Source organism: Comamonas testosteroni (assembly GCF_030505195.1).
GTDB lineage: Bacteria > Pseudomonadota > Gammaproteobacteria > Burkholderiales > Burkholderiaceae_C > Comamonas > Comamonas testosteroni_G.
The window spans coordinates 229,533-286,557 of sequence record NZ_CP129672.1 but is presented as its reverse complement, the minus strand read 5'-3'; the positions used below and the strand labels follow the sequence as shown (position 1 = coordinate 286,557).

At 62.1% G+C, this 57,025-nt stretch carries 50 protein-coding genes and 2 pseudogenes (1 of these 52 running past the window's edge); 33 read left to right on the top strand and 19 right to left on the bottom strand.

What is annotated here, in order from left to right; translation table 11 throughout:
* Window positions 1-71: 71 nt before the first annotated feature.
* From QYQ99_RS01220 to QYQ99_RS01190, 7 genes are all read right to left on the bottom strand, one after another.
* Window positions 72-281 carry a Flp family type IVb pilin gene (locus QYQ99_RS01220; RefSeq protein WP_114862404.1) on the bottom strand — a complete coding sequence of 70 codons (210 nt, stop codon included), beginning with the start codon at window positions 279-281 and terminating at the stop codon, window positions 72-74.
* Window positions 282-467: 186 nt separating this feature from the next.
* Window positions 468-677, bottom strand: coding sequence for a Flp family type IVb pilin (locus QYQ99_RS01215; protein WP_302091063.1), 210 nt, complete (start codon window positions 675-677; stop codon window positions 468-470).
* A gap of 163 nt (window positions 678-840) precedes the next feature.
* Window positions 841-1,170, bottom strand: a complete 330-nt coding sequence (locus QYQ99_RS01210; protein WP_302091062.1) for a hypothetical protein — start codon at window positions 1,168-1,170, stop codon at window positions 841-843.
* Between the two features lie 14 nt (window positions 1,171-1,184).
* A complete protein-coding gene (locus QYQ99_RS01205) occupies window positions 1,185-2,741 on the bottom strand; it encodes a type II and III secretion system protein family protein (RefSeq protein ID WP_302091061.1) in 1,557 nt (518 codons plus the stop codon).
* A 65-nt stretch (window positions 2,742-2,806) separates the two neighbouring features.
* Complete coding sequence (gene cpaB / locus QYQ99_RS01200; protein WP_302091060.1) at window positions 2,807-3,652, bottom strand: Flp pilus assembly protein CpaB; 846 nt, start codon at window positions 3,650-3,652, stop codon at window positions 2,807-2,809.
* Window positions 3,653-3,684: 32 nt separating this feature from the next.
* Window positions 3,685-4,275, bottom strand: coding sequence for an A24 family peptidase (locus tag QYQ99_RS01195; protein WP_302091059.1), 591 nt, complete (start codon window positions 4,273-4,275; stop codon window positions 3,685-3,687).
* Window positions 4,276-5,178: 903 nt separating this feature from the next.
* On the bottom strand, window positions 5,179-6,372 hold the full coding sequence (locus QYQ99_RS01190) for an MFS transporter (protein ID WP_302091058.1): 1,194 nt from the start codon (window positions 6,370-6,372) through the stop codon (window positions 5,179-5,181).
* A gap of 135 nt (window positions 6,373-6,507) precedes the next feature.
* Here QYQ99_RS01190 and QYQ99_RS01185 point away from each other — a divergent pair, with 135 nt between their 5' ends.
* From QYQ99_RS01185 to QYQ99_RS01175, 3 genes are all read left to right on the top strand, one after another.
* Window positions 6,508-7,788 (top strand): XAC2610-related protein, encoded by a 1,281-nt coding sequence (locus tag QYQ99_RS01185; protein ID WP_302091057.1) that lies wholly within the window; start codon window positions 6,508-6,510, stop codon window positions 7,786-7,788.
* 154 nt (window positions 7,789-7,942) lie between these two features.
* Window positions 7,943-10,180, top strand: a complete 2,238-nt coding sequence (locus tag QYQ99_RS01180) for a TonB-dependent receptor (protein ID WP_302091056.1) — start codon at window positions 7,943-7,945, stop codon at window positions 10,178-10,180.
* 16 nt (window positions 10,181-10,196) lie between these two features.
* Window positions 10,197-12,077: an enterochelin esterase domain-containing protein gene (locus QYQ99_RS01175; protein WP_302091055.1), complete on the top strand. Its 1,881-nt coding sequence runs from the start codon at window positions 10,197-10,199 to the stop codon at window positions 12,075-12,077.
* Between the two features lie 102 nt (window positions 12,078-12,179).
* Here the strand turns inward: QYQ99_RS01175 and QYQ99_RS01170 are convergent, their stop codons facing one another.
* From QYQ99_RS01170 to QYQ99_RS01150, 5 genes and pseudogenes are all read right to left on the bottom strand, one after another.
* Window positions 12,180-13,718, bottom strand: coding sequence for a zinc ribbon domain-containing protein (locus tag QYQ99_RS01170; RefSeq protein ID WP_302091054.1), 1,539 nt, complete (start codon window positions 13,716-13,718; stop codon window positions 12,180-12,182).
* Between the two features lie 65 nt (window positions 13,719-13,783).
* Window positions 13,784-14,446, bottom strand: a complete 663-nt coding sequence (locus QYQ99_RS01165) for a hypothetical protein (protein ID WP_302091053.1) — start codon at window positions 14,444-14,446, stop codon at window positions 13,784-13,786.
* Between the two features lie 4 nt (window positions 14,447-14,450).
* Window positions 14,451-15,002: a zinc ribbon domain-containing protein gene (locus tag QYQ99_RS01160; protein WP_302093081.1), complete on the bottom strand. Its 552-nt coding sequence runs from the start codon at window positions 15,000-15,002 to the stop codon at window positions 14,451-14,453.
* A gap of 177 nt (window positions 15,003-15,179) precedes the next feature.
* Window positions 15,180-15,284: pseudogene (locus QYQ99_RS01155) on the bottom strand (zinc-ribbon domain-containing protein); the annotation flags it as partial.
* 470 nt (window positions 15,285-15,754) lie between these two features.
* Window positions 15,755-16,933 (bottom strand): metallophosphoesterase, encoded by a 1,179-nt coding sequence (locus QYQ99_RS01150; RefSeq protein WP_302091052.1) that lies wholly within the window; start codon window positions 16,931-16,933, stop codon window positions 15,755-15,757.
* 275 nt (window positions 16,934-17,208) lie between these two features.
* Between QYQ99_RS01150 and hrpA the strand changes: the two genes are divergently transcribed.
* Window positions 17,209-21,264, top strand: coding sequence for an ATP-dependent RNA helicase HrpA (gene hrpA, locus QYQ99_RS01145; RefSeq protein WP_302091051.1), 4,056 nt, complete (start codon window positions 17,209-17,211; stop codon window positions 21,262-21,264).
* Between the two features lie 38 nt (window positions 21,265-21,302).
* Here hrpA and QYQ99_RS01140 read toward each other — a convergent pair whose 3' ends face one another.
* Window positions 21,303-22,229 (bottom strand): LysR family transcriptional regulator, encoded by a 927-nt coding sequence (locus tag QYQ99_RS01140; RefSeq protein WP_275054729.1) that lies wholly within the window; start codon window positions 22,227-22,229, stop codon window positions 21,303-21,305.
* Between the two features lie 176 nt (window positions 22,230-22,405).
* On the opposite strand from QYQ99_RS01140, the gene QYQ99_RS01135 reads away from it, so the two are divergent.
* From QYQ99_RS01135 to QYQ99_RS01110, 6 genes are all read left to right on the top strand, one after another.
* Window positions 22,406-23,230 carry an alpha/beta hydrolase gene (locus tag QYQ99_RS01135; RefSeq protein WP_302091050.1) on the top strand — a complete coding sequence of 275 codons (825 nt, stop codon included), beginning with the start codon at window positions 22,406-22,408 and terminating at the stop codon, window positions 23,228-23,230.
* A 180-nt stretch (window positions 23,231-23,410) separates the two neighbouring features.
* Window positions 23,411-24,652, top strand: coding sequence for an efflux RND transporter periplasmic adaptor subunit (locus QYQ99_RS01130; protein WP_302091049.1), 1,242 nt, complete (start codon window positions 23,411-23,413; stop codon window positions 24,650-24,652).
* Between the two features lie 22 nt (window positions 24,653-24,674).
* On the top strand, window positions 24,675-27,905 hold the full coding sequence (locus tag QYQ99_RS01125; protein WP_302091048.1) for an efflux RND transporter permease subunit: 3,231 nt from the start codon (window positions 24,675-24,677) through the stop codon (window positions 27,903-27,905).
* A 13-nt stretch (window positions 27,906-27,918) separates the two neighbouring features.
* Window positions 27,919-29,382, top strand: coding sequence for an efflux transporter outer membrane subunit (locus QYQ99_RS01120; RefSeq protein WP_302093080.1), 1,464 nt, complete (start codon window positions 27,919-27,921; stop codon window positions 29,380-29,382).
* A gap of 195 nt (window positions 29,383-29,577) precedes the next feature.
* Window positions 29,578-30,978, top strand: coding sequence for an MBL fold metallo-hydrolase RNA specificity domain-containing protein (locus QYQ99_RS01115; protein ID WP_302091047.1), 1,401 nt, complete (start codon window positions 29,578-29,580; stop codon window positions 30,976-30,978).
* 78 nt (window positions 30,979-31,056) lie between these two features.
* Window positions 31,057-31,590: a hypothetical protein gene (locus QYQ99_RS01110; RefSeq protein WP_302091046.1), complete on the top strand. Its 534-nt coding sequence runs from the start codon at window positions 31,057-31,059 to the stop codon at window positions 31,588-31,590.
* Here the strand turns inward: QYQ99_RS01110 and QYQ99_RS01105 are convergent.
* Window positions 31,587-32,099 (bottom strand): pyridoxamine 5'-phosphate oxidase, encoded by a 513-nt coding sequence (locus QYQ99_RS01105; RefSeq protein WP_302091045.1) that lies wholly within the window; start codon window positions 32,097-32,099, stop codon window positions 31,587-31,589. The two genes, QYQ99_RS01110 and QYQ99_RS01105, sit on opposite strands and share 4 nt — an antisense overlap.
* Before the next feature lie 183 nt (window positions 32,100-32,282).
* Here QYQ99_RS01105 and QYQ99_RS01100 point away from each other — a divergent pair, with 183 nt between their 5' ends.
* Window positions 32,283-33,971 (top strand): long-chain fatty acid--CoA ligase, encoded by a 1,689-nt coding sequence (locus QYQ99_RS01100; RefSeq protein ID WP_302091044.1) that lies wholly within the window; start codon window positions 32,283-32,285, stop codon window positions 33,969-33,971.
* Window positions 33,972-34,497: 526 nt separating this feature from the next.
* On the opposite strand, the gene tsaA is transcribed toward QYQ99_RS01100, so the two are convergent.
* The gene (gene tsaA, locus QYQ99_RS01095) at window positions 34,498-34,980 is read right to left on the bottom strand and encodes a tRNA (N6-threonylcarbamoyladenosine(37)-N6)-methyltransferase TrmO (RefSeq protein ID WP_302091043.1); all 483 of its coding nucleotides are present in this window, start codon (window positions 34,978-34,980) and stop codon (window positions 34,498-34,500) included.
* An 88-nt stretch (window positions 34,981-35,068) separates the two neighbouring features.
* Between tsaA and modA the strand changes: the two genes are divergently transcribed.
* Together modA and modB are read left to right on the top strand one after the other, a co-directional pair.
* The gene (modA, locus tag QYQ99_RS01090; RefSeq protein ID WP_302091042.1) at window positions 35,069-35,872 is read left to right on the top strand and encodes a molybdate ABC transporter substrate-binding protein; all 804 of its coding nucleotides are present in this window, start codon (window positions 35,069-35,071) and stop codon (window positions 35,870-35,872) included.
* Window positions 35,873-35,940: 68 nt separating this feature from the next.
* The gene (modB, locus tag QYQ99_RS01085) at window positions 35,941-36,570 is read left to right on the top strand and encodes a molybdate ABC transporter permease subunit (RefSeq protein WP_302091041.1); all 630 of its coding nucleotides are present in this window, start codon (window positions 35,941-35,943) and stop codon (window positions 36,568-36,570) included.
* A 100-nt stretch (window positions 36,571-36,670) separates the two neighbouring features.
* Here modB and QYQ99_RS01080 read toward each other — a convergent pair whose 3' ends face one another.
* The 3 genes from QYQ99_RS01080 to QYQ99_RS01070 form a co-directional block, all read right to left on the bottom strand.
* Window positions 36,671-37,552, bottom strand: coding sequence for a nitroreductase family protein (locus QYQ99_RS01080; protein WP_302091040.1), 882 nt, complete (start codon window positions 37,550-37,552; stop codon window positions 36,671-36,673).
* Window positions 37,553-37,720: 168 nt separating this feature from the next.
* Window positions 37,721-38,005 (bottom strand): hypothetical protein, encoded by a 285-nt coding sequence (locus QYQ99_RS01075; RefSeq protein WP_302091039.1) that lies wholly within the window; start codon window positions 38,003-38,005, stop codon window positions 37,721-37,723.
* Window positions 38,006-38,324: 319 nt separating this feature from the next.
* A complete protein-coding gene (locus tag QYQ99_RS01070) occupies window positions 38,325-38,651 on the bottom strand; it encodes a winged helix-turn-helix domain-containing protein (RefSeq protein WP_302091038.1) in 327 nt (108 codons plus the stop codon).
* Window positions 38,652-39,549: 898 nt separating this feature from the next.
* Between QYQ99_RS01070 and QYQ99_RS01065 the strand changes: the two genes are divergently transcribed.
* The 18 genes and pseudogenes from QYQ99_RS01065 to QYQ99_RS00980 all read left to right on the top strand — a co-directional run bounded on the left by QYQ99_RS01065 (window position 39,550) and on the right by QYQ99_RS00980 (window position 54,039).
* Window positions 39,550-40,416 carry a hypothetical protein gene (locus tag QYQ99_RS01065; RefSeq protein WP_302091037.1) on the top strand — a complete coding sequence of 289 codons (867 nt, stop codon included), beginning with the start codon at window positions 39,550-39,552 and terminating at the stop codon, window positions 40,414-40,416.
* A gap of 504 nt (window positions 40,417-40,920) precedes the next feature.
* Window positions 40,921-41,130: a DDE-type integrase/transposase/recombinase gene (locus QYQ99_RS01060; RefSeq protein WP_302091036.1), complete on the top strand. Its 210-nt coding sequence runs from the start codon at window positions 40,921-40,923 to the stop codon at window positions 41,128-41,130.
* Window positions 41,131-41,311: 181 nt separating this feature from the next.
* Window positions 41,312-41,791 (top strand): hypothetical protein, encoded by a 480-nt coding sequence (locus QYQ99_RS01055; RefSeq protein ID WP_302091035.1) that lies wholly within the window; start codon window positions 41,312-41,314, stop codon window positions 41,789-41,791.
* A gap of 152 nt (window positions 41,792-41,943) precedes the next feature.
* Window positions 41,944-42,915, top strand: coding sequence for an IS481 family transposase (locus tag QYQ99_RS01050; RefSeq protein ID WP_302091034.1), 972 nt, complete (start codon window positions 41,944-41,946; stop codon window positions 42,913-42,915).
* Window positions 42,858-43,277: pseudogene (locus QYQ99_RS01045) on the top strand (transposase); the annotation flags it as partial. The gene QYQ99_RS01050 and the pseudogene QYQ99_RS01045, both read left to right, overlap by 58 nt.
* 269 nt (window positions 43,278-43,546) lie before the next feature.
* On the top strand, window positions 43,547-43,948 hold the full coding sequence (locus tag QYQ99_RS01040) for a RidA family protein (RefSeq protein WP_302091033.1): 402 nt from the start codon (window positions 43,547-43,549) through the stop codon (window positions 43,946-43,948).
* Window positions 43,949-43,959: 11 nt separating this feature from the next.
* Complete coding sequence (locus tag QYQ99_RS01035; protein WP_302091032.1) at window positions 43,960-44,883, top strand: tRNA U-34 5-methylaminomethyl-2-thiouridine biosynthesis protein; 924 nt, start codon at window positions 43,960-43,962, stop codon at window positions 44,881-44,883.
* A gap of 30 nt (window positions 44,884-44,913) precedes the next feature.
* Entirely contained in the window at window positions 44,914-45,726 is an 813-nt protein-coding gene (locus QYQ99_RS01030) for a tRNA U-34 5-methylaminomethyl-2-thiouridine biosynthesis protein (RefSeq protein ID WP_302091031.1), read from the top strand.
* A 44-nt stretch (window positions 45,727-45,770) separates the two neighbouring features.
* Entirely contained in the window at window positions 45,771-47,231 is a 1,461-nt protein-coding gene (locus QYQ99_RS01025; RefSeq protein WP_302091030.1) for a 2-hydroxymuconic semialdehyde dehydrogenase, read from the top strand.
* Between the two features lie 19 nt (window positions 47,232-47,250).
* Window positions 47,251-47,685 carry a RidA family protein gene (locus QYQ99_RS01020; RefSeq protein ID WP_302091029.1) on the top strand — a complete coding sequence of 145 codons (435 nt, stop codon included), beginning with the start codon at window positions 47,251-47,253 and terminating at the stop codon, window positions 47,683-47,685.
* Window positions 47,686-47,696: 11 nt separating this feature from the next.
* On the top strand, window positions 47,697-48,509 hold the full coding sequence (mhpD, locus tag QYQ99_RS01015; RefSeq protein WP_302091028.1) for a 2-keto-4-pentenoate hydratase: 813 nt from the start codon (window positions 47,697-47,699) through the stop codon (window positions 48,507-48,509).
* On the top strand, window positions 48,506-49,270 hold the full coding sequence (locus QYQ99_RS01010) for a 2-keto-4-pentenoate hydratase (protein ID WP_302091027.1): 765 nt from the start codon (window positions 48,506-48,508) through the stop codon (window positions 49,268-49,270). Before mhpD ends, QYQ99_RS01010 begins: the two co-directional genes overlap by 4 nt.
* Window positions 49,271-49,381: 111 nt before the next feature.
* Window positions 49,382-50,323, top strand: coding sequence for an acetaldehyde dehydrogenase (acetylating) (locus QYQ99_RS01005; RefSeq protein WP_302091026.1), 942 nt, complete (start codon window positions 49,382-49,384; stop codon window positions 50,321-50,323).
* A gap of 15 nt (window positions 50,324-50,338) precedes the next feature.
* Complete coding sequence (dmpG, locus tag QYQ99_RS01000; RefSeq protein ID WP_302091025.1) at window positions 50,339-51,385, top strand: 4-hydroxy-2-oxovalerate aldolase; 1,047 nt, start codon at window positions 50,339-50,341, stop codon at window positions 51,383-51,385.
* 466 nt (window positions 51,386-51,851) lie between these two features.
* Window positions 51,852-52,715: an alpha/beta hydrolase gene (locus QYQ99_RS00995; protein ID WP_302091024.1), complete on the top strand. Its 864-nt coding sequence runs from the start codon at window positions 51,852-51,854 to the stop codon at window positions 52,713-52,715.
* Window positions 52,716-52,747: 32 nt separating this feature from the next.
* A complete protein-coding gene (locus QYQ99_RS00990; protein WP_302091023.1) occupies window positions 52,748-53,020 on the top strand; it encodes a hypothetical protein in 273 nt (90 codons plus the stop codon).
* Between the two features lie 27 nt (window positions 53,021-53,047).
* The gene (locus QYQ99_RS00985; protein WP_302091022.1) at window positions 53,048-53,287 is read left to right on the top strand and encodes a hypothetical protein; all 240 of its coding nucleotides are present in this window, start codon (window positions 53,048-53,050) and stop codon (window positions 53,285-53,287) included.
* A gap of 275 nt (window positions 53,288-53,562) precedes the next feature.
* Window positions 53,563-54,039, top strand: a complete 477-nt coding sequence (locus QYQ99_RS00980) for a MarR family winged helix-turn-helix transcriptional regulator (RefSeq protein ID WP_302091021.1) — start codon at window positions 53,563-53,565, stop codon at window positions 54,037-54,039.
* A gap of 478 nt (window positions 54,040-54,517) precedes the next feature.
* Here QYQ99_RS00980 and QYQ99_RS00975 read toward each other — a convergent pair whose 3' ends face one another.
* Window positions 54,518-55,441: a helix-turn-helix domain-containing protein gene (locus QYQ99_RS00975; RefSeq protein ID WP_302091020.1), complete on the bottom strand. Its 924-nt coding sequence runs from the start codon at window positions 55,439-55,441 to the stop codon at window positions 54,518-54,520.
* Between the two features lie 157 nt (window positions 55,442-55,598).
* Here QYQ99_RS00975 and QYQ99_RS00970 point away from each other — a divergent pair, with 157 nt between their 5' ends.
* Both QYQ99_RS00970 and QYQ99_RS00965 read left to right on the top strand, forming a co-directional pair.
* Window positions 55,599-56,429 (top strand): SDR family NAD(P)-dependent oxidoreductase, encoded by an 831-nt coding sequence (locus tag QYQ99_RS00970; protein ID WP_302091019.1) that lies wholly within the window; start codon window positions 55,599-55,601, stop codon window positions 56,427-56,429.
* A 16-nt stretch (window positions 56,430-56,445) separates the two neighbouring features.
* Window positions 56,446-57,025: the beginning of an FAD-dependent oxidoreductase gene (locus QYQ99_RS00965; RefSeq protein ID WP_302091018.1), read on the top strand. Its footprint extends 1,136 nt past the window's final position; only the first 580 of its 1,716 coding nucleotides appear in the window; the start codon lies at window positions 56,446-56,448; its stop codon lies beyond the right edge, outside the window.

Here is a 57,025-nt window from a genome sequence, read left to right as displayed (position 1 = left end):
TTTTGAAAGGAGTGGTTGGCTGGAGAGCCATGACGGACGAGACGACCGCCATGGCATATCTGTGGATAGAGTTAGGTGCAGCTGGCCGAGTTGGTCAGGCAAGCCTTGACTTTGGTGAGCCAATCATTGAAGAGGGCGTCGCTGATCGAAGATTTCATTAGCAGGATCAAGCCAATGGAGACCACGGCCACAACGAGTGCGTATTCGATGATTTGCGCGCCTTCTTCATCCTGGATAAAGGCTTGCAGGGAATGGCCAAAATGCTGAGTGATGCTGTTCATGGTGATACCTCAAAGTTGGGTCGACGACTCCATGCTGGCGCTATAGCGCGGCGCCAGAACCACGCATGTGCCGGGTTGTGGTCCAGTAGTGCGGGCTGTTTTCATGGTGCAATGCGCCTCGATCGGTTCTTTGCTAATGGCCATGACAGTTAGCGCGGCTGCGTCATGGCTCACCTCTCAATACAGTTAGGTGCAGCTAGCCGAGTTGGTCAGACAAGCCTTGACTTTGGTGAGCCAATCAGTGAAGAGGGCGTTGCCTATGGAAGACTTCATCAGAAGAATCAGTCCGATGGACACTACGGCTACGACGAGCGCGTATTCGATGATCTGCGCACCTTCTTCATCCTGGACAAAGGATTGCAGGGAATGGCCAAATTGCTGAGCGATGCTGTTCATGGTGATACCTCTAAAGTGAGTAACGGATCGAAAACATCTACACGGGTTGGGTGCCGGTTTACTGGGCCGGCGGTAAGTGGCGTGCAAGGCCGCGATGCGATCTGTTCTCCTTTCAAATTCAATGGTGTGGAACTGATGAACTGATATCTGGAGATTCCAAGGACTAGGGCGTACCGCCGCTGCCTCCTCCTGCACCGCCGCTTTGGTTGCCGGTCAGCGAGCCGCCAATATTGATGACATTGACTGCCTGCGGTGGCGTTTTAAAGCTGCGCTCATAGCGCTCCATGGTGTGCGCTGCGGCTCGACCGTCCATGCCAGTGGTTCCATCAACACCGACGCCAGGAGTCTTGCCCGCTTGCGGGTCTATGGTCATCTGCAGGCGGGCGCTGCGTACGGCTTCGCCAAAGCGGGCGTCGTAGTTGGGGGTTGTGCTGCCGCAGCCCGCCAGCAGGGCGGCGAGGGCCACGGGAAATAGGATGCTGCGTTCGGTCATGGCTTGACTCCGGTTCAGGTGGGCGGATTCAGAGGGGCGGGACGGTCGACAGAGGGCTCGACCGGTGCCGGTGCTTGCAGCTCCTGGGGCGCTGCGGCTGGTGCCGGCATCGGTGTGGCTGCGCCGGCAGGCATGGCAGATGCAGGTGCCGTCTTCTCTGCGGGCGCGGGCTTGGAGCTCTCCAGTGCGCCGTTCAGATAGACCTCGGCGCGTGAGGGCACCACATGGTTGTCGGTGGGCACCCTGGGGGCTTCGGCCAGAGCCTGTACCAGGCGCGGCGTGATGATGAACATCAGCTCGGTCTGATCGGTCTGGAACTCGGTGCTGCGGGCCAGCGCGCCGAGAACCGGTATTTCCCCCAGCCCCGGAAAGCGTTTGACGGCCTCGGTGATATTGTTTTTGATGAGGCCGGCAATGACCAGACTTTGCCCGTCATTGAGCTGCACCGTGGTGTCTGCGCGTCGCACCGAAAGCGAGGGAATGACGGAGGTGACGCCATTGATGGCGGTGAAGGGTGAGCCTGTCTGAGACAGGTCGGACACTTCTGAGACCAGCTTGAGATTGACGCGTGAGCCACCCAGTACGGTGGGCGTGAACTTGACGCCGATGCCGAACTCTTTTTCCTCCAGCGTCATCACTGGCACGCCAGTGGTATTGCTCTGTGCCACGGGAATAAAGATCTTGCCGCCCGAGAGAAAGCTGGCCTGTTGGCCGCTGATGGCCATGATGTTGGGCTCGGCCAGAATACGCACCAGACCGTCGTCTTTTTGGCCGTCAATGCTGATTGAGCCTTTGCCTATGCGCATGGCGCTCAGCAGTCCGCCGCCGCCACTCAGGAAGTTGGAGGCGATGGAGAATGTATTCATGCCATTGCTGGTGATGCGCTGGCCCGCAAGACTGGCACCGAGCTTGTCGAGCAATGTCTTGCTGACCTCGGCAATCTTGACTTCCAGCATCACCTGGTGAGGTGAAGTGGTGCGCAGCAGGTTGACGATCTTCTTGCTGTCGCTGTAGGCGCCGGCGAGCGTCACCACATCGTCCAGGCGCAGCGGATTGCTGATCTCTCCGCTCAGGACCAGGGCATTGTCGGCGCCCTGGACGCGGATGCTGCGCTCCTCCGGCATGAGCTCGCTGAGCTTGGCCTGCAGCGGACCCGGGTCCATGGTGACGATCACGTCCTTGATGAAGCAGGCACCCTGGGCGTTTTGCAGGATGACGTTCATGGAGCCGGACTTGCGGCCGCGAAAGAACAGATCCCTGGGGCTGAGCAACTGCACTTCGATATCGCCCATGCCGTTCTGTACTTGCATCTGGGGCTGTGCGTTGGCGGCTGCCTGGCCGGCTCCCGGTGTCTGGCCGCTGACCAGGATGCGCGCCATGGGCGAGTTCAGCGGGATGACCACGGATTTACCCAGCGTGACCGTGGTCGGGTCCTCTGTGTGAATGGCCGTGCAGTTCCTGGCGGGCAGGGTGGTGCGTGGAGCTGCGGGAGCGGCCGCAGCCACAGGGCCGGGCTGGGCAGGTGTGCCCGCAGACTGGGCCAGCACAGGTGCTGAGCTGGCGAGCAGCATGCTAGCTGCCAGATATAGGTGATGGTGTTGCACGGCCGACCTCTCTGAGTGGTTACGGTAGAAGATCAGAAGCAGTTGAGAGTTCGAGCGCCGCCCTGGATCACTTCGACACAGGTGGCTGTCGAAGCCTGGGGTGCGGGCCTGGCTCGCTGCATCACGGGTTTGGCGGGTGCTGCGACCTTGACGGGGGCAGGCACAGGCTCAGGTGTTCCAAACAGCTGGTGCTTGGTGATGCCGACGGTGCTGGTCGGATCCTTGTCGATCTGGTTGCGCAGCACCAGTGAAAGATTGCCGACGCTGCGTGCGAGATCGAGCTTTTCGGCATCACCGGGGCTCAGCTCGAGGGTGACGGCGCTCACCACCTTGGGCTTGGTTTCGTCGCGGTCGGCTTCCTGGGCCACGGCCAGGACCAGCACGTTTTCAAGTACGGTCTTGCTGATCTGGCGCGAATCCTCCATCTTGCCGGCCTGCTCCTGCTGGGCATTGACCACCACATCCACGTAGTTGCCGGGCAGGGCGAAGCCCGCTACACCGACCACATCGTTGACGCGCACCGTCATGGCCCGCTTGCCCGGAGCGATGACGGCTGCCAGTCCGCCCTTGGTGCCGACCGGTGCCAGCTTGCCTTCGAGCACGGCCTCGCCGCGCAGCACGCCGACCTTGACCACTCGGTCCTGCAGCTGCTGCATGTCATGGAAAGAGCCGTCTGGTATGGAGCCCCGCGGCCAGTCGACGGTGTTGAGCATGTTCGGCAAAATCTTGCCGCCCAGCGGAATGTCGGTGGCAGCAACGACCACCTTGTCGGCGTCCAGGCTGCCGCGCTGGGCGACCCAGTTGGCGGCGTAGACTGCGGCCGCCAGACTGGCCAGTACGGCGAGGACAAACAGACCCAAAGCTTTGAGGTTTTTCATGGGAGGCTCCCGCTATGCCGTGATGTAAGTGACTAGACCCAGGTGAACTGCCGAGCGACCAGGAACGCCAGGGTTCCCAGGGCGATGCTGACGCCGTAAGGCAGCTTGCCTACCGAATGCGCCGAGCTGGAGCGGGCATCGGGAGCGATCCCTGCCGCGACATTGATGTAGAGCAACTGGACGGCCTCGGCAGAGTTGCGCAGCAGCTTGCCGGCCATGCGGTGCCAGAGTGCGTAGCTGATGGCAGCCACACCGCCGGTGATGAAGATAAAGATCACGGCCTGCCAGGTGGCTTCGGGTCCGATAAAGCTGCCGACCATGGCCATCAGCTTGACGTCGCCGCCGCCCATGGCATGCACCAGATACAGCGGCAGCATCATGGCCAGACCCAGCGCCATGCCGCCCAGCGCCCAGAAAAAGCCGCCGCTATGGGGGTGGTGGGCCAGCAGGCCATAGAGCAGGGCCAGGGTGATGCCACCAAAAGTCAGGCGATTGGGGATGCGCCGTGTGCGCAGATCGCTGATGCTGGCAGCCAGCAGGAGCAGCAGCAGCATCAGCGAGCGCGGCTCGGTGAACAGGCCGGCCATCAACTCGGATGCTGCGCTGAGTTCGGAAGAGGTCATGGTCAAACTCCAGTCCTGTGTTCAGCGAATCCTGTTTGGGCCTCAGAGTTGACGCTGGCTGTTCGCTGCGTTCAGCTCATCTGACTGATGTCTGCAGGATTCGGGCGATGTGTGACTAAATACAATTTTTCTATCAACTTCATTATTTTGTTTAATTTTGTAGAAATACTATTCCTATAGAAATCGCTTATCAATATCTGATCTCGTAAGATTTTTTCTAATCTGCATGAGGTGCAAATGTGACGCCGTTGTAGGTTGCGTAAGCAGTGGTCTCATACGCTTGCTGACGCAGATCGGCCCACAGTCGGAGCCGGCTACGGAGGGCGCTCGCAAGGCCTTGCCTGGCGCCCGCGCGCACGGCAGCCGGGGAGGCGGCAGAGACGCTGACACGGCTTGAAGAAAGGCCGGGCCCGTTGGAGCCCGTTGGAGCCTGGTAGGTGCTGAAATGTGCTGTGGGCGTTACCCATGTTCCGCCACCTGAAGTGCCCGCTGCTGCATGGCGGGGCAGGCCCGGGCGTCGGCATCACGGCTCGGGGGCAAGGCCGTCGTGGGACTGAGTAGCCGCTTTTAGGGATGAGGCCGGGGTAGTCCTGGGCAAGCTGCTGCCCGGCAGGAGGCCGGCATTTTTCCTCCTGGCCTGCTGGCAGCGGTACTGACGACGGTTTGCTGCGAGCGTTGATCCGGTCTTCAGTCCACACCCGCTCGGTGCATTCACAGGGTGGTGATGCTATATAAAATATAGCTTTTAGCGCTTTTTCTGAATGGATTTCAAGGTGAAAGTAACTCTATTCCATTGCCTGTAATGCGATACATGCTACTGTTTTGAAAGCTGTTTTGATGACTGTCTTGATAGCTGTCTGGAGGCGGAAAACACCGTTGCAGCTTCAGGCCGCCAGCGCAGCTTCAGGCGTTTGCCCTGCGCTGGCTGTGCAGGCCCAGCAGCACCAGCACGACGGCCACCAGCGGCAGCATGCCGATATTGATGCCGTTCCAGCCAGCGCTGTGCAGCAGCTGGCCCGATCCGAACGAGGCCACGGCCACCGTGCCGAAGACCAGGAAGTCATTGAGTGCCTGCACCTTGGCGCGCTCCGAAGGGCGGTAACACTCGGTCAGCAGCGCCGTGGCACCGATGAAGCCGAAGTTCCAGCCCACGCCCAGCAAAATCAGCGAGCCCCAGAAGTGGAAGATATCCAGGCCCATCAAGGCCAGCACGCCGGCCGCGCCTATCATCAGCAGGCCCAGAGCGGTCACGGGCCGCTTGCCATAACGCGCAATCAGCTTGCCGGTAAAAAAGCTGGGCACGAACATGGCCAGCACATGCCATTGGATGCCCATGGCGGCTTCGCCCACGCTGTGGCCGCAGCCCACCATGGCCATGGGTGCAGCGGTCATCAAAAACGCCATCAGTCCGTAGCTGACCACACCGGCCGCGCAGGCCACGACGAACTGGGGCGTGCGGGCAATTTCGCCCAGCGGCCTGGCGTCGTCAGCCACGGCCTTTTTGCTCTGAGGCGGCGGCAGACGCAGGCCCATGAGCAGAGGCAGGGCCAGCAAGGCCAGCGCCGCCTGGCTGTAGAAGCTGCCGGCAAACGGGGTGGCAGGCAGGGCGTCGCGCGTCCAGATCACCACCTGCGGGCCGATGATGGCGGCAATCAGGCCGCCGATCATCACGCGCGAAATGGCCTTGGCCTGTTGCGCGGGCTCGCTCACCATATCGGTGGCGGCGAAGCGGTAGCTCTGCACGCAGGCCGCATAAAAGCCGGCCAGCGCCGTGCCGATGCAGAAAGTGACGAAGTCGCTGTGCGCAATGCCTTGCGCGGCGACCACGCCGGAGATCACGCCCAAAATGGCACCCAGCACATAGGCCGCGCGGCGGCCCATGCGGTTCATGATCCAGGCGGCTGGCAGGGTGGACAGCGCCAGCCCGAGCTGGTAGATGCTGACCGGCAAGGTGGACGCCGTAGGGTTGGACGACAGCTGCTGCCCGACCAGGCCGCCCAGTGAGATGATGATGGGCGGAGAGGCTCCCCCCAGGGACTGGGCTGCGACCAGCAGGCCCATATTGCGGCTTTGTTGTGTGTTGTTGTCTGTTTGCATAAATCGCTTCGGCTGTCCATGCTTGTGCGCAGATTTGTCACATCTTGCAGCATTCATATTGGCCGCACATTAAAAGGTCTGCTGCGGGCATGATGCGGATACGAGCCTGGTTATCGAAGTGAATGGAAGTGAGATATGACGTTGAAATGCCTGACTGGCCGGGCTGCGTGCCTGAACATCGCTATGGCGCTCATGAGCTCTACCTCGATGGCGCATGCCGAGACGGCAGACACCTTGCATGAAGCGGTGGTCTGGTCGGCGAGCTATCGCGGCGAGATCGCCGGCAAGGCCGTCAAGCTGGAGTTGTGGCGGCTGGGCGGTGCCGTCGGCGGCAGCTATTGCTATGAACCCTGCAATCGGCCCGGCGCCACGCTGGATCTGGAAGGCTCGGCAAGCGGACAGCTGACCGAGACGCCGATGGCGGGAGTAAGCGATCCCAGGCCGTCGGGCCGCTGGTCGCTGGCGGCTTTGCCGGGCATGGCGCCGCCGCGTCTGCAGGGTCAGTGGCAGTCCATGGACGGCAAAAGGCGCTGGCCGGTCCATCTGCTGCGCCAGCCCCCGGATTTTCCCCATGCGCTGCATTATGAGTTGCGCCTGGTGATGAATCAGAAGCTGCGCTCCCTGGCCGACTGCGGAGAACAGATGGAACTGCAGGTGTCTGCCATTCAGGTCTATGAGCAGGGACGCCTGAAGCAAAGCCTGCCGACCGACGCCGTAGGCAGCTGCTGGCTGGTGCAGCCACGCTGGGTGGATGCGAATTTTGATGGCTGGCCGGACCTGACCCAGGCGCTGGTTCTGCCTGCGGGGCCGAATATTGCGCACCGCATCTGGATTTACGACCCGGACACGCAGAAGCTGGTGCTGGGGCCGCAGTCCCTGCAGGACATTAGCTCGCCCGCCTTCGATGGCAAGGCCAGGCGCATCTACAGCGAATGGCGTGCCAGCTGCTGCAGCCATGGCGTGGCCATCTACGCCTGGAAGCCCGAAGGGCCCGAGCTGGTCGAGGAGGCCGCAAGCTATATGCTGCCGGTGCGCAAGGGCGGCAAGCTCATGGCCTGCTATCAGGTGCCGGGCTATGCGCAAGGCCATGTGCGCTGGCCTAGCGGGCTGTACCAGCGCGGCAGCGATCTGAGACTGGCGCAGGAGCCCACTGCCGACTGGTGCGATGCCGATCCTGCCGCCACCATGGGTCACAACGAGGTCCAGGTGCTGGCCGAGCCTAGAGCCGGACAGCCACCCCGGGTCCTCAAGATCTATGGCGCAAGCTACCGCAAGGTCGATACGCCCCAAGGTGCCCGTTACTGCCCCGATATCGCGGTCTTTGATGCCGATGCCCACAAGGTGGTGCGTGTGCTGATGAGCGAGAACGCCGAGCAGGACTGCGAGGCGGAAGATCCCGTTCGGGGACAGCCCTGAAAACGGCTTGGCGCTATGCACGGAAATCGCTTGCTGCTATCTTTTTGAGAAGGTTTGCGTGTTATACAATTTAACCAATTGAGATTCATTCTCAACAAACCTTAGCCACGCACTTCGTTTTAGCCATAGGAGATCGATTGAAAACGAGGTCTACATGGCAACCCCAGTTCGTGGCGGCGCAGGCAAGGCGCCGTCGGCTTCAGCGCTCGCCTCCACGCGGCTCGCTCCATTCGCGCATTGGCTGTCTTCTGCGGCGTGCTGCAGCCCCCGCTCAGCCGTGGGGCTGGCGGTGTTGGTCGTTTTGAGTGCCGGTGCCCAGGCGCAGTCCCAGGTGAAGTCCCAGACGACGGACCCGCAGGAAAAACGCCTGAGCGAAGTCACCGTGTCCGGCAAGCAGGACGGCAGCGCTTTGCCTGCGCTTGCTCCTGGCGCCCAGGTCGCCAAAGGGGCGGCGCTGGGGCTGCTGGGCAATGTGGATGTGATGGATGCTGCTTTCAACATCACTGCCTACTCCGAAGAGCTGATCCGCGACCAGAATGCGGCCACGCTGGCTGCCGTGCTGGAAAACGACTCCTCGGTGCGTTTCACCACCAATACCGGCCATGTCAACGAGAACTATGTGATTCGCGGCTTCGACGTCAACGCCAGCGAAGTGGCTTTCAACGGCCTGTACGGACTGGCACCCGACAGCCATGTGCCGACCGAGATGATCGAGCGCGTGGAACTGCTCAAGGGCCCGGGGGCGCTGCTTGGCGGCATGGCTCCCAATGGAGCGGTGGGCGGCGTGGTGAATGTGGTCAGCAAGAAGCCGCTGGCCGGGGATCTGACGCGGCTGACCACCACTTTCACCTCGGGTTCGCAGTTGCAGGAGCATGTGGATGTGTCGCGGCGCTTCGGCCCCGAGCGCCGCCTGGGAATACGCGTGAACGGCGCGCTGTCCAGCGGGGAAACCGAGGTCGACGATCAGAAGCGCCGCCGCCGCCTGGGCGCCGTGGCGCTGGACTATCAGGGCGATCGCTTCACGCTGGGGCTGGATGCCTATCATTACAAGGTGAACCTGGACAACGGCAGCCCGGTGATGGTGAGCTTTGGCAAGATGAAGAATCTGATCGGCGCGCCCGACGCCAGCAACAATCTGTTTCGCGGCGTCAACACCGAAGTGGAGAACAAGTCGGTGGCGCTGCGCGGCAGTTTCGAGCTGAGCGACAGCTGGCAGCTCTACGGCAGCCTGGGCAAGGCCTGGCATGACTATGCAGGCCAGCCCACGGGCACACGCGTGGTGCTCAATGCCGTGGGCGACGGCTCTGCCGTGGGGCAGACCTATAACCTGCAGGGCTATACCAACAGCACGGCGCTGGACGCGGGTTTGCGCGGGCGCTTCAAGACCGGCGATGTGGGCCATCAGCTGGTGTTCTCGTTCAACGAGCTGCAGCAGCAAAGCGGGCGCGCTCTGCCCATTGTGGTCAGCAGCAGCTACACCACCAATATCTACGATCCGGTGCTGCCGGTTCTGGCCGGACCGCGCAATGCCGTGCGCCAGGAAAACGACAATGTGATTCGCAGCCTTGCCGTGGCCGATACCCTGAGCCTGCTGCAGGACAGGCTGCAGCTGACACTGGGCGCGCGCCACCAGCGCGTGAATCAGAAGATGAAGGGCTACGACGAGAGCGCCGTCACTCCCATGCTGGGCCTGGTGGCCAAGCCCTGGGGCGAGGATCTGTCCTTCTACGCCAATTACATCGAGGGGCTGAGCCCCGGCCTTGAGGTCGGCTCCACCTATGCCAATGCAGGCGAGACATTCGCGCCCTACAAATCCAAGCAGATGGAGGCGGGCGTGAAGTGGCGCCGCGCAGGCTGGACGAATACGCTGTCGCTGTTCCAGATCGAAAAGCCTTCGACCACCATCGATACCGCTGCCAATACCCTCAAGCTCAATGGCGAGCAGCGCAATCGCGGTGTGGAGTGGAATACCTTTGGTGCCGTGAGCTCCAGTTTGCGCGTGCTGGGCGGCATCACGTACCTGCAGCCCAAGCTGACCAGCACCCAGGGCGGCTCCAGCGACGGCCATGATGCATTCGGCGCGGCGCGCTGGGCTGCCAATCTGGCGGCAGACTGGGATGTGCCGGGTGTGGCCGGTCTGGCGCTGAACGCACGCCTGGTGCACACGGGCAAGCAGTGGGTCAACTCGGCCAACACCTTGCGTGCACCGAGCTGGACGCGCTTTGATGTCGGCGCCCGCTACACCACGCGCGTTGCCGACAAGAAGGTGGTCTTGCGCGGTACGGTGGACAACGTCTTTGGTCGCAACTACTGGGCTGGAGCCTTTGCCGACAACTTCCTGACCGTGGGTGCACCGCGCACAGTGCGCATCAGCGCTGCGGTGGACTTCTGAGGCGGAGGACGCATCAATGCATGAAAATCATCGAGGGTTGCCATTGCCATTGCCATTGCCAATCCAGGTGACGGGCCACGGGCCGTCGGGCAAAGGACTGCGTTGCTGGCTTGTTCCAGGTCTGCTGGCCGCAGCCAGCGTCGCCAGCGTCGCTATCGGCGGCCCGGCCGGTGCGGCCCCTCCCTTGCCTGCCGACACCGCTCAGAGCGCGGCCAAGGCGGCCTCTTTGCTTTCGGTGCGGGAGCCGCTGTCCGGCAGGCTCGCGCCGGGACAGGTGCTGAGCCTGCAGCTGCAGGCACCGGCCGGTGCCGTGGTGCGCGGCAATCTGCAGGCGCTGGGCGTGGTGCTGGATGTGCAAACGCCTGACGGGCGCCATCTGCGGCGGCTGAGCCAGGGCGCAGGTGTCGATCATGCATTCACCTGGCAAAGCCGAGGCAGCGTGAAGGAGCGTCTGGTGCTGCGCGCCGATAAGGTCCAGCCCTATGCGTCGGCAGCAGGCGGCATGCCGGTGGTGCAGGACGGGCACAGCGATGCTCCGACCTATGCTGCGCCCAGCCCTGGCGCCTACGAGCTGACGATCACCCAGGTGCTGGTGCCGTTGGCGGCAGGCCATGCGCCTGCGGCAGAGATCGAACCACAGCCGCTGCGCAGCCCCAGGCTCAAGGCCTTGCAGGTGCGGCTGGCGCAGGGCGGCGACAGCCGCGGCTTCTGGCAGGAAATGGAACGCCAGGGCACACCGCTGATCGAGCCCTGGGATGCGGAGCACCAGCTGGTGAGCTTTGTCTGGCGCGGCGCCGGGCAGTCCGTGCGGCTGTTCGGCAGCCCCTCGGGCAATCATGAGCCGCTGCAGCGCCTCGGAAGCAGCGATGTCTGGTGGGCCAGCTTTGTCATGCCCAGGGATGCACGGCTCAGCTATGGTTTTGCGCCCGATGTGCCTGCGGTCTCTGCCGACGCCATGATTCAGCGCCGAGCCATTCTGTCCACCCTGCAGCGCGATCCGCTCAATCGCCACAGCTGGGGGCGGTCTGCGGATCTGCACGCGGTGCAGGATCGCTACGACGGGCGCTCCGTGCTGACACTGGCCAAGGCGCCGCCCCAACCCTGGAGCCAGTCCCGCGCCAGCGTGGCAACTGGCCAGTTGCAGCGTCACTGGCTGGGCAGCCAGGCGCTGGGCAACGGGCGCGACATCTGGATCTACAAGCCGCAGGGCTGGCAGCAGGCCGATGCGGCTGGGCGTTCCCTGCTGGTGCTGTTCGACGCCCAGGCCTATCTGCGCCAGGTTCCCACGCCCGCCATCATCGACAACCTGATGGCCGACGGCCTGCTGCCTGCAACGGCCGTCGTGCTGGTGGCCAATGGCGCAGGCGACGCGCGCAGCCGCGAGCTGCCGCCCAACCCGGTGTTTGCCGATTTCATGGGCCGGCAACTCATGCCCTGGCTCAAGGCACAGGGCATAGCGGCCGGACCTGAGCGCACGGTGATTGCAGGATCGAGCTATGGCGGCCTGGCTTCAAGCTATGTGGCGCTGCGCTATCCGCAGTGGTTTGGCAATGTGCTCAGTCTTTCGGGCTCCTACTGGTGGGCTCCCAAGGGCGAGTCGCCCAACTGGCTGGCCCGCCAGTATCAGCAATCGCCGCAGCTGCCGATACGCTTTTACCTGGATGCCGGCATTTACGAGGGAACTCGTGGCGGGCAGGCAGGCATACGCGAAACCAGCCAGGAGCTGGGCGATGTGCTGCGCGCCAAGGGCAACAAGGTCGTGCAGCGTGTGCACAGCAGCGGTCATGACTATGTGCACTGGCAGGGGTCGCTGGCCTGCGGGCTGCTGGCGCTGACGGGGCGCGAACCATCGACCGAGAGGCTCAGGGAGCAGGTCGCACAGGCTTGCGGGCTCTGAGTCCGGGAGGTACGAAAAAAAGGGGCCTGAGGCCCCTTTTTTGCTTTGCGCCTGAGGCACTTGCTGGTCAAGCGCTGCAGGCTTTCGATTCAAGCTCTTACCTTACTTGAGCTTGTTGCCGCATTCGCCGCAGAACAGGTCATTGGCAGCCACGGGAGCGCTGCAGGCGGGGCAGCTTGGCGCTGCCTGGGTCTGGCGGGCTTTCTCGGCGGCCTCTGCTTCGGCGCGGACACGGGCTGCTTCACGCTCTGCGGCCTGCTGTTCGGCCTGTGCCTTCAGGCGCTGAGCCTCGGCTTGCTGACGTGCTTCTTCGGCAGCCTGGGCTGCGGCGCGTTCCTCTGCGGCCTGGGCTTGGGCACGCTGGTGTGCGGCCAGTTCCTGGGCTTCGGCAGCAGCACGCTCGCGCGCCTGCTGTTCGGCAAACGCCTGTTCGGTGGATAGCGCTGTGGCGGCAGTCAGAGCTGCGGCAGCCGATGCTGCGCCAGCCGATGCTGCGCCAGCCGATGCTGCGGCAGCCGGCGCTGCGCCAGCGCTGGCATTGCTGTCGGTGGCGGGCGGGGTGTCGGTGGCGGATGGCTTGGCCGTGGCTTCCTGCAGGCGCTCGCTGGCAGCCTGCTTAGCGCGCTCGGCCGCAGCCATGGTGCGTTCTGCGGCAGCCATGGTCTGGGCCTTGGCTTCCTCGGCTTTTTTGCGCACATCGCCAATCAGGCTGTCCAGTGCACCCTCGGCCTCGGAAGGGTCCACGCTTTCACGAGCCTGCAGATAGATCAGGTTCATGCCCATGATGGCCACCTGGGCCAGCAGTGCGCCCACCACGCAGTAGAGAACGCCCAGGCCGGCGATGAGGCCGGTGCTGCCGCCACCCATCATGCCCATGGGATTGAAGCCACCGCCGTAACCACGGCCGTAGCCGCCACCCATGAACATGCCGGCCATGGAGCCGGCATCTCCGGTAATGCTCATGGCCATCCCGGTCAGGGAGACGGTGGCAGGCACCAGTCCGGCAAACAGCATGAAGCAGACCAGGCCCAAAATGACATAGAGCACGACCTCCATCAGAACCACTTCGACCAGGCGCTTGCGCGCGATGCTCAGCACATTGGCCAGCGCAGCCTTGACGGACAGGCCGCTCCATAGCGCAGGGCCCATCAGCGGGCCGACGACCCAGATCATGGCGATCAGCAAGGCCGCAGCGACCAGCACCAGAATCGGGTGGACCACAAAGGCCAGAATGCCGCCGAGCACGGGAATCTTGCAGATGAAGTAGATGACGGCAGCCATCAGGTAGTAAGCCAGCGTGGCAACAAATATCGCCAGACCGACCAGTAGGAATTTGGGAAGGCACAGCAGGCCGGCCGATGCCGCCGCCGAGAAGGAACGTACGGGCTCGTTTTTGGCCTTGTCCATGAGCATGATGCCGACGCCTGAAGAGCCGGCCAGCAGCGCGATGACGGCCGCCAGCATGAAGATCAGGTACATGAAGAAGCCGGCCTTGACCAGCATCCAGGCCGCGCCTGCTATCAGTGCGCCGGTGACCAGCAGCGTCAGAAAGCACAGCAGCAGCGGTCGCCACTGAGTCAGCCCTTCGGCAGCTCTGGCAAGGGTGGCAAAACGTATTTCTCCCAGGGGTTGCTCTCTCATTTTTCGTCCTGTCTTGTGGTTGAGGCTGGCTGGTGTGGCGCGATGAGCCGCTGGCTGGCCGGGTGTCAAAGCTTGCCGCGGATCTCGCCGGCTTCGATGGTGTAGCGCTCCACGCCAGCGGGCAGACCAGTATCGATCTTCTTGATGACAGTCACGGGTTTGCCGCCCTTGGACTGGGTGGTGCCAGTGGCGGTATTCACACGCCCGGCCTTGACATCCTCGTCGGACTGATCGACCACGATGCTGGATGAGCCCCGGTTGTCGGCCAGTTCATTGGCCAGCTCCTTGAGCACATTCATCGCCTGGGTGTATTCCTTGCGGCCCTTGGCGGCCAGCGGCATGTCCACGGTCAATGCGAAGAAGCTGCGCATCTGGTGTGCCTGTCCCGACTGGGCATCGGCAATGCTGACGGTTCTGGTCTGCACCGGGCCGGCCACGGCGCGTTGTTTGGCCGGCAGCTTCTGCATGGCTTGCACGGCCTGGGCCTGCATGCTTTGCGCCTGCTGGGTTTCCTGATCGAGAGCGGCCTGCAGACGCGCAAAGCGCTCGTTCTGCCCGCCCGACACAGCGGTTGCGGGCGCGCCGCCGCCGGGGCCGCAGCTGGGGTCAGCAGAATTGGTGACGCGCGAGAGCATGCAGCTCAGCGATGTGGAGGCATCTTGCAAGGTGGCGCAGCCGCCAAGCACGGTTGCGGCGCAGGCCAGCACTGTGAGTTTGAGTTTTTTCATGGCTTCAATCCAGCAGGTCATCCAGTGATGGAGCGGTGTTCTTCTTGACTGCAGGTGTTCTTGCAGGGGCCGGCATGGGCGGTTTGCCGGGTGCCGGGCTTGCGGGCTGCTGCGTGCTGGCCGCTGGCGCGGGAGCGACGCTGACGGTGTCTGGGGTCGCCGCCACGGGGGCGACTGTCGTGCTGGGCACATTGTCCACGGCAGCCGGGGCGCTTTCGACAGGCGTGGCCTGCGCGGCCGCATTGCCGCCCAGCGGGCCGACCAGGGCATCGGCCTTGGCCTTGTCTTCGGCCGAAATAGCATCCTTGCCGGCCTGGGCCCCACTGGATGCGCTATTGGCGCTACTGGCGCTATTGCCCGCGCCGGTCAGGCCCTTCATGTTGCTTGCCATCATCACTCCGCCCGCAATGGCTGCAACCAGCAGTGCCAGCGCTGCCCATTTGATCCAGGCATTGCTGCCGCGCACCGGCTCCTGGGGAAAGGCCGGTGTGCGGTCGTTGCGCGGCGCAAATGCGGCGGGCTCCGACTGTGGCGGCCTGGGCGCAGGTGTATCCATGGGCTCGATCAAGGGCGGGGTCAGGCTTGCGCTGTCAACGGCCTGCGAGGCACCTAAAGGCATGGGCGGCGCAGTGGCTGCCGCAGCATGGTCAGCGCCGGGGCGCTCGAACACCATGCCGCATCGTGTGCAGAAGCGGGCCTCGGGCTTGCAGACGGACTGGCATTGGCTGCAGATTTTTTCAGCAGCAGTGATTGCCGCTTCCGGTTCTTGTCTGGCGCCGCAGCTCTTGCAGAACTTGGCAGTGGGGGAGAGCGGATTGCCGCATTGGGAACAATTCATGGTCTGCAATCGAGAAAAGAGTCCGCAGCAATGGCCGCTCGGCGGCATTGCTGCCTTGGCAATGCGTGAAATAGGGGCCGGTTTCTGCGCGTTGGCATGAGCCGGTACGGACCCATGAAAAATGATCTGTATCTTAGCGGCGCGTTTGCCGCGGCCTGTTGGATCGCTTTACGGGAATGTAAGTACGCTCGGTTTTGACAGCTTTTTGTCAGACATGGCAATCCTTGAACGGGGTCGGGGTTAATGAAACTGCGCGCGCAGTTTCAGGGGATTTCTGGCGTAAGTGACTGATTTGAAAAGAAGGCAATCAATCAGGTGCTTTATGCAAGCCGGGATCGCAGAGAAAAGCTCGAATCTCGAAATCTGTTTGATTTTTGCAAATGCTTCAAATGGTTGACCGTGCTTTGCGCGGTAAAGATTTCAACGAAATACAGGCCCTGCCGAACGCCGGGAGTCAGCAAGGCGGGTAATCACTGCTGTGCAACCAGCGTCAGCAGCTCGATTTGTGGTGCCACGCCAAGGCGTACGGCAAAACCGGCCCACAGACCTGCGCCGCTGCTGACCAGCAGCTTCATAGTGCCGATTTGATATTCGCCGCGCACAAAACCGTTGTTGACGGGAGCCACCAGCCAGCGGTCCATGCCCAGAATCAGCCCGCCGTGGGTGTGGCCCGATATCTGCAGATTCACGCCCTTGTCCGCGTTGCCCCGCGCGAACTTGGGCTGGTGCGCCAGCAGGATATGAAACTGTGCACCGGCCTTGCGGGCCTGAGCGGCAACCGCGTCCACATCAGGGGGGATGCCTTCGGCGACCTCGGGGTCGGCGTTGTTGGGCGAGGTGCGGCCGAACACCGGGTCGCCGATGCCGGACAGGGCCAGCTTGCTGCCCTTGATGCTCAGCAGCTGCATGCGGTTTTCCAGCAGATTCAGGCCCAGGCGGCGGAACTCGGTCATCCAGGCGTTATAGCCGCTGTAGTACTCGTGGTTGCCCGGTGCCGCCCAGACGCCGTAGCGTGCGCTCAAGGCGGCCAGCGGCGCCACATGGGCACGGCTGGTGGCGACATCGCCGTCCACCATGTCGCCGGGCAGCACGATCAGGTCGGGCGTGGTGTCCAGGGTGCGCTGCACGATGGTGTGCACATAGCTTGCATCGTTGACCGGGCTGGCGTGGATATCGGCCAGCACGGCAATGCGCAGGCCCTGCAGGGCGGCGGGCAGGTTTTTGACCGCGATCTTCTGCTCATGCACCCGGGGCGGCTGCAGGGCGTTGAAGACGCCGATTGCGCTCAGGCAGCCGGTCGCCACCACGGCGGCCGTGGTGAGAGCGGGAAGGTGCAGCAGCTGCGCCAGGCCGGTGCGGCCCATGAGCCGGGCAATGAGCCACAGCAGATCGCGCAGCAGCACGAACAGCGCCAGCATCAGCAGCATGGCCAGCACCCAGCCGCCGGGGACTTGCAGGCGCGCCACCACGGCGTAGGGCAGGGCATTGGTCTGCACGGCCTTGAGCAGCAAGGCCGGCGCGATGCCCAGCAGGCCTGTGATCAAAACCGCCAGCAGGCGGCTCAGACGGGAGGTGCCGTTGAGACTGGAGACAGGCCACCAGAGCCACAGAGCCAGAAGAGGGATGAGGAGAGCAGCAGTCGAAACCATGGGCAGCGGAGAAACCAAAAAACGACTTGCGCAAAACGGGTTCAGGCCGGGCCACTGCCCCAGAAGGCAGGCCGTTGTAGCGTTCTTGATTGCGTAAGTCCGACAAAAATTGCCGCGAGCATAGCAAGCGTTGGTGTCCCCGCAGTGAACGCGGCAGCCGCCGCCGTCGCAGCCGCCGTGGCTGGTGCAGCGCGGGGCGTTGAAAATGGCGCGGCACGGCTGCTTTTGCCATCACTGCGCAAGACTGGCCAAGGACGGGGATAATCCCAGCCCTTATGTCTTTGAAGATCACCTTCCCCGAGTCGCTCCCCGTATCTGGCCGTCGCCAGGAAATCATGGAGGCCATGGATCGTCACCAGGTCATCATCGTCTGTGGCGAGACGGGCTCGGGCAAGACCACGCAGCTGCCCAAGATCGCGCTGGCGCTGGGCCGGGGCAGGCTCAATGCCACGCCCGATGCCAATGGCCAGGTGCGTGGCCACCTGATCGGTCACACCCAGCCGCGCCGCATTGCCGCCAGCTCGGTGGCCAAGCGCATTGCCGAGGAGCTGAACACGCCGCTGGGCGAAGTGGTGGGCTACAAGGTGCGCTTTCAGGACACGCTGCAGAAGAACGCCTCCGTCAAGCTGATGACCGACGGCATCTTGCTGGCCGAGACCCAGACCGATCCGCTGCTCAAGGCCTATGACACGCTGATCATCGACGAGGCGCATGAGCGCAGCCTGAACATCGACTTTCTGCTGGGCTATCTCAAGCAGATCCTGCCCAAGCGCCCCGACCTCAAAGTGGTGGTCACCTCGGCGACCATCGATGCGGACCGCTTTGCCAAGCACTTTGAATCGAAGAGCGGTCCTGCACCCGTGATCATGGTCTCGGGCCGCACCTATCCGGTGGAGATGCGCTATCGCCCGTTCGAGGGCGAAAAGGACAAGGATCTGAACGACGCCATTGCCGATGGCGTGGATGAACTCTGGGCCGGCGGCAAGGGCGGCGATATCCTGATCTTCCTGCCCGGCGAGCGCGAGATTCGCGAAGCCGCCGACCATCTGCGCAAGCATTTGCAGCACTCGCCCACGCTGCGCAGCGCCGAGGTGCTGCCGCTGTTCTCGCGCCTGTCGCAGGCAGAGCAGGACCGTATCTTTGACGGCCATACGGGCAGGCGCATCGTGCTGGCCACCAATGTGGCCGAAACCTCGCTCACGGTTCCGGGCATTCGCTATGTGATCGATGCCGGGACGGCGCGTGTGAAGCGCTACTCTTTCCGCAGCAAGGTGGAGCAGTTGCTGGTCGAGCCGATCTCGCAGGCCGCCGCCAACCAGCGCGCGGGCCGGTGCGGCCGTGTGGCCAACGGCATCTGCATTCGCCTGTATGACGAAGCGAGCTTTGTCAGCCGCGACCGCTTCACCGACCCCGAAATCCTGCGCTCCTCGCTGGCCGGTGTGATCCTGCGCATGAAGTCGCTGGGTCTGGGCGATGTGGTGCATTTTCCCTTCCTTGAAGCGCCTTCGGGCCGCGCCATTGCCGACGGCTACCAGTTGCTGGCCGAGCTGGGTGCGGTGGACGATCACGGCCATCTGCTGCCCATGGGCAAGGAGCTGTCGCGCTTGCCGCTGGACCCGCGCGTGGGCCGCATGATTCTGGAGGCGCGCGAGCGCCGCGCCCTGGCCGAGGTGCTGATCATTGCCTCGGCTCTGAGCGTGCAGGACGTGCGCGACCGGCCCATGGAGGCGCAACAGCAGGCCGACCAGGCACATGCCAAGTTCGACGACGAGAAAAGCGAATTCAGCGGCTATCTGCGTCTGTGGCAGTGGCTGTCGGACGCGCGCGGCGGCAAGGTCGTGGCCAAGAGCCGCAAGGAGATGGCGGCCCAGCACGCGCCTGCGGCCAAGCCCAATGCGCGCAATCAGGCCTTCCTGCCCGTCAGTCAGCGTGCCAGCGGTGCGCAGCTCGAGGGCACGGTTGAGGAGCGGCTGGCGCTGTTCAACCCCGCCGAGCAGGCCCAACATGCCGACGAGGCCACGCACAAGATCAGCAACCGCCAGTGGGAGCAGTTGCTGCGCCAGAACTTCATCAATATCCGCCGCGTGCGCGAGTGGCGCGATATCCATTCGCAGTTGCTGACCGTGGTCAAGGAGCAGAAATGGCTGCTCAACAACGAGGCGGCGGGCTATGAGGCCGTGCATCTGTCGATGCTGTCGGGGCTGCTCGGCAATATCGGTTACAAGGCCGAGGAGAGCGAGAGCTATCTGGGCGCGCACGGCATCAAGTTTCACCCGCATCCCGGCGCGCACCTGAGCAAGAAGCCCGGCCGCTGGATTGTGGCGGCCGAGCAGGTCGAGACCTCGCGCCTGTACGGCCGGGGCATTGCGGCCATAGAGCCGCAGTGGCTGGAGGAGGTGGGCGGGCACCTGCTCAAGAAGCAGCTGCTGGAGCCGCACTGGAGCAAGAAGCAGGCCGATGTGGTGGCGCTGGAGCGTGCCACGCTCTACGGCCTGGTGGTCTACAACGGCCGCCGCGTGAGCTACGGCCGCGTCGATCCGCACGAGGCGCGCAATCTCTTCATCCGCCAGGCGCTGGTGGAGGGCGAGTGGGAAACCCAATGGCATTTCCTGCCCGCCAACCTCAAGCTCATGCGCAAGGTCGAGGAGCTGGAGCACAAGAGCCGCCGCCAGGACGTGCTGGTCGACGATGAGCTGATCTTTGCCTTCTACGACCAGTATCTCCCTAGGGATGTCTACAGCGGCGCGACCTTCGACAAGTGGTTCCGCGCCGAGAGCAGGAGTCAGCCCGAGCTGCTGCGCCTGTCCAGGGACGAGCTGATGCGGCACGAGGCCGCAGGCATCACCACGGACAAATTCCCCAAGACCGTGAAGCTCGGCGGTGCCGATTGCAGCGCCAGCTATCTGCACAGCCCCGGCGATGCGCGCGACGGCATCACGGTCACCGTGCCGCTGTTCGTGCTCAACCAGGTGTCGGAGGAGCGCGCCGAGTGGCTGGTGCCGGGCATGCTCAAGGACAAGATCCAGGCGCTGCTCAAGAGCCTGCCCCAGCGCCCGCGCAGCCGCTTTGTGCCGCTGCCAGAGAGCGCGGCGCGGCTGGCCGAGCTGTTCACGCAGAGCGAGCGCTGGGCCCAGGGCGGGCTGGTCGACGCCTTGCTCAAGCAGGTGCGCGACGAGACTTCGCTGGATGTCAAGCGCGCCGACTTCAAGCTGGACATGCTCAGCCCGCATCTGTTCATGAACTTCCGCATCACGGACGAGCACGGCCGCCAGTTGGGCCAGGGCCGCAATCTGGGTGCGCTCAAGGCCGAGTGGGGCGCCAAGGCTCGCGGCGCCTTTCAGGCGCTTGCTTCATTAAAGGTAGCTGCTAGCGCAGGTGATGCAAGCATTTTAGAGTCAAAAGTATCTGAAAATGTTATTAGACAAGCGCAAACAGCTCCTAAAAATGATAAGGCTGCGGCCGGCAAGCCGGCCCAGCCGCACGATGCGCGCTACAGGGACTGGAGCTTTGGCGAACTGCCCGAGCTTATGGAAATCAAGAAGGGCGGCACCACGCTGATCGGCTTTCCGGCCCTGATCGACCATGGCGACGCTGTCGGCATCGAGGTCTTTGACGAACCCGAGGCCGCTGCCGCAAAGCACCGCGTGGGTCTGCGCCGGCTGTTCGCGCTGCAGATTCGCGATGCGCTCAAGTATCTGGAGAAGAACATTCCCGATCTGCAGAAGATGGCGGTGGCCTATATGCCGCTGGGCACGCAGGAGGAGCTGCGCGGCCAGATCATCGACGTGGCCATCGACCGCGCTTTCCTGCAGGAGCCGCTGCCGAGCAACGAGGCCGACTTCAAGCAGCGCGTGCAGGACGGCCGTGGCCGACTGACGCTGATTGCCAACGAGGTGGCACGCATGTCGGCCACGATCCTTGCCGAGTACGCGGCCGCCGCGCGCAAGATCAAGGACACCAAGAACGCGCCGGAGGCGACCAAGGACGCGAGCGAGCAGCTGCAAAAGCTGATGCCCAAGAACTTCATCGCCGTGGCCCCCTGGGCGCAGCTCGGCCATTACGCGCGCTACCTCAAGGCCATTACCTCGCGCCTGGACAAGTACCGGGCCGATCCGGCGCGCGATGCCGCCAAGCTCAAGGAGCTGCTGCCGCTGGAGCAGCGCTACTGGCGGCTGGTGGCCGAGCGCAAGGGCCAGGTCGATGCCCGCATGCAGGAGTACCGCTGGATGCTGGAGGAGCTGCGCGTGAGCTTTTTTGCCCAGGAGTTGCGCACGCCCTATCCGGTCAGCGCCAAGCGGCTGGACAAGGTCTGGGCGCAGTTGCAGCAGTGATGCTGGCCTGACGGCCTGACGAGCGCGGCCCTGCCTGTCTAGGCGGGCCGGCTTTCGCCCTGCAGCAGCGGATTGCGCGAAAACAATTCCACCACCCAGTCCACAAAGGCGCGCACCTTGGCGCTGAGGTGGGAGTTGGGCGGATAGACCACGTAGATCGGCAGCAGAGGGTGCTTCCAGTCCTCCAGCACCCGTTGCAGCTGGCCGTTTTCCAGGTACTTGTGAATCTGGAAGCGGCTGAGCTGTCCTATGCCCTGGCCGGCGAGGATGGCGCTGATATAGGCATTGCCTTCGTTGATGCCCAGGTGGGCGGGGCTGGCGATCTCTATCACTTCGCCGCCCTTGTGAAACTCCAGCGGATAGCGCCTGGCCGAGACCGGTGAGAAATAGATCACGTTGCGATGGCCGGACTCCAGATCGCGCGGATGCCGGGGCACGCCGTGGCGCTGCAGATAGTCGGGGGCAGCAACGGTGATGAATTCCAGATTGCCGATGCGGCGCGCCACCAGGGACTGGTCGGCCAGCTCGCCGCCGCGGATCACGCAGTCCACGTTGTCGCTGATCAGGTCCACGGTGCGGTCGCTCACGCCCAGATCGATCTGTATCTCGGGGTAGCGCGACTGGAACTCGCTCAGATGGGGAATGATGAGCAGACGCGCCACTGTCGTTCCCACATCCACGCGCAGGCGCCCGCGCGGCGTGGTGCGCGCCTGGCTGACGCTGGCCTCGAGGTCGTCGAAGTCGGCGAGCAGGCGCACGGCGCGGTCGTAGTAGGCCGCACCGTCGGCAGTCACGGTGACGCGACGCGTGGTACGGTTGAGCAGTTTCACGCGCAGGCGCTCTTCCAGCGCCTGCACATTCTTGGTCACACTGGCTTTTGGCATTTGCAGCGAATCGGCTGCACGCGTGAAAGTGCCGGCTTCCACGACCCGCGCGAAAATACGCATGGCCTGTATCTGATCCATGGGATCTCCTTGTCCTCGCGAAAACCCGGACTCGCCGAGGATGCGGGATTCTCACACACAGCTCACCCCGTCATTGTTCGAGAATTGGAAACAGTGTGGCCGCGTTTGCGGGGTTTATGCCGTCAATTGCTGTTGCTACATTTCTGTTCCATCACCCGGTCCTGTCCGGAAAATCCATGTCAAACACCAAACCCACCGCATTGCCGCCGATCTCTCACACCGACACCACGATTTCCGTGGCCGACGGTGTGCAGGCCCATGTGCGCCTGTATGGCGGCAAGCGACGCGGCGAAGTGGTCCCGCTGGTGCTGCATTTCCATGGCGGCGCCTTTGTGGCGGGGGATCTGGACAACGGCTGCACCGTCGGCAGCTCGCTGGCGGCGGCCGGGGCCTGTGTGGTGTCGCTGGCCTATCCGCTGGCACCCGAGCATCCGTTTCCGCGTCCGCTGGAGCTGGGCTACGAGGTGCTGCTGTGGGCCTACAAGCAACGCACCAAGCTGGCCGGCAAGGGCGCTCCGCTCTATCTGGCCGGTGAAGAGGCCGGTGCCAATCTGGCGGCCGGCGTCTGCATGATGGCGCGAGACCAGCAGCAGCCGCCGTTGGCCGGGCAGATTCTGATCTCTCCCATGCTGGACCCTTGCTCGGCCACGCCTTCGCAGCGTGCTGCTCAGGGCGAATCCGTCGAATGCAAATGGGCTTCGGGCTGGTGCCAGTACCTGAGCAGCCCACACGATGCGGAGCACCCCTATGCGGTGCCTGCGCGGGCCCGCCGTCTGGCAGGGCTGCCGCCCACGCTGATTCTGGCGGGGCAGGAGGATCCCATGCGCGACGAGGCGCAGAACTACGCTGAACGCCTGCAAGCTGCCGGATTGACGGTCTTCCTGCATCTGTTTCCCGAAGTCGGGCAGTGGCCGCAGGCGCTGATGGAGCCGCCACCCGAGATTTGTCCCTGCGAAGGGCAACTGCGCACGTTTTTCGAGACCACGCGATGTCGGCTCTGATCTGACAACGCTCCGCTGAGGCTGCCAAGCTGGAACCGTCCGCCGGGTCGGGCTGGACGCCGCTGCGCCTTTTTCAAGCTTCTTCCCTTCGATTCCTGGCCAAAGCGCTGGAAGGGATGAGGCTTGCCTGCCGCCTGATGGGCTGCTGCCGCTTTCAACCCTTGAACCAAAGACATTGCCATGAACGAGCACTTCAAACTCTCCAACCGCCGCCGGTGGGCCGCTGCCGGCGTCGCCGCTGCCGTGATCGCCACGACCGCCGCCATGCTGGGCTTGCAGGCGTCACACGCGGAGGCGCCGGCCGCGCAAGCCGCAGCACCGGCCGTGCCGGTCTCGGCAGCCCAGGTCCTGCAGCAGGATGTGACGCTGTGGAACGAGTTCTCCGGCCGCCTGGAAGCCGTGCAGCGCGTGGATGTGCAGCCGCGCGTCTCGGGCGCGGTGCAGGCCGTGCATTTCAAGGAGGGTGCGCTGGTCAGGGCCGGTGATCTGCTGTTCACCGTGGACCCGGCTCCCTACGCGGCGGAAGTCGATCGCGCCGAAGCCCAGGTGGTTGCTGCCAAGGCGCGCATGGCCTATACCCAGAGCGAGTCCGAGCGCGCCACGCGTCTGTGGGACGAGCGCGCGATTGCGCAAAAGGAATACGACGAGCGCGTGAATGCCCGGCGCGAGGCCGATGCGAATCTGCGCGCCGCGCAGGCTGCGCTGCAGACCGCCAAGCTGAACCTGGGCTACACCCAGGTCAAGGCGCCGGTGAGCGGGCGCGTGGGCCGTATCGAGGTCACCGTGGGCAATCTCGTGAGCTCGGGGGCCGGAGCGCCGGTGCTGACCACCCTGGTGTCGGTGGACCCGATGTATGCCAGTTTCGACGCTGACGAGCAGATCGTGGCCCAGGCACTGCAGGGCCTGCAGAGCGCAAGCAAAGGGCACAGCACGCGTGCGCTGATTGAAACCATTCCCGTGCAGATGGGCGTGGGCACCAGCGGCGGCACGCCTTATGCGGGTCATCTGCAGCTCATAGACAACCAGGTCGATGCCAAGAGCGGCACAGTGCGTGTGCGCGCCGTGTTCGGCAATGTGGACGGCACGCTCATGGCCGGCCAGTTCGCGCGCATCCGCATGGGGCAGCCCCAGACCACCCAGGCCGTGCTCATCAACGAGCGTGCCGTGGGCACGGACCAGAGCAAGAAGTTCGTGCTGGTGATTGGTGCCGACAACAAGGCCGAGTACCGGGAGGTGCAACTGGGCGCGCCGGTGGACGGCCTGCGTGTGGTCACTTCGGGCCTCAAGGCCGGCGAGCGCATCGTCGTCAACGGACTGCAGCGTGTGCGCCCTGGCGTGGTGGTCGCGCCTCAGGACGTGCCCATGAATGCCAAGGCCGAGCTGGCCGATGGCCGCAGCGCCGCCAAGCAACCCACGGCCTGAGAACCCTTCATCCTCCGACGCCATGAACCTTTCCCGATTTTTCATCGACCGCCCGATCTTCGCGGGTGTGCTGTCGGTGCTCATCTTTCTCGCAGGCCTGATCGCCATGCGAACGCTGCCGATCTCGGAATACCCCGAGGTCGCTCCACCCTCGGTGGTGGTACGCGCCCAGTACCCGGGCGCCAATCCCAAGGTGATTGCCGAAACCGTGGCCACGCCGCTGGAGGAATCCATCAACGGCGTGGAAGGCATGCTCTACATGGGCAGCCAGGCCACGACCGACGGCGTGATGACGCTGACCGTGACCTTCGCTCTGGGCACCGACCCCGACAAGGCCCAGCAGCTGGTGCAAAACCGCGTCTCCCAGGCCGAGCCGCGCCTGCCCGAGGAAGTGCGCCGCCTGGGCATCACCACGGTCAAGAGCGCGCCCGACCTGACCATGGTCGTGCACATGGTCTCGCCCAACGGCCGCTATGACATCGACTATCTGCGCAACTATGCCGTGCTCAATGTGAAGGACCGTCTGGCGCGCATCAAGGGCGTGGGCCAGGTGCAGATCTTCGGCGGTGGCGACTATTCCATGCGTGCCTGGCTGGACCCGCAGAAGGTGGCGCAGCGCGGTCTCTCGGCCGCCGACGTGGTGGCCGCCATCCGCGGCCAGAACGTGCAGGCCGCGGCCGGTGTGGTCGGCGCCTCGCCCGGCCTGCCCGGCGTGGACATGCAACTGTCCATCAATGCCCAGGGCCGCTTGCAGACCGAGGAGGAGTTCGGCGACATCATCGTCAAGACCGGTGCCGACGGCGCGGTGACGCGTCTGCGCGACGTGGCAAGGCTGGAGCTGGGCGCGGCCGACTATTCGCTGCGCTCCCTGCTCAACAACGACCCTGCCGTGGGCATGGGCGTGTTCCAGGCCCCGGGCTCCAACGCCCTGGAGATCTCGGCCAATGTGCGCTCCACCATGGCCGAGCTGCAAAAGCACATGCCCGAGGGCGTGGAGTTCCGCATCGCCTATGACCCCACGCAGTTCGTGCGGGCCTCCATCAAGTCCGTGATCCAGACCCTGCTGGAAGCCGTGGCCCTGGTGGTGGTGGTGGTGATCCTGTTCCTGCAGACCTGGCGCGCTTCCATCATTCCGCTGCTGGCCGTGCCGGTTTCGGTGGTGGGCACGTTTGCCGTGCTGCACCTGCTGGGCTTTTCCATCAATGCGCTGAGCCTGTTCGGCCTGGTGCTGGCCATCGGCATCGTGGTGGACGACGCCATCGTGGTGGTGGAGAACGTGGAGCGCAATATCGAGGCCGGGCTGTCGCCGCGCCAGGCTACCTACCGCGCCATGCAGGAGGTGAGCGGGCCCATCATCGCCATCGCCCTGGTGCTGGTGGCCGTGTTTGTGCCGCTGGCCTTCATCAGCGGCCTCACGGGCCAGTTCTATCGCCAGTTCGCGGTGACCATCGCCATCTCGACGGTGATCTCGGCCATCAACTCGCTGACCCTGTCGCCTGCGCTTTCCGCGCTGCTGCTGCGCGGACACGACGCTCCCAAGGACGCGCTGACACGCGGCATGGAGCGGGTGCTGGGCGGCTTTTTCCGCCGTTTCAACGCCTTGTTCCGCCGCGGCTCCGAGGCCTATAGCGGCGGCGTGCAGCGTGTCATCGGCCGCAAGGCGCTGATGCTGGTGATCTACGCGGTGCTGGTGGGCGCGACCTGGGGTCTGTTCAAGCTGGTGCCCGGCGGCTTTGTGCCGGCCCAGGACAAGCAGTACCTGGTCGGCTTTGCCCAACTGCCCGATGGCGCCACGCTGGACCGCACGGAAGACGTGATCCGCCGCATGGGCGACATCGTCAAGAACAATCCCAATGTGGAGGACGCCATCGCCTTCCCGGGCCTGTCCATCAACGGCTTCACCAACAGCTCCAACTCGGGCATTGTCTTTGTCACGCTCAAGCCCTTTGCCGAGCGCACGCATGCCGACCAGAGCGGCGCTGCCGTGGCGGGTCAGCTCAACCAGGCCTTTGGCAGCATCCAGGAAGCCTTCATCGCCATGTTCCCGCCACCGCCCGTGGCCGGCCTGGGTACGACCGGCGGCTTCAAGCTGCAGATCGAGGATCGCGCCTCGCTGGGCTACGACGCCATGGACGCGGCCGTGAAGGCCTTCATGGCCAAGGCCTACCAGACGCCGGAGCTGGCCGGCCTGTTCACCAGCTGGCAGGTCAATGTGCCCCAGCTCTATGCCGCCATCGATCGCACCAAGGCGCGCCAGCTCGGCGTGCCGGTGACGGACATCTTCGAGACGCTGCAGATCTACCTGGGCAGCCTGTATGCGAACGACTTCAACCAGTTCGGTCGCACCTACAGCGTGCGCGTGCAGGCCGATGCCGCCTACCGGGCGCGCGCCGAGGACGTGGGCCTGCTCAAGGTGCGCTCCACCACGGGTGAGATGGTGCCGCTGTCGGCGCTGATGAAGCTCGAACCCAGTTTCGGGCCAGAACGCGCCATGCGCTACAACGGCTTTCTGGCCGCCGACGTGAATGGCGGGCCCGCGCCCAGCTTCTCCTCGGGCCAGGCCCAGGCAGCCGTCGAGCGCATTGCCGCCGAAACCCTGCCGCCCGGCATTAGCTTCGAGTGGACCGAGCTGACCTACCAGGAAATCCTGGCCGGCAATTCCGCCGTGCTGGTGTTCCCCATCGCCATCCTGCTGGTCTTCCTGGTGCTGGCGGCGCAGTACGAAAGCCTGACCCTGCCGATTGCCATCATCCTCATCGTGCCCCTGGGCCTGCTGGCTGCCATGACGGGCGTGTGGCTGAGCGGTGGCGACAACAATGTGTTCACGCAGATCGGGCTCATCGTGCTGGTGGGGTTGTCGGCCAAGAACGCCATCCTGATCGTGGAGTTCGCCCGCGAGCTGGAATTTGCCGGCCGCACGCCCGTGCAGGCCGCCATCGAGGCCAGCCGCCTGCGTCTGCGCCCCATCCTCATGACCTCGCTGGCCTTTGTCATGGGCGTGCTGCCGCTGGTGCTGTCCACGGGCGCTGGAGCCGAGATGCGCAGCGCCATGGGCGTGGCGGTGTTCGCCGGCATGATCGGTGTGACGGCCTTTGGCCTGTTCCTCACGCCGGTGTTCTATGTGGTGCTGCGCCGTCTGGCTGGCAACCGGCCCTTGCAGCAGCACGGCAGCCATGTGGCGCCGATCAGCGAGCCGGGTCACGGCGCCTCGGCCCTGCCCATGCCTGCTGCGCCGCGCGGCCATGACGAATAAGCCCCAATCAACCATGGATTCCGATATGAAAACGATGCAAGGCATTCGATCCCTGATGCCGTCCCTGAGCGCGCTGACGGCAGCCCTGGTGCTGGCGGGTTGCGCCAGCGCACCGCCCACGGTGGCCCAGCATGCCGGCGTTGCACTGCCCGCAAACTTCAGTGCCCAGGCCGCAGCCGCGGGCTGGACGCAGGCCGCCCCGGCCGAGGCCCAGCCGCGCGGTGCCTGGTGGCGGGTATTTGCCGACACCGAACTCAGCGCTCTGGTGGAGCGTGCGGGTGAAGCCAATACCGATGTGCAGACCGCTGCGGCACGTCTGGCCGAAGCGCGGGCGCTGCTGCGCTCGGCCGATGCCCAGCGCCAGCCGCAGATCGGAGCCTCTGGCGGCGCGGCGCGCCAGGCCGGGGCGAACACCGCCAGCGGCATGCAGCCCGCAACCCTGGTCACGGCCGGCTTGAACTTCTCCTACGAAGCGGATCTGTTCGGCCGCCTGTCGCGGGCCAGCGAAGCGGCACGCGAGGATGCCAATGCACGCGAGGCCCTGCTGCAAAGCACGCGCCTGATGGTGCAGGCCGATGTGGCCCAGACTTATCTGCAACTGCGTTCGCTGCAGACCGAACGCCAGCTGGTCGAGCAGAGTCTGGCGGCCTATCGCGAGACGTTGAGGCTGATCGAGAAGCGCTACCGCGCCGGCGATGCGGCCGAGCTGGACGTGGCGCGCATGCAGACCGAGGTTTCGGCCACCGAGGCCGAGACACTGGCGTTGGAGCGCCAGCAGGCGGCCCTCACGCATGCGCTGGCCGTGCTTGTGGGGGATGTCGCCACTGGCTTCACGCTGGCCTCGCAGCCTTTGCTGGCAACGCTGCCCGTGATTCCGGCAGGCGTGCCCGCGACGGTACTGGCGCGTCGCCCCGATGTGTCGGCAGCCCAGGCATCGGTACTGGCGGCCCAGGCGCGCGTGGGCGTGGCCCAGGCTGCATGGTTTCCGGCCATCACGCTCACGGGCAATGGCGGCTATGCCTCGCCGGAGCTGGGCGATTTGTTCAAGTGGTCGGCACGCTCCTGGGGCATAGGTGCCTTGCTGTCCCTGCCCATCTTTGACGGCGGCCAGCGCGCCGCGCAGGAGGAGGGGGCCCGCGCGCGTCTGGAGGCCGCCGTGGCAGCCCAGCGCGGCCAGGTACTCGCGGCCTTTCGGGATGTGGAGGATCAGCTCAGTGCCTTGCGCCTGCTCTCGGGCCAGGCCCGCGTGCTGGGGCAGGCCGTGCAGTCTTCCGAGCGGGCCACGCACCTCTCGGACGTGCGCTACCGCAACGGTCTGGTGAGCCAGCTGGAGCTGCTGGATGCACGCCGCAACGAGTTGCGCAACCGTCGCCAGGCCTTGCAGGTGCGTACCGCGCAGTACACGGCCACGGTGGCGCTGATTCGCGCGCTGGGCGGGAGCTGGGACAGCGGCGAGACCGTGGCGGCAAGCAGCTGAGGCGAGAGCTGTCCTGTCCGCCCTGGCGGGCGGTTTGCCGGCTTGTCGCCTGCTGCTCAGCCAGCCGGTGCTTGCAGCGCCCGGACAGGCTCAGCGGTTTGATGGGCATCAAGGCAGGACCTTCGGCTCTGGCGGTGCAGGCGCCAGTGGTGCTAGATTCATTGGCGGTCCATGTGGATCGTCAATGGATGCTTCATGAACATCACTTTTCACGGTGCGGCGCAGTCGGTCACGGGCTCCTGCTTTCTGGTTCAGGCCCATGGCTGCCGCTTTCTGATCGATTGCGGCATGGCCCAGGGGGGGCGCGAGGCCGACGAGCACAATCAGCAAGCTTTTGCGTTTGACCCCGCAAGTCTGGATTTCGTCGTTCTGACCCACGCGCATATCGACCACAGCGGTCTGCTGCCCAAGCTCGTGGCCCGGGGCTTCAAGGGGGTAATCTATGCCACGCTGGCCACCAAGGACCTGCTCGAGGTTTTGCTCAAGGACAGTGCCCATATCCAGATGGTGGACGCCGAGCGTGCGGCGCGGCGTCAGCGTGAGGGCAAGGTGCGCGAGCGCGAGCTGACCGTGCCGCTGTATTCGCTGGCCCATGTGGCGAGCACGCTGGAGCAGGTCCAGGCCATGCCTTATGGCCACAGCTTCGAGCCCCATCCTGCGGTGACCGTGCGTTTTCAGGATGCCGGGCATATTCTGGGCTCGGCCATTGTGGAGCTGTGGCTGGCAGACGGCCTGGGAGGCACGCGAAAGCTGGTGGCCAGCGGCGATCTGGGCCAGCCGGGGCGGGTGATTTTGCGCGATCCCACGCCGATCACGGACGCCGATCTGCTGCTCATCGAGTCCACCTATGGCGACCGGCTGCACAAGAGCACGGGCGATACCCTGGAGGAACTGGTCGATGTGGTGACGCGCACGGCTCCCCATGGCAATGTGGTCATCCCGGCATTTGCCGTGGGGCGCACGCAGGAGCTGCTCTATCACTTTCTGCAGCTGATCCAGCAGCAGCGCCTGCCGCCGGTCGAGATTTTTGTGGATTCGCCGATGGCGGTGGCGGCTACGGACATCACGCTGCGGCACTTCAGCGTGTTCGACGAGGAGGCCAGGCAGTTGCTGGGCAGCGTCAGAAGACTCGAGGAGTCGCCGCACATTCATTTCGTCAGCGATGTGGAGGACTCCATCAAGCTCAACCGCATCAGGAGCGGCGCGGTCATCATCTCGGCCAGCGGCATGTGCGATGCGGGACGGGTGTTGCATCATCTGAAGAACAACCTGTCCAGGCCCGAGTGTGCGGTGGTGATCTGCGGCTTTCAGGCCGAAGGGTCGCTGGGTCGCAGGCTGGTCGACGGTGCCAGGCAGGTGCGCCTGCTTGGAGATGAAGTCGAGGTCCGTGCCGGCATTCATACTCTGGGCGGCTTTTCGGCCCATGCCGACCAGCAAGCTCTGCTGGACTGGGCGGCCGCTTTCACCCGTCCGCCGCAGCAGACCTTTGTGGTGCATGGGGAGCCGCATGCCTCCCTGGCCTTGGCCACGCTGCTGCACGAGCGCCTGCATTTCTCGGTGCAGCTTCCGCAGCCGGGCCAGGTCTTCGAGTTCTAGAGTGTGCCGGGAAGTCTCCGAGATGCGGAATCCTCCTGGCGCGCGGCCTGTTGCATGATGTTCTGGCGGCGATGCCTGATGCCGGTCGAGGCCGGATTCGTGCAGCGGCTTTTCGGCACTGCGCTGGATGAACTGCTGCCCGGCATGCGTCTGCATGTGCGGCGTCTGGGCGATACCAGGCGCGCGCTGTCCCTGGGCGGCGGGCGGATCTATCTGCCGCGCAGCTTTTTTGAGCATGCTGACCCGCATCGGCCGCTGCGGCTTGCCCACCCTGTGGTGGCAGGCGTCTTCGCCCATGAGCTGCTGCATCAGTGGCAGCGCCTGCAAGGCCGTGCGGTGACGTGGGAGGCGTTCGGCCTGCATCTGCGCGCGGCTTGCCTGCGGCGCGATCCCTACCACTATCAGGCCTGTGCAGATCCGCATCAGATGCTGCAGTGCTTTCTGGACGCAAGCGTGGAGCAGCAGGGGCAGATCTGGCAGGACCATGTTCAGGCCCTGGTGCAGGGCCAGCCGCTGGCTTGCATGTGCCTGATTGCCGAGCATGTGCACCAGGCTCAAGTTGGCCAGACCAGGCCGGGCCAAACCAGGCCGGGCCGGGCCCGCAAAGACTAGGCAGCCGGGTTGAGCGCGGCTATCAGATCGTGTTCGTCCACATCGCGCGCCGCGCCGAAGCCGGCGACATGCCTGCCGCCTTGCGGTGTGATGCAGACAAAGCGAAAGTCGCCCAGCACTGTCATGGGCTCGGCTTCGGGAAAGCGCTCCAGATAGCTGGCCCGGGCGCCTTGCCATAGGCCGCTGTCGCGTGGCGCAGTGGATGCCACGCCCTGGATGCTGATGCGCTCCAGCGCATGCACGGCTTCGCCAGCGGACTCTGGCCTGCTCATCAGCAGGCTGACGGCGGGATGCAGCTCCATGGCCAGTGTGTGGCTGGCCAGCGCACTGACATGCAGTACCAGGCAGCTGAATTCGCCACTCCAGGCCCATGGCACCAGAGACAGGCCCGGGGCCGGAAGATATCCGGGCGCTGAAGAGCCTGCCTGCGGCTGTACGGCCAGGGCGGCGGTGCGCTGGCTGGCGAGTAGCTGGCGCAGCGACTGCTGCAGGCGTGATTCATGAGGCATTTGCGTATGGTAAGCCAGGGCGCGGAGCCGGACCAGCGCGAGCCGCGGCAGGCCGCACCAGGCGTCACCTGAGTGACCGGCTGTTGGGGGCATCCCGGATGCCGGGCCGAGGCAGCAGGCCTAGTCTTGGGAACTGATTAGTCCACCCGGACTATATATACGCTTTCTCTGATTGTCTGACTCATGCCCGCTCACCATAAGTTTTGGCCCAATCGGCTGCCACATTCCATCACCGTTCCTGCAACCAGCGTCTGGGAGAACCTGGCTGTCAATGCCAGGCGCTACCCGGACAAGGCCGCGCTGGTGTTTCTGGGTCGCACCACGACCTATAAGCAGCTGTGCGAGGGTACGGAGCGCATGGCCGCCTATCTGCATGGCCTGGGCGTGAAAAAAGGCGACCGCGTCATCGTGCTGATGCAAAACAGCTCGCAGTTGGTGCTGGCGCATTACGCCATCTTTCGAGCCAATGCGGTAGTTGTGCCGGTCAACCCCATGAATACGGCGGAGGAACTCAGGCACTACATCACGGATTCGGGCGCCAAGGTGGCCATCACCACGGCCGATCTGGCGCCGGAGCTGGCCAAGGCCAGCAATGCACTGGAACCTTCCGAGGCGCTGCAGCACTTGCTGGTGACACGGTTCACCGACGGCTTTGATGCCGATGTACAGGGGCCGGATGCACCTCCCGAAGCCTGGCGCAACTGGCTGCTCGGCGAGCGCGAGCCCGCACAGTTGAGCCATGGCCAGGTGCATGCCTGGACGCAGGCGCTGGCCTGCAGCGAGCTGCCGCCCCCGCATACTGCGGGCCGTGACGATCTGGCCGTTCTGCCCTATACCAGCGGTACCACGGGCCAGCCCAAGGGCTGCATGCACCTGCACCGCAGCATCAACCACAACGCCATCTCCGGCGCGATGTGGGGCACGGGAACCAGCGAGAACGTGGTGCTCGCTGTCGTGCCCATGTTTCACATCACGGGCATGGTGTCCGTGCTGCACAGTGCCATTTACATGGGGGCGACGCTGATCATCATGCCGCGCTGGGAGCGTGAACTGGCCGGGCGCCTGATCTCGCACTATCAGGTCACCAACTGGACCAATATCCCGACCATGGTGATCGATCTGCTGGCCAGCCCCAACTTTGCGTCTTTCGACCTCTCCAGCCTCAAATACATCGGCGGCGGCGGCGCCGCCATGCCCCAGGCCGTGGCCCAGCGACTGCTGGAGCAGTACGGGCTGCGCTTTTGCGAAGGCTATGGCCTGACCGAAACCGCAGCACCCTCGCACAGCAATCCGCCCGATCATCCCAAGCAGCAATGCCTGGGCATTCCCTTCATGAGTACCGATGCGCGCGTGATCAGCCCCGACACGCTGGAGGAAGTGCCCCAGGGAGAGCAGGGCGAGATCGTGGTCAACGGCCCCGAGGTTTTTGAAGGCTACTGGCAACGCCCCGAGGCGACCGAGCAAAGCTTTATGGAGCTTGATGGCAAGCGCTTTTTCCGCACCGGAGACCTGGGGCGCGTGGATGAGGATGGCTACTTCTTCATCACCGACCGGCTCAAGCGCATGATCAATGCCAGCGGCTTCAAGGTATGGCCGGCCGAGGTGGAATCCCTGATGTTCCGCCATCCCGGGATTCAGGAGGCCTGCGTGATCTCCGCCAAGGATGCCTATCGCGGCGAGACCGTCAAGGCCGTGGTCGTGCTGCGTGCTGGCCATGAGGCTACGACGGCAGAGCAGATCATCCAGTGGTGCCATGACAATATGGCGGTCTACAAAGCGCCGCGTCTGGTGCAGTTCGTGACGGCTTTGCCCAAGAGCGGCAGCGGCAAGGTGATGTGGCGAATGCTGCAGGAGCAGGAAGTCGTAGCCTGAAATGCAAAGAGGAGGAATGGCGGAGAGCAGCTTCCGCGTAGATTTGCGGCATAGCGTGCTTTGTGCTTGATTCTATGTTTCTATAGGCCAATGTATTGGCCTGTCCTTACTTCGTTAATGACTGCTGCCTGGTCTTGGTCAATGGCTGAGACCGGCCAAGAGCGGCAGGTCGGCACCATTGCCCGACAGGCAGCCTCAGGCTGGCTGCAGTCATCCGGTTTTGGATAACTGGCACAGCTGCCGTCATTGGCGGTCATTGGACTTTTCGTGTCCTGAGTGATCGCTGTACCACCAGGATCGGCCATTCAGCAGAGCTCTTGCAAGGGCAATCAAGGATCACTGGATCCATGCGGGTCAAAGCAGTTTTCCTGGCGACGAACGGGTGGTTCTACCTCATTGCGGGCCTCGAGCGCTGTTCCGAAGATGCGGTCAGAGCGTGGGTGCTGCGTTTTCACTCCCAGGCCTATGCGGAGTCATTTACCAAACGCCTCAGCGGCCAGTGAAAATATGGATCGCTCGAGGCGAGTCAGGACATCCGGTCATCCGAGACTGCGCCGGGCAGACGTTGCAGCCCGTGGTCAAACCAGCCGACTTGCTCCGTGCTGCGTACATCCAGCTGGGGTACATAAGGCTTGATGTCGAGTACAGGCGTACTGTCCAGCATGTCGTTGCCGCGAAAGCACAATATGCGTCCCTTGACCTGCACCAGTTGCACAATGGACAGACCAAGCCGGTTGGGCCGCGCTGGAGCACGGGTCGCAAATACGCCGTGGCTCACCGTATCCATAAACGGCACGACTTCCAGCTTCTCCACCGCCTGGTGCAGATGGGTGATCAGGATGAGGAACTCAAAGCCTTCGATATCACGCAGTCCTGGGGCGAACTCTTCGAAGACCTCCAACTCACCTTCAACGTCGGCTGCTGCCACAGTCTGTATCGGCATTCCCTGGGTACTTTGAAAAGGGCTATGAATGATGCCAATGGGGCGTAGTGTGATGGTGTCTGTCATAAGCTGCGGCTCAATATTTTAGAGTGTTATATTCCAAGGAATATAACGATACGCTGCATGCCAGCGCTGGCCTCTGCAGAGGATCTGAATGTTGAATGCTGTTAATCACCACGAGAGCACTGCCAATTTGAATCAATATCGAGCGCGGCGTTCCTCACGGCGCCTCTTTGCCCGCAATCTGCTGGGACTGGCGGGCATGGTCACGCTGCTGCTCGCCACGCCCGTCAGAGCCGCAGAGTCAGTGCTTGTTGCCGCCATGGGCGGCTACCGCAAACCGGTGCTCGAACTAATCGAGGCATTTCGCAAAGAAACGGGTGTTGAAGCGCAGGCTGCATTCGGCCACATCAAACAGATCGAGACCCAGGCTAGGCAGAATCGGGAAGTCGTTTTTTTGATCGGTGACAAGAGTCTGCTGGAGCCGACCGGACTATTCAGCAACTTTGACCGGCTCGGTACAGGTCGGCTGGTTCTTGTCTCAAGCAAAGGCAAATCCTTGAGTAGCCTTGACGAGCTCAAAAACATGGCCTTCACGCGCGTCGCAATTCCTCATCGCACGCGGACCGTATTTGGCAGAGCGGCCGATGAGTGCGTGAAGCGACTTCACCTCGCCGATGCGCTGGCTCCCAAGTTGCTCGAGGTTGAAGGTGTGCCTCAAGTTGGTAGCTACATCACCTCGGGCGAAGTGGATGCGGGGTTCGTGAACAAGACCGAGGCGCTGGCGATTGCCGGGCGCGCAGGCTCCGTGCTCGAATTGCCACAGAGCTGCTACAACCCGATTGAGATATCGCTTGGCACAGTCAGGGATCGCGCCCTCACCGAGGCACAAAGTCGCTTTCAGGCCTTTATGCAAGGTGACACCGCGCGGCGCATCATGACCGCCAATGGTCTTTAAACCTCTGCCCGGCTGTTTTGCTCGCTGAGACCTGTGCCTGGACCTCCATCCCACTGACACTGCAGGTTATGGGCTGGAGCGTGTTGCTGCAACTGGCGCTTGGAGTGCCCATTGCCTGGGCTTTGGCTCGCTGCGCATTTCGTGGCAAGGCCTTGCTCGACGCGCTCGTGACCTTGCCGCTGGTCTTCCCGCCTATTGTCATTGGCTATGCACTGCTGCTGTTGTTGGGGCGCGAGGGCTGGTTGCTGGCTTGGTTACCTCTGGAATGGAGGCCGCATTGGGTGTTCAGCGAAACCGGCCTGGTGATTGCTGCGGTGGCTGCAGGCCTTCCGCTGATGGTTAAACCGTCCCAGGCCGCGTTTGCTGAAATCGATGAGTCATTGCGGGAGGTGGCAGCGACGCTGGGCGCAAGACCTTGGCAGGTGTTTATGAAGGTCGAGTTGCCGCAGGCCAGGCTTGGTATTCTGGCCGGACTGGTGTTGGCCGTTGGCCGCGCGATGGGGGAAGTAGGCATCTCGCTGATGTTGGGTGGCAATATCAGTGGGCGCACCGAGACGCTGTCGCTGGCTGTTTACAACCATGTGCTGGGGTCAGAGACAGATTGCGCGAATGCGCTGGCTCTGGTGCTGACTGGAGTTGCAGCATTGGCATTCTTTCTACTTCGGAAGCTTGAAAGACCGGTCGCGAAAAAAACGTGAGAATTTTCTCGGTTCTCGGCGTGCAGTGCGGGCCTAGCCATGCGGCTCAGGTGATCCACCGCGCACCTCGGGACCCGGCCGCAGCCAGCTCAACGGGCCTTTATGCTGCGCTGCGTGAGCTACTGGCCGCCGAGCCAGATGACTCAGGGCTGCTGCCAGGTTGCCAAAAGGCTCTGACGGCATTGAGCATGGTCGGCTTGCGCGGCTCGGCTGCGGTCTTTATGCTGCCGAGGCTGATGAATCCAGCCAGAGACTCTGTGGGGTCAAGCCCCAGCTCAGCACACAACAAGGCATCGAAACAGCGCTCGCCGCTGAGCATGATGGCACCGAAGCCGAGTTGGTGCGCGGCATTCATGAAGTTGCCTAGGGCGCAGCCGGCTGCCAGCCATTGCTCGCGCTCCGGCACTCGCATGCGCAGCTGAGGCGACACGATGAAAGCCAGCAAGACAGGACTGCGCGTGGCATGCTCGCGCGCACGTTTGACGTCTTCACGGGAAGCGAGAGGGTCGCGGCGCAGTTTCTCCTGCTCGAACAGATCTGCCAGGATCGCGCGCGAGTCGGCAGTGAACACAAGCACACGCCATGGACGCAGACCACCGTGATCTGGAGCACTTAACGCCGCCTCGATCATCAGATCAATTTCTTGGCTATCTGGTCCCGGCGCTTCCAGTCGTTTCGGTGATACAGAGCGTCGCTCCAGCAGAGGTGAAATGGCCTTTCTGCGGTTCGAGGCGGCAAACACATGCTTGAGTGTGGCAACCGCATCGGACAAGCTCTGGGCCCAGGCCACGACCTTTTCGCCTTCTGCCGTGAACCCGCGAAACGCTGCCCCGGCTTCTACCAGTGAGCAGCCGTATTCGCGCTCCATATCGGCAACGGCCTTGCTCAGCTGTGCTTGAGAGACCTTGCACTCGACTGCTGCGGCTACCCAGTCCTGCTCCTGGTGGAGGGCTAGCAGGTAGGAAAGGTGATCTTGCTTCACTAAAGCCCTCTATTCAACGTGATTGCTGCGCAGCGCCAACAAGGCATTGTTTGTTAGAACGCGCCGATGGACGGTGATTGGGGTCACCCGCATGCGCCATGTGCTCACAGGTTCTCGCCCAGCCAAGCTTTGCCAACTGGCCTAAATGTTCCAAGGCCGGGCTTGTTTTCAGTCTCCGGTCCCCGAATATCGGATCAGGGGGCGCAACATGGGCTTGAGGGGGGCGGGCGTGTTGTCCAGCTCGCACAGCGCATCTGCCTGCTCATACAAGGCGGCGGTCACGCTGGGTGGATAAGCCTGGTGCAGATTGGCCACTGCAATGCGGGTATAGAGCGCAGACGCGATGGCCTTGCGGTGCTCTGGCTGCTCGAGGTGCAGCCCCCATATCGACTCATCCAGCAGAATCTCCAGCACTTGCAGCCGCTCTTCGACACTAAGCTTTTCGCTTCCCATATAGATCTCGATTTTCGTAAGCGTTGGGGAGGACTGAGCAGCCTGAAGCAGCAGTCCATGCGCGTCAGTAGATGAGGTCCATCAGGCCATCTCTCGTTATATTCGAGTATATATTACGATGGGTTGGGTAGTCTCCCGACAGAGGCTTGGAAGCTCTGCCGCAGCCAACAACGAACCCGACTGGATGTATTGAGCGCCCGCGGTGAAGGCGCATACATTGCTCCCGGTCATGAGGTCCAGGGTGCAAAGTGCTACTTTGGCATGCACTTCCATGGCCGAGCGGGATACCTGCAAATCAGCGCGTCTGTCAGATGCCTGCCTAGCTGCTCTGGACCAGGGCGACCAGCTTGTCCAGATCGGACTGGCATGCTTTGAGTGCCTCTTGCTCTATACGTCGATACAGTGCGACGACCACATGCCCTGTTTCCGTGAGTGCTGTACCGCCGCCATGAGAGCCCCCGGTTGAGGTGATCACTGCCGGAGCATTCAACGCATGATTGATTCCATCGACAAGCAACCAGGCCCGTCGATAGGACATGCCCAGGGACTTTGCAGCAGCTGCAATGGATTTCGTTTCGTTGATGGCCTCCAGTAGTTCAATTTTCCCCGGGCCGATGGCAATGATGTCACCTGTCATGACGCGCATGCGAAGCTTCACTGCCGGTGCAGCAGGATTGGAGTCGGAAGTTGTAGCGGACATGCGGATAGGAATCGGTAGACGTGAAATGAAGGAGGATGCAGTGTCAGGCACCCTGGCAGCGCGGGAATCCACCCCGGCACATCCTGAATTATGGCGAGAGCTTTGGCTTTAATGCCGAAGCAGCCATATCTGAGCTGCCATGTTTACTCGAGACAGTTTTTCCTAGAAGAACGCCGGTACTCCCTCCTGCGTGCTACTTAGCTCTTCGGTGTCACCGATTTTTTGATGTGAGCGGCCGCTATTGGCCCCAAAGCAAGCTCACGCGTCAGAACTGCAATTTTGTGGACCGCCGCAAAGCGGTTGTCGACATGTCCGTAGCCATAGACGGCAGCGGGTCGTTCAGCGACAGTCGCAGATCGGCCTAAAGCGGACTGCGAAGTGAAGGACAAGCGGCCACATATAGCTCCTTTCATCTCAGCCGACTGGCAACCGCACGATGACACTTCCCTAGATACGCTCATTTTGAAAATGACTCATATCGCGGGCAACAAGCGTAACGCTTCATGTTCAGGGCTCACCCACGTGACCCAAACATCAAGTCAACTCTAGCAATCAACTCATTGACTGGTAGCTGCCGCAAAGCATTGAGCACATCAACAAGGACCGAGTGGCCGTGAGCTCGATGTGTGCGCTTGCTCATCGAGCGTGTCTCGTTTCTTTTGGCTACTTTTAGCCAAAATTCATGGACTAGAGTCGCCCCCTTTAGCTGATTATCGAGAGTCAACAGAGGGCCGGTCTAAGCCAGTGCTGCCAGCTAAAAGCAGTCACACCCTACCGTTGCCATGCCTCGATTCATATTGATCCAAGTGAAAAAATCATTGAACCATTCATTGGGGGAGACCGCATGAAAGCGTTTATCCCATTGTGCATTGCCTCGCTGTGCTCCGTCGCATCGGCTCAGACCAACGTGCCCTCGGGCCGCATAGTCCCGACTCCCATCTACGGCGTCACCGTGGACGATGTGAGTCGGCTTAGCGACATCACGCGCAGCCTATCGTCGCTGGCCTACCGGCCTACCACGCGTATCGTCTTCGATGAGTTCGTCAACCCGGACTATTACCGTAAGCCAGCAGTGGAAATCTCCAAAGTGTCCTATGTGATGGGTGAGATATTGGACTCGTACTACGTCAAGCAGTACAGCGTTGATGGATACATACAACGGACTAATCAATACCTCAATGCGTTGTCGGATGTAGTGGATATTTGGGAAGTAGCCAACGAGGTCAACGGCGAGTGGCTGGGCGCCAATGCCGATGTGGTGGCGAAGATGACCAACGCCTACAGCATCGTGAAAGCGCAGAACAAGACGGCCGCGCTCACGCTCTACTACAACCAAGGCTGCTGGTCTCAACCCTCCAATGAAATGTTCAAGTGGGCCGAAGCCAATGTCCCTGCCTACATGAAGCAAGGTCTGGATTACGTCTGGATTTCCTACTATGAGGATGACTGCAATGGACTCAAGCCCAACTGGCAACAGGTGTTCGACAAGTTGCGCGTGATGTTTCCCAATTCCAAGATCGGGTTCGGGGAAGTGGGTACCTCACGAAAAACCAAGAAGGCCGAGTACCTGAGCCGCTATTACACGATGAAGATCACTACTCCGAATTACGTGGGCGGTCACTTCTGGTGGTACTTCAGGCAGGACATGGTGCCCGTCACCAAGGAGCTGTGGACTACCCTGAATACGGCGATCAAGGCGGCGCCCCGGTAGGTCAGTGAAGCCTCCGCGAATCGTCGCGCCACTCCCAGAGGCGGCAACTGCAGCAAGAGAACGCCAAGCTCAAGCGCATGTATGCCGATTGGGCGCTCGTGCACCATGCCCTGAAGGATGGTGCAGAGCGAAAGCTCTAACCCCGGAGCGTCGGCAGTCCATCGTGCATGCGCTCATAGCCGAGCATCGCCTAAGCCAGCGCAGAGCTTGCCAAACTGTGGGCTTGGCTCGATCATCGCTGCGATAAGCACCTGTGGCCTGTGACGACTCAGGGGTGATGGACTTCATCCAAAGATACGTGGCATTGAATCCTCGTCACGGGTTTGGACTGCTTGACGCCAGCGCCCGCTATCAAGAACAGCCCTGGGGCAAGACCGTGCTTTGGCGTGTGTACTGCCAGCTAAAGCTGAACCTGCCCAGACGGGGCAAGAAGCGTTTGCCTCAGCGCATCAAGCAGCCGTTGGGGCAGCCCACAAGCCGAATCAGGGCTGGAGCTGTGACTTCATGTCCGACGCCCTGTGGTCAAGCCGACGCTTAAGAACCTTCAACGTCATTGACGAGTTCAGCCGAGAGTGCCTGTGCATCGAGATTGATACCAGCTTGCCTGCGCCCCGAGTGGTGCGGGCATTGGAAGAGCTTGCCGAGATCCGCGGGGTGCCGCCGTCCATTCGCCTGGACACCGGGCCTGAGTTTATCGGTGCGTATTCCGGTTGAGTTGACAACCTGTGCCGGTTGCGATTGACCAGTTTGCAGACGGTGACTGGCTGCGTTCGGCCATTACCAGTCTTTCGGAGTTGGGTTAGCGGGACCCTTTCTATCCTGTGTTGCTGAAATTTCTTCTAGCCCGCAGTATTAGGTTCTCCGAAAATTCAGCGCCAAACAGGCATGCAATCTAATGGATACGTGCAAACTGGCTTCTAGCTTCCTAACCGTGATGTTATCCAGGAGCCTTCAGTCTGCTGTACTCTTGGCTGGTGCCTTTATTGTGTCTGCCTGTTCCAATGCAAACGAGGAACTTCCTGCCATTCTTCGTGGGGTTAGTGCAGGCAGTGGTTACTCTTCCGCTTGCCCTGTACGTAAGGCAGACGAGGTTTCGAGCACTCGCAAACTAGCCATTTCACCGGAACTCAATCAACGCCTGCTCGAAGCGTTTCCTCCAGGGGCGACCGAAGAAGCACTGAAAAACTTTCTTTTGAAGCAAGGCTTTAGCTTTCATGGTGCCTGTGATATTGACCCGTTCGTCCGCCATGCCTCCTTCAACCAGAAGGGAAAAGGTTCTCTAGCGTACCGCACTCATGTCCAAGTTTTCTGGGAAGTAGACGCTGACGGGAAAGTCGTTTGGACAAAGGGGGTCGTTGGCTTCAGTGGTCTCTGAACGAGTTCAGTGAGTCCAAACTCTGCGCAGGTCGGCTCGGGGTCGTCCAGAGCCTGCACTCCCGGCCAGGTGCAGACTTCCAAGCATCGCTTTAGATGTACGGTCCCAGGAAGTCATGGTGCATTCTTCAACTCAGAACAGGAGAAAGCACTATGGCAATCCGCCTGCATGGCAGCGCCCGCACAACGCCGCGTATCCGCGCAGAACGCCTGCTGGCCACCGGCTCCCATCGGTCCTTGGCCAAGCTCTATGGCCTCAACCCCAAGACCGTGGCCAAGTGGCGTGCGCGCACATCGGTGCTCGATGAGCCCATGGGTCCTCGGGACAGAGCAAGCCAGCATCTTTCCCAAGAGCAAGAACACTTGGCCATTACGCTGCGCAAGCAAGGGTATCTGACGCTGGACGATCTCATGGGGCAGCTCCTGGAGACGGCGCCCAAGCTCAGCCGCAGCGCCTTGCATCGTTGCCTGCAGCGTCACGGCATCAGTCGACAGCCAGCAATGCAGGTGCCACGAAGGCATGGAAAGTTTGAAGAAACGACACTGGGCTTCGTGCACATCGACAGCGCCGAAATGAAGATCTTCAGCGGCAAACAGCACATGTTTGTCGCTATCGACCGCGTCACAAAATTCACGCACGTTGCGTTCTTTGACAGGGTCACGAAAGCCAATGCAGCGCAGTTCCTTCGGCAGGTGCTTGTGGCCTTCCCGTACCGCATACCTACCGTTCTGACGGACAACGGCATGGCCTTCACAGGTCAAGAACGCTTCAGAGGCGGCGTCACCGACACATGCATCGGTCACATCTTTGAACGCATCTGCAAGTTCAATGGAATCGAGAAACGACATACCAAGCCGTACCACCCTTGGACTAACGGCATGGTCGAGCGCATGAACTGGACCATCAAGGAATCCACGATCAAGGCGTATGAGTACGAGGGCCTGGAGCAGCTACGGGAGCATGTCCAAGCATTTGTTCAAAGCTACAACTTCGGCAAGCACTTGAAAGCGCTCAGGTGGAAGACACCATTCCGTGCGATGTTCGAGGCGCGGGAAAAAGATCCAAGTCGCTTCAGGTACGAGCTATTTGTGTCATATCCAGCAATCCCAGTGACACTGCCGTGATGCCTGAGTTGCTCGCGCAGGTTCCCGCCCAACAACCGCTGCTGACCGTAATCGGCGATGGGGTCTACGACACCCAGCCCGCGCATGCGGCGGTCATACGGCGCAATGCCACGCCCATCATTCCTCTAAGAAAGAATGCCAGGCTACGCAAAGGCGATGCCTTCTGGCGCAAGCTCTGGAAAAACTGGAGTGGTTACCTCCGACGTGACCTAGTGGAGACCAAGATGCACTGCATCAAACGGTTGGGCGAACGGGTGATGTCACGCACGTTTGAGAGGCAGGTTAACGAGCGGCACATCCGAGCCGCCATCCTCAATCGATTTACTGGATTGGGCTGCCCACAGACGGTGGCTGTGGCATAGCCACGTTTGGGGGGGAAGTCTGGCTTGCGGCTGATTTATGGCGCAGCGCCACAACAACAAGCTCTTCCGACGTCTCCGTTGCGCTTGCCATTTTCCATAAATATAGTACGTGTTCAGCATATAAATCAGGTGCTGCAGCCAAGCAATAGGTTTGATTTACACGGAAGAATTGGGGTAAGTACTTGGACTTCGGCTGACTTGTCATACTAATATAGTACGTGCACGTCATAAAAAGAGCTTCAAATTTTCACCAATACAGTGGGTGTGACATGACTTCCTTATCTCCAACTCTTAGGCGGATCGAGGTTTCGGCTTCTCTTCCTGAGCCTAAGTTTCGTTACTCACCAGCGGTACAGGTGGGTAGTGATGTGTACGTCTCGGGGCTGGTTGGACTTGACGCAAATACAGGCGTCCTAGTCAGTGATAGTGCTCACGAGCAGACACTTCAGATCCTGCGAAATCTGCAGGCACTCTGCGCCGAGCAGGCATGGCGTCTTGATCGGCTTGTGCTGGCGCGAGTTTTTTGCGCTGGCGAAGGCTCGGCCGATGGCATGAACAAGGCATGGAGAGAGTTCTTCGCAGAACTCGCTCCACCTGCAAGAACCTTCACGGTCGTGAAGTCCCTCCCGCTGGGTGCTGCGGTGGAAATCGAGTTTCAGTTGTCAACTTGAGAGGAAGCAAAATGAGCGAAGGAAGAATTCTTTCCGGCTTGCTGGCGCCCCATCCGCCGCATCTCGTCTACGGCGAGAACCCGCCGCAGAACGAACCGCGTTCCGAAGGTGGGTGGGAGCCGTTGCGCTGGGCGTACGACCACGCCCGCGAAAGCATCGAGCGTCTCAAGCCCGACGTGCTGCTTGTACACACCCCGCACTGGATCACGCAGGTCGGCCACCACTTCCTGGGTGTGCCGCGCCTGGAAGGCCGGTCGGTCGATCCGATCTTCCCGAACCTGTTCCGCTACGACTTCGGCTTGAACGTGGACGTCGAGTTGGCCGAGGCCTGCTGCGAAGAAGCCAACAAGCTGGGCATCGTCAGCAAGATGATGCGCAACCCGAAGTTCCGCGTGGACTACGGGACCATCACCACACTGCACATGATTCGCCCGCAGTGGGACATTCCGGTGGTCGGCATCTCTGCTAACAACACGCCGTATTACCTGAGCACGGGCGAAGGCTTGGGCGAGATGGACATCCTGGGCCGCGCCACCCGCGAGGCCATCCGGAAGACCGGCCGCAAGGCCATCTTGCTGGCCAGCAACACGCTGTCGCACTGGCACTTTCATGAAGAGCCCGCACTGCCCGAGGATATGTCCAAGGAACATCCCGAGCGCTACGACGGCTACAAGTGGGACATCCGCATGATTGAGCTCATGCGCCAGGGCCGGATGAGGGAAGTCTTCCAACTCATGCCGCAGTTCATCGACGAGGCGTTCGCGGAGACGAAATCCGGCGCCTTCACCTGGATGCACGCCGCCATGGGCTACCCGGAATTGGCGGGCAAGCTGCACGGCTATGGGACCGTCATCGGCACCGGCAACGCTGTGATCGAGTGGAACCTCGAAGAAGCCGGCCTCTCGTCCATCGGCGCCGAAGCGCAACCGGTCTGACCTCACCCCGAAACCCATTGGAGCTACAAAGTGACCGTTGTATCTGCATTCCTTGTGCCCGGCAGTCCTCTGCCGCAGCTTCGTCCGGACGTTGCCCCTTGGGGACGGTTGAGCGAAGCGCTTGCGCTGGCGGGCAAGTCGCTCGCCGAATCGAAGCCCGACTGCGTCCTCGTTTACTCGACGCAATGGTTCGCGGTATTGGACCAACTGTGGGTGACACGCAGGCGCAGCACCGGCCTGCACGTGGACGAGAACTGGCATGAGTTCGGCGAACAGAACTTCGACATCGTGTCGGATACCGTGCTGGCTCAGAGCTGCATCGAAGGCTGTAACGCGGCCGGAATCCGTGCCCGCGGCGTGGACTACGACCAGTTCCCGATTGACACCGGAACCATCACGGCCGCGTCGCTGATGAACTTCGGCACCGGCCAGTTGCCTGTCGTTATGGCCGCCAACAACCTGTACCACAACGCGGCGCAGACCGAGTCACTGGGGGGCATCGCGCTGGCGGCCGCGCAGGGCAAGCGGGTGGCCGTGGTCGGCATCGGCGGCTTGTCGAACAACATGTTCCGCGAAACCATCGACCTGAAAGAGGACCACGTTCTGTCCGAAGGCGACGACAAGTGGAACCGCCGCGTTCTGGCACTTATGGAAAGCGGCGATGTCGCAGGCCTGCGCGAGGTGCTGCCGAAGTACGCCGGCGAAGCGCGCGCGGATATGGGCTTCAAGCACTTTTACTGGCTGCTTGGTGCCATGAACGGCGGCTTCAAGTCGGCCACCGTCCACGAGTACGCCCCTCTCTACGGCAGCGGCGGCGCGGTCGTGGAATTCACCGTTCAGTAAGGCCTGCTTGGCAGGCCCGTCAATTGACTCAAGGAGCACACGCGTTGAAGCAGTATAGAAATTTTATTGATGGCCGGTTCGTCGAAAGCGAGAAGCGTTTCGCGGGGATCAACCCTGCGAACGGCCAGCGCTTCGCAGACATCCATGAGGCCACAAAGGGCATGGTCGACGATGCCATGCAGGCAGGTCATCGCGCGGTGCAGAGCTGGGGCGCAACGTCGGTCGCCGACCGCGCGGACATGCTCTATCGCATTGCCGACGAGATCGACCGACGCGCCGCCGACTTCCTCGACGCGGAAGTCAGCGACACGGGCAAGCCCGTATCTCTGGCGTCCAAGTTGGACATCCCGCGCGGTGCGGCCAACTTCCGGACCTTTGCCGACATCCTGAAGACGGCGCCGCTGGAGACCTACCGCACCGACCTGCACGGCGGAGCGCAAGCCCTGAACTACGCGGTACGCAAGCCTCTGGGAGTGATCGGCATCATTTCACCGTGGAATCTGCCGCTGCTGCTGTTCACCTGGAAGATCGCGCCCGCACTGGCCTGCGGCAATGCCGTGGTCGCCAAGCCCTCTGAAGAGACGCCAGGCACTGCCACGCTGCTCGCCGAGGTGATGCAGACCGTGGGCCTGCCCAATGGCGTCTTCAATCTCGTGCATGGCTATGGCCCCAACTCCGCGGGCGAATTCATCACCAAGCACCCGCGCGTGAACGCCATCACGTTCACGGGCGAGTCCAAGACCGGCACGGCCATCATGCACGCCGCTGCAGAGGGCGTGAAGCCAGTCTCGTTCGAGCTCGGCGGCAAGAACGCCGCAATCATCTTCGCGGACTGCGACTTCGAGAAGACCGTCGACGGCATGGCGCGTGCCGTGTTTCTCAATAGTGGCCAAGTGTGCTTGTGCTCCGAGCGTATCTTCGTCGAGAGACCGATCTACGACCGCTTCGTCAATGCGCTCGCTGAGCGTGCCCGTATGCTAAAGCTCGGCGACCCGACCGATCCAACGACCGATATGGGCCCGCTCATTTCTGCAGGCCATCGCGACAAGGTGCTTTCTTACTACGCGCTGGCACGTGAGGAAGGTGCAGAGTTCATAGTTGGCGGCGGAACGCCGCGCTTTGGCAGCCATCTGGACAACGGCAGCTGGGTCGAGCCGACGTTGATTGCCGGATTGGCGGACGACGCACGCTGTGTGCGTGAAGAGATTTTCGGGCCAATCGGGCACGTAACGCCCTTCGACTCGGAAGCCGAGGTTATCCAGCGCGCCAATGCCACGCCTTACGGTTTGGCCGCCTCGATCTGGACCAGCAACGTGAACAAGGCCCACCGAGTGGCGCAGTCGATGAATGTTGGCGTGGCCTGGGTCAACGCCTGGTTCCTGCGCGACCTGCGTACGCCGTTCGGCGGCAGTGGCCTGTCGGGCGTAGGCCGCGAGGGCGGCATGCATTCGCTGAACTTCTACTCCGAACTGACCAACGTCTGCATCTACCTGGACGCGTCGTAATCCGCGCAGAACAACAAGCATGAGTACCACCAACACCTCTTCAACTGTCGTCGCGGGGCGTGCCGCGCCCCGTGGCAAATTCCCACACGTCAAGCGGGCGGGCGACTTCCTGTTCGTCTCGGGCACCAGCTCGCGTAGGCAGGACAACAGCTTCGCGGGCGCCAAGGTTGATGCCATGGGCGTCCTGCAGGCCGACATCCGAGAGCAGACGCGAGCTGTCATCGACAACATCCGAGCCATCCTGCAAAGCGTGGGTGCAGACTTGAGCGACATCGTCGAAATCTCCTCCTACCTCGTCGATATGGGCGACTTCCAGAGCTACAACGAGGTCTACGCCGAATACTTCGACTACAGCGGGCCGGCCAGGACTACGGTGGCGGTGCACCAGCTCCCGCACCCCTTGTTGCGCATCGAGATCAAGGCTGTGGCCTACAAGCCCCTAGCCTCTGCCTAAGACACATCCACATGACCCCTGAACAACACCAACAAGCCGCTGCCGCGCTGCGCCAGGCCCTGGCCAGCGGAGAGACCATCGCTCCGCTGCGCGAAACCTATGCCGGCATGAACGAGCAGGATGCGTATGCCATCCAGGCGCTCTATACCGCACAGCGGGTAGGCGAGGGCCGCCGCGTAGTGGGCCGCAAGATTGGCCTCACCTCATTGGTCGTGCAACGCCAGCTCGGCGTCAGTCAGCCTGACTTCGGCGCGCTGTTTGACGACATGTCCTACGGCGATGGCGAGAGCATCCCGTGGGCAGTCCTGCAACAACCCAAGGTCGAAGCGGAGATCGCCTTCGTTCTGGGCCGTAACCTGGACATGTTCAACCCCAGCCACCAGGAGGTGATGCAAGCGGTGGACTACGTGGTGCCCGCGCTGGAAGTCGTGGGCAGTCGCATCGCGAACTGGAACATCAAGTTCGTCGACACGGTTGCAGACAACGCCTCCAGCGGTGTCTACGTGCTGGGCTCAACGCCGATGTCCGTGCGCGGGCTCAATCTCGGCCTGGCCGGCATGTGCCTCACACGGCGCGGCGAGCCCGTGTCCACTGGCGCGGGCGCAGCCTGCCTGGGACACCCGCTCAACGCGGTGGTGTGGCTCGCGCGCACGATGGCCCGCTTGGGCACGCCGCTACGCGCCGGTGAACTGGTGCTGTCCGGCGCGCTGGGGCCTATGGTCCCCGTAAAGTCGGGCGATGTCTTCGAATGCCATATCCATGGCGTGGGCAGCGTTCGCACCGAATTCCAAGCCCAAGAGGAACTTTCAGGAGCAGCGGCATGAGCGGATACGACGACGTCATCACCAAACTGGACGATGCGGCGCGCCTTGCCCTCGAGGTGCCGCAGTTCGACAAGGAGAGCAAGCTGAGCCTGGCTGATGCCTACGGTATCCAGAGCGCCTCCATTGCGCGCCGGCTCGCCCGGGGCGAGCGCCGCGTCGGCGTCAAGATGGGCTTCACCAGCCGGGCCAAGATGGTCCAGATGGGTCTGTCGGACGTGATCTGGGGGCGCCTGACTGACGCCATGTACTTCGAAGAGGGAACGGATGTGCCGCGATCGCGCTTTGTGCACCCGCGGGTAGAGCCCGAGCTGGCCTTCCTGCTCAAGAAGCCGCTGGGTGGCAAAGTGGCCGGCGTTGAGGCGCTTGCCGCAGTCGAGGCCATCGCACCAGCGCTGGAGATCATCGATTCGCGCTACAGGGACTTCAAGTTCACGCTGCCCGAGGTCATTGCGGACAACGCCTCGTCCAGCGGCTTCGTGGTGGGAGGGTGGCACGCGCCTGACCAGGATTTCAGCAACCTCGGCCTGGTGATGTGCATCGACGGCCGCGCAGTCCAGATCGGCTCAACGGCGGCACTGCTAGGCGACCCGCTGCGCTCGCTCGTGGCTGCTGCGCGGGTTGCCGCGGCGGCCGGCGAACCTCTGCAGGCCGGCTGGATCGTGCTGGCCGGCGGTGCCACGCCTGCGGAGTGGATCCACCCCGGCCAGCACATCTCTCTGCGCATGCAGGGTCTGGGCAGCGTCGGCTTCCAGATGGTCTGAGGCCAGAGCCTCTCCCAGTGTCTCTTCCCGTTCCAGACCAGGCCTACGGGCCTGGTCGTGGCGGCGCTGCGCTGTGCGTGTGCAGCGCAGCAACCGACTTTGGAGTTCTCAATGACCCGGAAATTCAAGGCTGCCATCATCGGCAGCGGCAACATCGGCACCGACCTGATGATCAAGATCATGCGGCACGGCCGACACATCGAGATGGGCGCCATGGTGGGCATCGATCCGGCATCCGACGGCCTGGCCCGCGCTGCCCGCCTGGGCGTGGCTACCACGCACGAAGGCGCCGAGGGCCTGACCCGGCTGCCCGTCTTCAAGGACATCGACTTCGTCTTCGACGCAACCAGTGCTGGTGCCCACGTGCATAACGATGCGCTGCTGCGCAAGCACAAGCCCGGCATCCGCATGATCGACCTCACGCCGGCCGCCATCGGACCGTACTGCGTGCCGGTAGTCAACGGCGAGCAGCACCTGGGCGCGCAGAACGTGAACATGGTGACCTGCGGCGGGCAGGCGACGATCCCCATGGTAGCGGCGGTCTCGCGCGTGACCAAGGTGCACTACGGCGAGATCGTGGCGTCCATCGCCAGCAAGAGCGCCGGACCAGGCACGCGAGCCAACATCGACGAGTTCACCGAGACCACCTCCAAGGCCATCGAGGCGGTCGGCGGCGCAACAAAGGGCAAGGCCGTGATCGTGCTGAACCCGGCAGAGCCACCGCTGATCATGCGTGACACCGTCTACACACTGAGCGATGCGACGGACGAAGCCGCCATCGCTGAGTCGATCGCGCGCATGGCTGCGGACGTGCAGTGCTACGTGCCGGGCTACCGGCTCAAGCAGGCCGTGCAATTCGACCACGTGTCCGACCTGAACGTGCCGGGCGTGGGTCGCATGTCTGGCCTGAAGACCACCGTCCTCCTTGAAGTGGAGGGCGCTGCGCACTACCTGCCGGCCTACGCCGGGAACCTCGACATCATGACCAGCGCAGGCCTGCGCACGGCCGAGCAGATGGCAGAACGCCTGGCCGCCAAGGCCGCGAATGCCTGAAAAGGAAACAGCACCATGAGCAATCCCAACTGGGCCGGCAAGGCCAAGCTTTATATCTCCGACGTCACGCTGCGCGACGGCAGTCACGCCATCCGCCACCAGTATTCGGTGGCGCAGGTACGGCAGATCGCGCAGGTCCTGGACGAGGCAAGAGTGGACTCCATTGAGGTCGCGCACGGCGACGGCCTGCAGGGCTCCAGCTTCAACTACGGTTTCGGTGCACACACCGACCTTGAATGGATTGAGGCCGCAGCTTCGGTAGTCAAGCACGCGAAAATCGCCACGCTGCTGCTGCCCGGAATCGGCACCGTGCATGACCTGAAGGCGGCCTATGACGCCGGTGCACGCATCGTGCGCGTGGCCACTCATTGCACCGAGGCCGACACCGCCCGACAGCACATCGAGTCGGCACGCAGGATGGGAATGGATACCGTCGGCTTCCTGATGATGAGCCATATGTCCTCGCCCCAGACGCTGGCCGAGCAGGCCAAGCTGATGGAAAGCTACGGTGCGACCTGCTGCTACGTGGTGGACTCGGGCGGTGCGATGAACATGAACGACGTGCGCGACCGAGTGCTGGCGCTGCGCGAGGCGCTGCAGCCAGAGACCACCATCGGCATCCACGCCCACCACAACCTGAGCCTGGGCGTCGCCAACTCCCTGGTGGCGGTCGAGTCCGGCGCCATCCGTGTCGATGCCAGCCTTGCTGGCATGGGCGCGGGCGCCGGCAATGGGCCTCTGGAAGTCTTCATCGCGGCAGCCGAACGTGCCGGCTGGACCCACGGCACCGACCTTTACAAGCTCATGGATGCCGCCGATGACATCGTTCGCCCGCTGCAGGACCGCCCGGTGCGCGTGGACCGCGAGACACTCGCGCTCGGCTATGCCGGCGTGTACAGCTCCTTCCTGCGCCACTCCGAGGCCGCGGCGAAGAAATACGGTCTGAAGACGGTAGACATCCTCGTGGAGCTGGGCAAACGCCGCATGGTGGGTGGCCAGGAGGACATGATCGTCGACGTGGCGCTGGATTTGCAGCAACGCGTCCAAGCCTGCAAGTCCTAGAGCAGCTAGAAGGTGTGCTGACTCAATCTTTCACATTAGCGAATCAGATTTACTTCTACGGAGCAATCGTGCCATTTGCGAGAAGAAACGTAATTTACTGAACTTGGATTTGAGGACGTAACAGGCGTTGATTGGTATGGCTTGCTCGTTCCTGCTCAAACGCCACAGTCGGTGATGGATAAGCTGAACGCCGAGACGGTTAAAGCCGTGTGGTCTTCTGCTGTCGCTGAATAACTTGAGAAATCGGGATTCGCCCCTTACAGCCTAAGCCCAGCTAAATTTTCTAAGCGCATCGAAGCAGAAACTTTGCGCTGGGCTCCAATAGTTAAGCAATCAGGATTCACAGCGGAGAGCTAAGGAAGGTCCACACCTGCCGCCGCACTCGCATCCGACACTAGCCCCAGCCCCTTTCATTCCCGGTACCCGCACAGGTCGGCCGATGGGTGCCTTGCCTCTTGGATATTACATGCAACCCTTGTATCGCCAGTTCCGCACGCAGGAACAGATCGACGCCGAGTACGACGTCGAGAAGTCGGTGCCCGACTTCATGATCTACGCCAAGCACTACGTCGAAGCGAGCGAAGCGCTGCGCAATAGCGTGGACGCACAGCTGGACGTCGCCTACGGCCCCACGCTGGACGAGACGCTGGACATCTTCCCGGCAGAGCAGCCGGACGCGCCGGTCTTCGTCTTCATCCACGGTGGCGCCTGGCGCATCCTAAGCAGCAAGGAGTTCTCGACCGTTGCTAACGGCATGCGTGCGCGCGGCATCACCACGGTCGTCGTGAACTATGCGCTGTGCCCCAAAGTCAGTATCGACGAGATCACGCGCCAGTCCCGCGCCGCGGTGGCTTGGGTTCTGCGAAACATCGCGCGCTACGGCGGTGACCCGCAGCGTGTGGTCCTTGGCGGCCATTCAGCCGGGGGGCACCTCACCGCCATGTGCCTGCAGACCGACTGGGAGGGCGAGTACGGACTGCCCAAAGATCCGCTCGCTGGGGCAGTTGTCGTCAGCGGCGTTTTCGAGATCGAGCCGTTCCGCTGGTCGTCGATCCAGCCCATGCTGCAAATCGACGATGGCGCCATCCGGCGCAATACGCCCCTGCACAGTGTGCGCAGGTGTGCCACACCGCTGCTCGTCTCGTGGGGCAGTGAGGAGCCGGCTGAGTTCGAGCGCCAGTCCCTTGCCTTCGTGCAGGCATGGTCCGATGCCGGCAACCGGGCACAGATGTTACCGCAAGAGGGCCGCAACCACTTCGATGCAATCTATGGCTTTGAAAAGGCCGGCCATCCTCTAACTGAATGGATCGTCAACGTAACTCGGATCTGAATCCTCTCTCCAAACATACGTCAAGAACAAAAATGAAAAGCATCAAATCTCCTAGTCTTCCCGCGCGCCGCACAATTCTGTCTGCCGGTGTTTCTGCTGCTGGCTTGGCCCTTGTGGGTCCAGTACTCGCGCAGGGATCCATCAATAAGTTGCCCAAGGTCTGGATGGACTTCGACCAAGTGGCATTGGACAAGGCTTACGATCAGGCTGCCTTGCTTCCCAATATTGAAAGCTTTATTGATCGTTGTGCTTGGAGCACTGCAGTCGCAAGGAGCAGGATTGGAGCACCTCGCATGATCAGTTAGGCGCCGTCAGTGCATGAAAAGCGGGAGTTGACCGCTGCAAACCAGACAGGGGCACCTGTGCATATCTTCATCCATGGTGGCGCATGGGCTGGCTCATCTGCAGCTCAATGGGGTTATATGGCGGTGATGCTCGTGGCCAACGGCGTCCACTATGTAGCGCCAGACTTCATCAACGCTATACAGTCCAAGGGAAATCTGCTGCCTATGGCAGAACAGGTGAAAAAGTCTATTGCGTGGGTATATAAGAACGCTGCGTCTTTCGGTTGAGATCGAAACCGCATTGAATTGTCTGGACACTCCTCGGGAGCACATCTTGCAGCGGCAGCACTCATGACCAACTCGCAGGCTGAGTTCGGCTTGCCCAATGACGTTGTTAAGGGCACAGTGCTGGTAAGTGGGTTGTACGATCTAAAGCCTGTGCGACTGTCTTCGTGCAATAAGTATGTAAACTTTGACGACAAAGATCGAACTTGGCCTGAGTCCCCTACGTCATAATCCTTTCTGGTTTCTATTTAAGTGTTAAACCGAACGCTCTTCTGTCAATGTCTCAAAATTCTGCATCGCCAACGCTGACTACCGAGGTTGAAGCACTTCTACGTAACTTTCGTCTCGAGGACGTTCCTTCCCATCTTTTGCGGCGCGCTCATTTTAAGGCCGAGGAGATCTTCAGCTCGAATTTTGCTTTGGAGGACGTAACTCCACGCCAGAAAGCTGCGCTTGTATTGCTTTACCAGGAGCCAGGTCTTATACAGAATGCGCTTGCGGAGCGCCTATCTATGGACCGTAATACTGTCGCAGACATGATCAAACGCATGAGCGCAAGTGGGCTGATTGAGCGAAAGCCTTCTCCCGGGGATGCTCGCGCGTATGAGCTTTATGTTGCAGGAGGTGGTATAGAGCTACTCAATAGAGTTATGCCTAAAGACGCTGCTGTTGAAGATCAACTATTGGATAAACTGCCTCCAGAGTATCGAGGTCTTTTTGTAAAGTGCCTACGAATAATTGCTGAATCCAAATAATAAAAATTTACAAGGTAAGTCGAATTGCTTTATATATTTTAGGCTATATCAATCACTAGAGGCTCTCCTAAATATCTATTAATCAATAATAGATATTTTAATAATAGCGCTAAAATAACTGTTTTACTATCCATTTTTAGAATATTGGCGCAAAGCCCTTCTCTGACTGTTGGGTATCTTAAATTCACCGTTGAGACGCAGGTTGGACAACTTTCGGGAATCATGCATAAAGCTCAGCAGAGAGGGGTGTTGTTGCATTACAGGGACTTCCCGTCAATGCAAGCGCTTTTTACTGACCTGTCTGCCAAGACGATCCGGGTGCTTGAAACTAGGAGCAGACTGCACATCAATAGACGGGGTTAGGCACGAGGTGTAGGCCCCCAGAAACAAACCGCGCAGCAGGGCCCTCGGGATCGCTGCATAACCCGTCCAAGATTTACGCCATACCCCCTTTCCAGGGGCTGTATTTGTGCGTCTCTTAATCCTGAGACAGGCGTTCAAGTTCCTGCACTCTGTAAGCCTGCGGGCTCACGCCCAAGTGCTTGCGAAAGAATCGACCGAAGTAACTCTCATCCTCGAAGCCAAGGCCATCGGCGATCTGCTTGATGCTTGCGTTGGTGTAGATCAGCTCGCGTTGGGCTTCGATGAGGACACGCTCATTAATCAGGTCGATGCTAGATTTTCCCAAGCTTTCGCGAGTGAGCCGGGAAAGCTGACCCGCGCTGACACCCAACTGCTCAGCATACTGCGCCACACTCCATCGATGGCGTATGTGCTCATCGATAAGGTTTCTGAACTTCTCCAACTGGAGAGACTTGCGCGAAAGTGCTGGCCAGGCTGCCGATCCCAGCGTTTCATTGAGCCGCGCCACCTGCACCAGCAGCGCGGTGATAAGTGAAAGGCCTGCAGCGACTTGTCCCGTCGCCGCCAGACGCCATTCCCGCTCTATGCTCAGGTACAACGGCATCAGGCCCGCCGTGTAGCGGCCATGCTCAGGCAGGTTGATGGCCAGCGGCTTGCGCAGCGTGGACAGCAGATCGGGCATGACTATCCGTGCCATTGCCTCCAGCGGTTTTTGTGCTGCTGTCACCACAACCCCGTTGACTTGTGGGTTGAACTCGAATCCGTGGACGCGGCCTTCGGGCACAACTACTAGGGCTGGTGCGCGCAGAGGCCAGCGTACATCGTCTAACAATGCGTTGCCCTGGCCCTCTGTCATGAGCAGGATCTGGATTAGCGACTGGTGCTCGTGAGGGTCGATCTCCCAGCCATACAACGGGGAGCGCTCGGGTATCCACTCGAAGTTAAACATGTTGCTGCCGCCCGCCGGCGCGTTGTCGCCATACATTGCGTAGTTGGGGATACGGCGCGTGCGGCTGCTGGGAGGAGAGTGACGTGGCATGCATGAAATGTCCTACCTGATGCGCTTTCATGCTTATAGGGATTACCCGTGATGAAATAGCCGCGCACGAAAAGTCCGGTTGTTTGCATGAATTGTCAAAGGACTTCGCGCAACGCGACTCAGAGAATGCGACTCTTCGGATTCAAAGGGAGTCGCTATGACGATAGAAACGGATCAAGCCGGCTGGTTGCAACTACAGAACCGGGTTTGCGTGGTAACGGGTGCAGCCAGCGGCATCGGCCGCGCAGTTGCTGAGGTACTGGCTACGCAGGGCGCACGCCTAGCCCTGATTGACAAGAATGCTGACGCGCTGCAGGTTCTGTCGCAACAACTCAAAGCGCAGGGGCGACAGGTGGCCGCCGTGGCCTGCGATACATCGAACGAGCAGCAACTGCAGGCAGCTGCATCTCAAGTAGAGAGCGAACTGGGTCCGGCCCATACGCTGGTGAACAACGCGGGCGTGTTACGCGCTGGTTCTCTTGAGACGTTGACGCTGGATGATTGGAATCTAGTGCTGTCCGTTGATCTAACAGGGTACTGGCTGGCCGCCAAGGCCTTTGGCGCGCAGCTGCGTTCGCATCGAGGAGACGGTGGCGCTAGCCTGGTGCATGTGGCTTCTATTGCTGGACATTTTCCGCAAAGCCACAGTGGTGCCTACAGCGCTGCCAAGGCCGGCGTGTGTCTGCTATCGCGCCAGTTAGCCGTGGAATGGGGGGCTGATGCGGTTCGAAGCAATGTAATCAGCCCCGGAATGATCCGCACTCCGCTGTCGGCCGATTTCTATGCACAGCCTGGTGTGGAACAGGCGCGTTCTGCGGCTACCGCCAGCAGTCGCGTGGGAGAGGCCGAGGACATCGCCCATGCAGTGGCTTTCTTGGCCAGCCCGCGCGCAGGCTATGTAAATGCGGCCGAAATTATGGTTGATGGCGGCATGTCGTCCAAGTTGATGGACATGGTGCCACGCCCCGGCTTTAGCCACGCACGCTGATCAGGAAGGTAGATCAATGTCGAATGCAATCGAATGCGATGTGGTGGTCGTGGGCAGTGGCGCAGCTGGCTTAGCCGCTGCAGTGACGGCGCGAAAACGCGGGCTGGACGTGGTTGTGCTGGAGAAAGAGCCGGTCTTCGGGGGCACTACTGCGCTGTCAGGGGGCGTGTTGTGGATCCCGCTCAGTAGCCATGGCCGTAAACAGAACATGGCAGACAAGGTGCAGGACGTTCGTCGCTACCTGATGGGCGAGACCGGTGAGCACTACAACGAGGCGGCGGTCAGCGTCTTTATTGAGCAGGGGCCGAAGATGGTGGAATTCTTTGAGCGCGAAACGGCCATGCAGTTTGTGCCCACGCTCTACCCAGACTACCACCCCGACGCTGCAGGCGGCGTGGACATAGGCCGCTCTATCTTGGCCAGGCCTTATGACATCCGTGGTCTAGGCAAGGACATGCAACGGCTTAAGCCCCCGCTCAAGACCATTACCTTTATGGGCATGATGTTCAACTCATCTAATGCCGATCTCAAGCATTTCTTCCGCGCTACCAAATCGTTGACTTCGTTCTTGTACGTTTCGAAGAGACTGGCGACGC

Coding starts and splice junctions, on each gene's coding strand:
- QYQ99_RS01190 (WP_302091058.1), bottom strand. CDS start 6,372: ATGCAAACAGACAACAACACACAACAAAGCCGCAATATGGGCCTGCTG.
- QYQ99_RS01005 (WP_302091026.1), top strand. CDS start 49,382: ATGACCCGGAAATTCAAGGCTGCCATCATCGGCAGCGGCAACATCGGC.
- QYQ99_RS01110 (WP_302091046.1), top strand. CDS start 31,057: ATGCCGGTCGAGGCCGGATTCGTGCAGCGGCTTTTCGGCACTGCGCTG.
- QYQ99_RS00995 (WP_302091024.1), top strand. CDS start 51,852: ATGCAACCCTTGTATCGCCAGTTCCGCACGCAGGAACAGATCGACGCC.
- QYQ99_RS01115 (WP_302091047.1), top strand. CDS start 29,578: ATGAACATCACTTTTCACGGTGCGGCGCAGTCGGTCACGGGCTCCTGC.
- QYQ99_RS01040 (WP_302091033.1), top strand. CDS start 43,547: ATGACTTCCTTATCTCCAACTCTTAGGCGGATCGAGGTTTCGGCTTCT.
- QYQ99_RS01035 (WP_302091032.1), top strand. CDS start 43,960: ATGAGCGAAGGAAGAATTCTTTCCGGCTTGCTGGCGCCCCATCCGCCG.
- QYQ99_RS01075 (WP_302091039.1), bottom strand. CDS start 38,005: ATGGGAAGCGAAAAGCTTAGTGTCGAAGAGCGGCTGCAAGTGCTGGAG.
- QYQ99_RS01100 (WP_302091044.1), top strand. CDS start 32,283: ATGCCCGCTCACCATAAGTTTTGGCCCAATCGGCTGCCACATTCCATC.
- QYQ99_RS00970 (WP_302091019.1), top strand. CDS start 55,599: ATGACGATAGAAACGGATCAAGCCGGCTGGTTGCAACTACAGAACCGG.
- cpaB (WP_302091060.1), bottom strand. CDS start 3,652: ATGAAAAACCTCAAAGCTTTGGGTCTGTTTGTCCTCGCCGTACTGGCC.
- QYQ99_RS01175 (WP_302091055.1), top strand. CDS start 10,197: ATGCATGAAAATCATCGAGGGTTGCCATTGCCATTGCCATTGCCAATC.
- QYQ99_RS01160 (WP_302093081.1), bottom strand. CDS start 15,002: ATGGATACACCTGCGCCCAGGCCGCCACAGTCGGAGCCCGCCGCATTT.
- QYQ99_RS01150 (WP_302091052.1), bottom strand. CDS start 16,933: ATGGTTTCGACTGCTGCTCTCCTCATCCCTCTTCTGGCTCTGTGGCTC.
- QYQ99_RS01060 (WP_302091036.1), top strand. CDS start 40,921: ATGTCCGACGCCCTGTGGTCAAGCCGACGCTTAAGAACCTTCAACGTC.
- QYQ99_RS01195 (WP_302091059.1), bottom strand. CDS start 4,275: ATGACCTCTTCCGAACTCAGCGCAGCATCCGAGTTGATGGCCGGCCTG.
- QYQ99_RS01165 (WP_302091053.1), bottom strand. CDS start 14,446: ATGAAAAAACTCAAACTCACAGTGCTGGCCTGCGCCGCAACCGTGCTT.
- QYQ99_RS00975 (WP_302091020.1), bottom strand. CDS start 55,441: ATGCCACGTCACTCTCCTCCCAGCAGCCGCACGCGCCGTATCCCCAAC.
- dmpG (WP_302091025.1), top strand. CDS start 50,339: ATGAGCAATCCCAACTGGGCCGGCAAGGCCAAGCTTTATATCTCCGAC.
- QYQ99_RS01210 (WP_302091062.1), bottom strand. CDS start 1,170: ATGACCGAACGCAGCATCCTATTTCCCGTGGCCCTCGCCGCCCTGCTG.
- QYQ99_RS01070 (WP_302091038.1), bottom strand. CDS start 38,651: ATGCGCGTCATGACAGGTGACATCATTGCCATCGGCCCGGGGAAAATT.
- QYQ99_RS01215 (WP_302091063.1), bottom strand. CDS start 677: ATGAACAGCATCGCTCAGCAATTTGGCCATTCCCTGCAATCCTTTGTC.
- QYQ99_RS01130 (WP_302091049.1), top strand. CDS start 23,411: ATGAACGAGCACTTCAAACTCTCCAACCGCCGCCGGTGGGCCGCTGCC.
- QYQ99_RS01105 (WP_302091045.1), bottom strand. CDS start 32,099: ATGCCTCATGAATCACGCCTGCAGCAGTCGCTGCGCCAGCTACTCGCC.
- QYQ99_RS01170 (WP_302091054.1), bottom strand. CDS start 13,718: ATGAGAGAGCAACCCCTGGGAGAAATACGTTTTGCCACCCTTGCCAGA.
- QYQ99_RS01140 (WP_275054729.1), bottom strand. CDS start 22,229: ATGGATCAGATACAGGCCATGCGTATTTTCGCGCGGGTCGTGGAAGCC.
- QYQ99_RS01050 (WP_302091034.1), top strand. CDS start 41,944: ATGGCAATCCGCCTGCATGGCAGCGCCCGCACAACGCCGCGTATCCGC.
- QYQ99_RS01220 (WP_114862404.1), bottom strand. CDS start 281: ATGAACAGCATCACTCAGCATTTTGGCCATTCCCTGCAAGCCTTTATC.
- QYQ99_RS01205 (WP_302091061.1), bottom strand. CDS start 2,741: ATGCTGCTCGCCAGCTCAGCACCTGTGCTGGCCCAGTCTGCGGGCACA.
- QYQ99_RS01010 (WP_302091027.1), top strand. CDS start 48,506: ATGAGCGGATACGACGACGTCATCACCAAACTGGACGATGCGGCGCGC.
- mhpD (WP_302091028.1), top strand. CDS start 47,697: ATGACCCCTGAACAACACCAACAAGCCGCTGCCGCGCTGCGCCAGGCC.
- modA (WP_302091042.1), top strand. CDS start 35,069: ATGTTGAATGCTGTTAATCACCACGAGAGCACTGCCAATTTGAATCAA.
- tsaA (WP_302091043.1), bottom strand. CDS start 34,980: ATGACAGACACCATCACACTACGCCCCATTGGCATCATTCATAGCCCT.
- QYQ99_RS01055 (WP_302091035.1), top strand. CDS start 41,312: ATGGATACGTGCAAACTGGCTTCTAGCTTCCTAACCGTGATGTTATCC.
- QYQ99_RS01020 (WP_302091029.1), top strand. CDS start 47,251: ATGAGTACCACCAACACCTCTTCAACTGTCGTCGCGGGGCGTGCCGCG.
- QYQ99_RS00980 (WP_302091021.1), top strand. CDS start 53,563: ATGTCTCAAAATTCTGCATCGCCAACGCTGACTACCGAGGTTGAAGCA.
- QYQ99_RS01180 (WP_302091056.1), top strand. CDS start 7,943: ATGGCAACCCCAGTTCGTGGCGGCGCAGGCAAGGCGCCGTCGGCTTCA.
- QYQ99_RS01135 (WP_302091050.1), top strand. CDS start 22,406: ATGTCAAACACCAAACCCACCGCATTGCCGCCGATCTCTCACACCGAC.
- hrpA (WP_302091051.1), top strand. CDS start 17,209: ATGTCTTTGAAGATCACCTTCCCCGAGTCGCTCCCCGTATCTGGCCGT.
- QYQ99_RS01185 (WP_302091057.1), top strand. CDS start 6,508: ATGACGTTGAAATGCCTGACTGGCCGGGCTGCGTGCCTGAACATCGCT.
- QYQ99_RS00990 (WP_302091023.1), top strand. CDS start 52,748: ATGAAAAGCATCAAATCTCCTAGTCTTCCCGCGCGCCGCACAATTCTG.
- QYQ99_RS01065 (WP_302091037.1), top strand. CDS start 39,550: ATGAAAGCGTTTATCCCATTGTGCATTGCCTCGCTGTGCTCCGTCGCA.
- QYQ99_RS01125 (WP_302091048.1), top strand. CDS start 24,675: ATGAACCTTTCCCGATTTTTCATCGACCGCCCGATCTTCGCGGGTGTG.
- modB (WP_302091041.1), top strand. CDS start 35,941: ATGGGCTGGAGCGTGTTGCTGCAACTGGCGCTTGGAGTGCCCATTGCC.
- QYQ99_RS01120 (WP_302093080.1), top strand. CDS start 27,919: ATGGATTCCGATATGAAAACGATGCAAGGCATTCGATCCCTGATGCCG.